This is a genomic window from Blautia sp. JLR.GB0024, assembly GCF_037000545.1.
In the GTDB taxonomy this organism is placed as follows: Bacteria; Bacillota; Clostridia; order Lachnospirales; family Lachnospiraceae; genus Blautia; species Blautia celeris.
This window is the reverse complement of the sequence record NZ_JBANBF010000001.1, coordinates 57,672-115,342: the sequence shown is the minus strand read 5'-3', so window position 1 is coordinate 115,342 and position 57,671 is coordinate 57,672. Positions and strand designations below refer to the sequence as shown.

At 48.3% G+C, this 57,671-nt stretch carries 46 protein-coding genes and 1 riboswitch (1 of these 47 only partly in view); of the genes, 5 read left to right on the top strand and 41 right to left on the bottom strand.

What is annotated here, in order from left to right; genetic code table 11:
• The 5 genes from V8Q34_RS00465 to V8Q34_RS00445 form a co-directional block, all read right to left on the bottom strand.
• On the bottom strand, nt 1-1,325 hold the 5' portion of the coding sequence (locus V8Q34_RS00465) for an aldehyde dehydrogenase (protein WP_335834526.1). The gene continues 43 nt to the left of window position 1, outside the view; only the first 1,325 of its 1,368 coding nucleotides appear in the window; its start codon is at nt 1,323-1,325; its stop codon lies beyond the left edge, outside the window.
• 919 nt (nt 1,326-2,244) lie between these two features.
• Nucleotides 2,245-2,508, bottom strand: coding sequence for a hypothetical protein (locus tag V8Q34_RS00460; RefSeq protein WP_033139746.1), 264 nt, complete (start codon nt 2,506-2,508; stop codon nt 2,245-2,247).
• Complete coding sequence (locus V8Q34_RS00455; protein WP_148393456.1) at nt 2,505-3,293, bottom strand: HAD family hydrolase; 789 nt, start codon at nt 3,291-3,293, stop codon at nt 2,505-2,507. Before V8Q34_RS00455 ends, V8Q34_RS00460 begins: the two co-directional genes overlap by 4 nt.
• Nucleotides 3,271-3,954, bottom strand: a complete 684-nt coding sequence (locus tag V8Q34_RS00450; RefSeq protein WP_033139748.1) for an HAD family hydrolase — start codon at nt 3,952-3,954, stop codon at nt 3,271-3,273. Before V8Q34_RS00450 ends, V8Q34_RS00455 begins: the two co-directional genes overlap by 23 nt.
• Nucleotides 3,951-4,544: a Maf family protein gene (locus V8Q34_RS00445; RefSeq protein ID WP_033139749.1), complete on the bottom strand. Its 594-nt coding sequence runs from the start codon at nt 4,542-4,544 to the stop codon at nt 3,951-3,953. Before V8Q34_RS00445 ends, V8Q34_RS00450 begins: the two co-directional genes overlap by 4 nt.
• A gap of 250 nt (nt 4,545-4,794) precedes the next feature.
• On the opposite strand from V8Q34_RS00445, the gene V8Q34_RS00440 reads away from it, so the two are divergent.
• Both V8Q34_RS00440 and V8Q34_RS00435 read left to right on the top strand, forming a co-directional pair.
• Entirely contained in the window at nt 4,795-5,598 is an 804-nt protein-coding gene (locus tag V8Q34_RS00440) for a Cof-type HAD-IIB family hydrolase (protein WP_033139750.1), read from the top strand.
• A 117-nt stretch (nt 5,599-5,715) separates the two neighbouring features.
• Nucleotides 5,716-6,237 (top strand): hypothetical protein, encoded by a 522-nt coding sequence (locus V8Q34_RS00435; protein ID WP_033139751.1) that lies wholly within the window; start codon nt 5,716-5,718, stop codon nt 6,235-6,237.
• 56 nt (nt 6,238-6,293) lie between these two features.
• On the opposite strand, the gene V8Q34_RS00430 is transcribed toward V8Q34_RS00435, so the two are convergent.
• The 14 genes from V8Q34_RS00430 to truA form a co-directional block, all read right to left on the bottom strand.
• The gene (locus tag V8Q34_RS00430) at nt 6,294-7,046 is read right to left on the bottom strand and encodes an ABC transporter ATP-binding protein (protein WP_244806208.1); all 753 of its coding nucleotides are present in this window, start codon (nt 7,044-7,046) and stop codon (nt 6,294-6,296) included.
• Between the two features lie 23 nt (nt 7,047-7,069).
• Nucleotides 7,070-8,083 (bottom strand): ABC transporter substrate-binding protein, encoded by a 1,014-nt coding sequence (locus V8Q34_RS00425; RefSeq protein ID WP_244806207.1) that lies wholly within the window; start codon nt 8,081-8,083, stop codon nt 7,070-7,072.
• 25 nt (nt 8,084-8,108) lie between these two features.
• Complete coding sequence (locus V8Q34_RS00420; RefSeq protein WP_335834524.1) at nt 8,109-8,873, bottom strand: ABC transporter permease; 765 nt, start codon at nt 8,871-8,873, stop codon at nt 8,109-8,111.
• The gene (locus V8Q34_RS00415) at nt 8,842-9,138 is read right to left on the bottom strand and encodes a thiamine-binding protein (protein ID WP_033139755.1); all 297 of its coding nucleotides are present in this window, start codon (nt 9,136-9,138) and stop codon (nt 8,842-8,844) included. Before V8Q34_RS00415 ends, V8Q34_RS00420 begins: the two co-directional genes overlap by 32 nt.
• A 122-nt stretch (nt 9,139-9,260) precedes the next feature.
• A riboswitch (TPP riboswitch) is annotated at nt 9,261-9,373 on the bottom strand.
• Between the two features lie 38 nt (nt 9,374-9,411).
• The gene (locus V8Q34_RS00410; protein ID WP_225305340.1) at nt 9,412-10,716 is read right to left on the bottom strand and encodes an ABC transporter substrate-binding protein; all 1,305 of its coding nucleotides are present in this window, start codon (nt 10,714-10,716) and stop codon (nt 9,412-9,414) included.
• On the bottom strand, nt 10,700-13,618 hold the full coding sequence (locus V8Q34_RS00405; protein WP_335834523.1) for a response regulator: 2,919 nt from the start codon (nt 13,616-13,618) through the stop codon (nt 10,700-10,702). The genes V8Q34_RS00410 and V8Q34_RS00405 overlap by 17 nt, the downstream gene beginning before the upstream one ends.
• Nucleotides 13,619-13,622: 4 nt before the next feature.
• Nucleotides 13,623-15,020: a GntR family transcriptional regulator gene (locus tag V8Q34_RS00400; protein ID WP_335834522.1), complete on the bottom strand. Its 1,398-nt coding sequence runs from the start codon at nt 15,018-15,020 to the stop codon at nt 13,623-13,625.
• Between the two features lie 218 nt (nt 15,021-15,238).
• Nucleotides 15,239-16,723, bottom strand: a complete 1,485-nt coding sequence (pdxR, locus tag V8Q34_RS00395; RefSeq protein WP_335834521.1) for a MocR-like pyridoxine biosynthesis transcription factor PdxR — start codon at nt 16,721-16,723, stop codon at nt 15,239-15,241.
• Nucleotides 16,724-16,772: 49 nt separating this feature from the next.
• Complete coding sequence (locus V8Q34_RS00390; protein ID WP_033139759.1) at nt 16,773-18,446, bottom strand: glutamine--tRNA ligase/YqeY domain fusion protein; 1,674 nt, start codon at nt 18,444-18,446, stop codon at nt 16,773-16,775.
• A 214-nt stretch (nt 18,447-18,660) separates the two neighbouring features.
• Nucleotides 18,661-21,654, bottom strand: coding sequence for a putative selenate reductase subunit YgfK (gene ygfK, locus V8Q34_RS00385; RefSeq protein ID WP_335834518.1), 2,994 nt, complete (start codon nt 21,652-21,654; stop codon nt 18,661-18,663).
• Nucleotides 21,655-21,677: 23 nt separating this feature from the next.
• A complete protein-coding gene (ssnA, locus tag V8Q34_RS00380; protein ID WP_033139761.1) occupies nt 21,678-23,012 on the bottom strand; it encodes a putative aminohydrolase SsnA in 1,335 nt (444 codons plus the stop codon).
• A gap of 215 nt (nt 23,013-23,227) precedes the next feature.
• Nucleotides 23,228-23,680, bottom strand: a complete 453-nt coding sequence (locus tag V8Q34_RS00375; RefSeq protein WP_033139762.1) for a PaaI family thioesterase — start codon at nt 23,678-23,680, stop codon at nt 23,228-23,230.
• Between the two features lie 8 nt (nt 23,681-23,688).
• Nucleotides 23,689-25,767 (bottom strand): PTS sugar transporter subunit IIC/EAL domain-containing protein, encoded by a 2,079-nt coding sequence (locus V8Q34_RS00370; RefSeq protein WP_033139763.1) that lies wholly within the window; start codon nt 25,765-25,767, stop codon nt 23,689-23,691.
• A 156-nt stretch (nt 25,768-25,923) separates the two neighbouring features.
• The gene (truA, locus tag V8Q34_RS00365; RefSeq protein WP_033139764.1) at nt 25,924-26,658 is read right to left on the bottom strand and encodes a tRNA pseudouridine(38-40) synthase TruA; all 735 of its coding nucleotides are present in this window, start codon (nt 26,656-26,658) and stop codon (nt 25,924-25,926) included.
• A 520-nt stretch (nt 26,659-27,178) separates the two neighbouring features.
• Here truA and V8Q34_RS00360 point away from each other — a divergent pair.
• Nucleotides 27,179-28,558, top strand: coding sequence for a TrpB-like pyridoxal phosphate-dependent enzyme (locus tag V8Q34_RS00360; protein ID WP_033139765.1), 1,380 nt, complete (start codon nt 27,179-27,181; stop codon nt 28,556-28,558).
• Nucleotides 28,559-28,631: 73 nt separating this feature from the next.
• Here the strand turns inward: V8Q34_RS00360 and V8Q34_RS00355 are convergent, their stop codons facing one another.
• The 5 genes from V8Q34_RS00355 to udp form a co-directional block, all read right to left on the bottom strand.
• Nucleotides 28,632-30,044: an MATE family efflux transporter gene (locus tag V8Q34_RS00355; protein ID WP_335834515.1), complete on the bottom strand. Its 1,413-nt coding sequence runs from the start codon at nt 30,042-30,044 to the stop codon at nt 28,632-28,634.
• Nucleotides 30,041-30,622 (bottom strand): TetR/AcrR family transcriptional regulator, encoded by a 582-nt coding sequence (locus V8Q34_RS00350; RefSeq protein ID WP_103731284.1) that lies wholly within the window; start codon nt 30,620-30,622, stop codon nt 30,041-30,043. Before V8Q34_RS00350 ends, V8Q34_RS00355 begins: the two co-directional genes overlap by 4 nt.
• A gap of 124 nt (nt 30,623-30,746) precedes the next feature.
• On the bottom strand, nt 30,747-31,697 hold the full coding sequence (add, locus tag V8Q34_RS00345; RefSeq protein WP_081960133.1) for an adenosine deaminase: 951 nt from the start codon (nt 31,695-31,697) through the stop codon (nt 30,747-30,749).
• The gene (locus V8Q34_RS00340) at nt 31,694-32,902 is read right to left on the bottom strand and encodes a phosphopentomutase (RefSeq protein ID WP_335834511.1); all 1,209 of its coding nucleotides are present in this window, start codon (nt 32,900-32,902) and stop codon (nt 31,694-31,696) included. Before V8Q34_RS00340 ends, add begins: the two co-directional genes overlap by 4 nt.
• 41 nt (nt 32,903-32,943) lie before the next feature.
• Nucleotides 32,944-33,720: a uridine phosphorylase gene (gene udp, locus V8Q34_RS00335; RefSeq protein ID WP_033139771.1), complete on the bottom strand. Its 777-nt coding sequence runs from the start codon at nt 33,718-33,720 to the stop codon at nt 32,944-32,946.
• A gap of 195 nt (nt 33,721-33,915) precedes the next feature.
• Here udp and V8Q34_RS00330 point away from each other — a divergent pair, with 195 nt between their 5' ends.
• A complete protein-coding gene (locus V8Q34_RS00330) occupies nt 33,916-35,556 on the top strand; it encodes a potassium/proton antiporter (protein ID WP_335834510.1) in 1,641 nt (546 codons plus the stop codon).
• A gap of 46 nt (nt 35,557-35,602) precedes the next feature.
• Here V8Q34_RS00330 and V8Q34_RS00325 read toward each other — a convergent pair whose 3' ends face one another.
• The 12 genes from V8Q34_RS00325 to V8Q34_RS00270 form a co-directional block, all read right to left on the bottom strand.
• Nucleotides 35,603-37,402 carry a glycoside hydrolase family 2 protein gene (locus V8Q34_RS00325; protein ID WP_335834509.1) on the bottom strand — a complete coding sequence of 600 codons (1,800 nt, stop codon included), beginning with the start codon at nt 37,400-37,402 and terminating at the stop codon, nt 35,603-35,605.
• A gap of 44 nt (nt 37,403-37,446) precedes the next feature.
• A complete protein-coding gene (locus V8Q34_RS00320; protein WP_335834508.1) occupies nt 37,447-38,280 on the bottom strand; it encodes a carbohydrate ABC transporter permease in 834 nt (277 codons plus the stop codon).
• Nucleotides 38,270-39,169: a carbohydrate ABC transporter permease gene (locus V8Q34_RS00315; protein WP_335834507.1), complete on the bottom strand. Its 900-nt coding sequence runs from the start codon at nt 39,167-39,169 to the stop codon at nt 38,270-38,272. The genes V8Q34_RS00320 and V8Q34_RS00315 overlap by 11 nt, the downstream gene beginning before the upstream one ends.
• A gap of 93 nt (nt 39,170-39,262) precedes the next feature.
• On the bottom strand, nt 39,263-40,648 hold the full coding sequence (locus V8Q34_RS00310) for an ABC transporter substrate-binding protein (protein ID WP_335834506.1): 1,386 nt from the start codon (nt 40,646-40,648) through the stop codon (nt 39,263-39,265).
• Nucleotides 40,649-41,170: 522 nt separating this feature from the next.
• A complete protein-coding gene (locus V8Q34_RS00305; protein WP_335834505.1) occupies nt 41,171-42,025 on the bottom strand; it encodes an Rpn family recombination-promoting nuclease/putative transposase in 855 nt (284 codons plus the stop codon).
• Between the two features lie 251 nt (nt 42,026-42,276).
• Nucleotides 42,277-43,197: an ArsR/SmtB family transcription factor gene (locus tag V8Q34_RS00300; protein ID WP_033142781.1), complete on the bottom strand. Its 921-nt coding sequence runs from the start codon at nt 43,195-43,197 to the stop codon at nt 42,277-42,279.
• Between the two features lie 99 nt (nt 43,198-43,296).
• Nucleotides 43,297-44,685 carry an alanine/glycine:cation symporter family protein gene (locus V8Q34_RS00295; protein ID WP_033142780.1) on the bottom strand — a complete coding sequence of 463 codons (1,389 nt, stop codon included), beginning with the start codon at nt 44,683-44,685 and terminating at the stop codon, nt 43,297-43,299.
• Nucleotides 44,686-44,825: 140 nt separating this feature from the next.
• Nucleotides 44,826-45,695 (bottom strand): class II fructose-1,6-bisphosphate aldolase, encoded by an 870-nt coding sequence (fba, locus tag V8Q34_RS00290; RefSeq protein ID WP_033142779.1) that lies wholly within the window; start codon nt 45,693-45,695, stop codon nt 44,826-44,828.
• A gap of 158 nt (nt 45,696-45,853) precedes the next feature.
• Nucleotides 45,854-46,684, bottom strand: a complete 831-nt coding sequence (locus V8Q34_RS00285) for a carbohydrate ABC transporter permease (protein ID WP_033142778.1) — start codon at nt 46,682-46,684, stop codon at nt 45,854-45,856.
• The gene (locus tag V8Q34_RS00280) at nt 46,685-47,578 is read right to left on the bottom strand and encodes a carbohydrate ABC transporter permease (protein WP_335834504.1); all 894 of its coding nucleotides are present in this window, start codon (nt 47,576-47,578) and stop codon (nt 46,685-46,687) included. It abuts the gene before it with no gap.
• A gap of 81 nt (nt 47,579-47,659) precedes the next feature.
• Entirely contained in the window at nt 47,660-49,000 is a 1,341-nt protein-coding gene (locus tag V8Q34_RS00275) for an ABC transporter substrate-binding protein (protein ID WP_335834503.1), read from the bottom strand.
• 61 nt (nt 49,001-49,061) lie between these two features.
• On the bottom strand, nt 49,062-50,537 hold the full coding sequence (locus tag V8Q34_RS00270) for an alpha-L-arabinofuranosidase C-terminal domain-containing protein (RefSeq protein ID WP_033142775.1): 1,476 nt from the start codon (nt 50,535-50,537) through the stop codon (nt 49,062-49,064).
• A gap of 266 nt (nt 50,538-50,803) precedes the next feature.
• Between V8Q34_RS00270 and V8Q34_RS00265 the strand changes: the two genes are divergently transcribed.
• A complete protein-coding gene (locus V8Q34_RS00265) occupies nt 50,804-51,715 on the top strand; it encodes an ArsR/SmtB family transcription factor (RefSeq protein WP_033142774.1) in 912 nt (303 codons plus the stop codon).
• Nucleotides 51,716-51,798: 83 nt separating this feature from the next.
• Here V8Q34_RS00265 and nspC read toward each other — a convergent pair whose 3' ends face one another.
• The 5 genes from nspC to V8Q34_RS00240 all read right to left on the bottom strand — a co-directional run bounded on the left by nspC (nt 51,799) and on the right by V8Q34_RS00240 (nt 57,349).
• Complete coding sequence (nspC, locus tag V8Q34_RS00260; RefSeq protein WP_335834502.1) at nt 51,799-52,923, bottom strand: carboxynorspermidine decarboxylase; 1,125 nt, start codon at nt 52,921-52,923, stop codon at nt 51,799-51,801.
• Nucleotides 52,924-52,927: 4 nt separating this feature from the next.
• A complete protein-coding gene (locus tag V8Q34_RS00255) occupies nt 52,928-54,130 on the bottom strand; it encodes a saccharopine dehydrogenase family protein (protein WP_033142772.1) in 1,203 nt (400 codons plus the stop codon).
• Between the two features lie 66 nt (nt 54,131-54,196).
• Nucleotides 54,197-55,048, bottom strand: coding sequence for an agmatinase (gene speB / locus V8Q34_RS00250; protein WP_118743530.1), 852 nt, complete (start codon nt 55,046-55,048; stop codon nt 54,197-54,199).
• Nucleotides 55,038-55,889: a polyamine aminopropyltransferase gene (speE, locus tag V8Q34_RS00245; protein ID WP_118743534.1), complete on the bottom strand. Its 852-nt coding sequence runs from the start codon at nt 55,887-55,889 to the stop codon at nt 55,038-55,040. The genes speB and speE overlap by 11 nt, the downstream gene beginning before the upstream one ends.
• Nucleotides 55,889-57,349, bottom strand: a complete 1,461-nt coding sequence (locus V8Q34_RS00240) for an aminotransferase class I/II-fold pyridoxal phosphate-dependent enzyme (RefSeq protein WP_033142770.1) — start codon at nt 57,347-57,349, stop codon at nt 55,889-55,891. Before V8Q34_RS00240 ends, speE begins: the two co-directional genes overlap by 1 nt.
• Nucleotides 57,350-57,671: the final 322 nt, after the last annotated feature.

Below are 57,671 nucleotides of genomic sequence, written 5' to 3'. Positions count from 1 at the left end.
GGCTGATAACGGATGGGCAGATCGATAAGGTCTGACTTCTTCACCACGCTTTTTTTATGGCTGAAAGTATCAAAGCTTTCTCTTCCGTGATAGCTTCCCATACCGCTGCCGCCCACACCGCCGAAGCCCATATGCGGCGTAGCCAGATGAATGATGGTATCATTGATACAGCCTCCGCCAAAGGAGAGATTCACAAGAACCTTCCGTTCGGTCTTCTTATCTCTGGTAAAAAGGTAGAGGGCCAATGGCTTTTCCCTCTCTTTTACAAACTGAAGCGCTTCCTGTATCTCTTTAAACGTCAGCACAGGAAGCACAGGACCGAAGATCTCTTCCTGCATGACCGGCGATTTTTCCGTGATGCCTGTCAGTACCGTAGGCGCAATCTGCAGTCGTTTTTCGTCCCCATAACCGCCGATCTCAACCTTTTCATCTCTCAGAAGCCCCATGACCCTATGGTAATGTTTCTCATTGATCATACGGGGATAATCCGGGTTTTTCAAAGGCGCCTCACCGAACATCTCCCTGATATAATGTCTGACATATACCAGAAATTCTTCTTTGGCCCCTTCCTGCACGAGCAGATAATCCGGTGCCACACAGGTCTGTCCGCTGTTCAAATATTTACCGAAGACCAGTCGTTTCGCCGCCATCTTCAGATTAGCTGTCCTGTCCACAATACAGGGGCTTTTGCCGCCCAGTTCCAAGGTCACCGGTGTCAGATAACGGGCCGCCTTTTCCATCACCAGCCTGCCCACTGTCACGCCTCCGGTGAAAAAAATATAATCAAACCGCTGCTCCAAAAGCTCCTGGTTCTCCGCCCGTCCGCCTTCCACCACACACACAAACTCCGGCGGAAATGCCTGGCGGATCATCTTCGCGATCACAGCCGATACATGCCCCGAGTAAGCAGAAGGTTTCAAAATGCAGCAGTTCCCGGCAGCAATGGCCCCGATCAGAGGATCCAGACAGAGCATAAAAGGATAATTCCACGGTGCCATGACCAGTACCACACCATAAGGCTCATGCGTCACAAAACTCCTTGCCGGAAACTGTGCCAGTGGTGTGTGGACAGTCTTATCCTTCATCCACGATCTCAGGTGTCTCTTCACAAAAGACAGCTCACTTAAAACCATCCCCACCTCTGTCATATAAGACTCAAAAGAAGACTTATGCAAATCCTGATACAGCGCATGCCGGATTTCCCCTTCATGCTTCTTTATACTCTTCTCCAGCCGTTCAAGTGCCCGGAGTCTGAAAGCCAAAGTCAGGGTACATCCCTTATCGAAAAATTTTCTCTGACACTGCACCAGTTTATCTATTTCCATATTCATTCCTCTTTTCTGCACTTTTTCCTTATTGTAATACATTTTTTCGAAAAGAACAAGGTATGCCGGCGTTACAGCCTTTCGGTTTCATAGCAGCAAAAGCAACGGTTCAGCTTGTCTTTACTGTTACGGAACATTAAGGAATGCCTATAATTTTAAGATGTTAAATTGAAATAATAGGTAAAACAGAAAGAAAATTTAGCCAGGAACTTAAGAGATACCTATAATTTTAAAATCTCGGATTGAAATATAGGTAAAGCAGGAAGAAAAATTGGTCAGGAACTTAAGAAATACCTATAATTTTAAAATCTCAGATTGAAATATAGGTAAAGCAGGAAGAAAAATTGGTCAGGAACTTAAGAAATACCTATAATTTTAAAATCTCGGATTGAAATATAGGTAAAGCAGGAAGAAAAATTGGTCAGGAACTTAAGAAATACCTATAATTTTAAAATCTTGGATTGAAATATAGGTAAAGCAGGAAGAAAAATTGGTCAGAAACTTAAGAAATACCTATAATTTTAAAATCCCGGATTGAAATATAGGTAAAGCAGGAAGAGAATCTGATCAGAATCTCCAGAAATACCTATAATTCTAAGATATTGGAACAGAATAGCAGGTAATCTTTCATAGGCCAAGCCAGGCTCACTGGAAATGTCGGGACTTTCTGGATTTTTTGCACTTTCTCAAATGGCACGGAAAAATCGTGTGGGAAAAGAAGGTGGTTTTTCTTATATTTTACCGGCCAGTTGAATAGGATTTTTTCTTTTGCAGCAGAAGAGGCCGAAAAAAGGCACAATATCCCATCATACCTTTTTTCGGCCACACCCATCTGCATTACATTTCTATGCCACTTCAGCCGGCATTCATTTAAACACTTTCGCCGGCACGCAGTCCTCAATTTTCTGCCCCGATTCTATCAGCCTTCCACGATCAAATACTGACCGTTCGGAAGCACAAAAACCTCACTTGCCTCCTCAATCTCGTCCAGTGACATTCCATCCACATCCATCCCGTTTTCCTCAAAATAATCCCGGACTTCCTCAATAGAGTCCACTACAACTGCCATGCAGTCCTCCAGGAAGGCTTCCGCCTCCTCCACAGTCTCCGCCACCGGCTCGGCAAAAAGCTGCCCCTGATTCTGTAAAAATGTGAGTAAGCATTCATCGCTGAATTCGTTCATTCTGCATATCCTCCTTTAATAATTATTTTATTTAAAACGGTTTCCACCCGTTTTGTTTCTGCTCTGCACGCCTTTTTCACTGCATCCTTCGCGTCGCCTGCCGCATAACTGTACTTTACCTTTGACAGCATCTCCAGGTCGTTATAGTTGTCGCCAAAGGCTGCGCACTCCTCCGGCTTTATCTGCAGGCTCTGCTGCAGAATCTGCATGGCGTTTCCTTTATCCGCGCCTTTCGGCATCATATCCAGCCAGGCGAATCCGGAGGTGACAACTGTGGCCCGCTCCCCGAATTTTTCTTTCCAGTAGGGGTAGATATTCTCCACGCCCGCCTCCTCATACACCGATATCTTCAGGTATGGCTCCTCTATACGAAAAATATCATCCATCAGAGTCACATCATTTTTTACAAAATTGGCGATATGGTCATAAAAAGAGGGCTTCTTTGGCTGGATGTAGCATGTACTCTCACCGGAGACCAGTGCCTCCGCGCTTTCCTTCTCCAGTATGCTTTCCAGTATCTCATCTCCTAATGTCCTGTCAAACACATCTTTATGTAGGACTCTGCCCTGATAGACCACAAGTGCGCCATTTTCACAAATATATGCAATATCATCCTTCACAGGTTCAAACAGTCTTCGCAGATTGGGGTACTGCCTGCCGCTGGCTGCCGCAAATAAAATGCCCATTTCGGATAATTTTTTGATCATTGCAACCGCTTCCCGGGAGATTTCCCTTGTTCCCTGCAGAAGCGTCCCGTCCAAATCACTGGCAATGAGTTTCAGCATGGTTTCTCTCCTTTGCAAATGCCAGTACCTCGTCCGGTCTGTCCACTATTTTTTTCGCCTCATGCTCCTCAAGCTCTCTTCTCGGGCGAAATCCCCATGTAACGCCTACGGTAAACATACCCGCTGCCTTTCCGGTATCCATATCCGTGTTGGTATCCCCCAGATACAGACATTCCTCCGGAGTGACGCCAAGCCTGTCTGCAATGGCCAGCGCCCCCACAGGCGAAGGCTTTCTCGGCACTTGGGCGGTCTGGCCCTGCACTTCATCGAACAGGCCCTCTCCGAAAATCTTCTTCACAACATCCACTGCTGCGTGATGAGGCTTATTGGAAAATACAGCGATCCGTATTCCCTCCTCCTTCAGTCCCCGAAGCAGTTCCGGAATACCCTCAAAGGGCTTTACATGGTAAAAGGGGTCCTCCTCGAACCATTTCCTGTAAAGCACTCTCGCCTCCTCATAATCCACCTTGTCAGTGCCTTTGGAGGCTTTTAAGATCCGTTTTACCAGTTCATCGGCTCCGTCCCCTGCATAATAATTATACTCCTGAATCGGCTGTTCGGGAAGCCCATAATGGCGAAGAAGCCTGTTTCCCACAACACCGATGGATTCCACTGTGTCCGCGATCGTTCCGTCCAAATCAAATATACATGCCCGAATCATGAATGCCACTCCTTTATGTCTATTCCCATCTGTTTTAATTCCTGATAGAGCCTTGCCAGGGGAAGTCCGACCACATTGCTGTAATCACCATCTATCTTCTCCACAAAGACTGCGGATTTTCCCTGAATCCCATAGGCGCCCGCCTTGTCCATAGGCTCCCCGGTCCTCACATAGGCGTCAATCTCCTCCCCGGTCATGGGATAAAAGACGACCTCTGTCTTCTCATAAAAGCTCTTCTGCGTTACCGTGCCGCCCTGCCGTAACAGAAGGGTCACGCCTGTGTATACCTGATGGGTATTGCCCTGGAGACGTAAAAGCATATCCCGGGCCATGGCTGCGTCCGCCGGTTTTCCCAGAATGGAATCCTGAAATGCCACCACAGTGTCTGCTCCGATCACCAGCACATCCCCGGATGTCCTCTCAAAAACTTCACTTCCCTTACAGCGGGACAGTTCCTGTACTACTTCCCGGGGAACACTGGACGTCATAATTTCCTCCGCATTGCTCGGGCAGACTTCAAAGACAGCCCCAATCTGCTCCAGCAGTTCCCTGCGTCTGGGAGAAGCACTGGCTAATATTATTTTTCTCATTTATGCTCCCTGCCTCCTATTCATGCTTTTTTAAGTATAGCGTCTCTCACTCTTCCATGCAATATAATTTTTTGCCAAATTTTTCATCTGTGTTTTACAAAATCTGATATTATTTTACCAGAATCCCGTTGGAATATTCAGCCGGATATTTCCCGTCCCGCGCAGGAACTTATGTTCCCTTGGAAAAACAGAAAATATGGGATATAATAAACACCAGGTAACCCCTCAACAAAGAATAAAGGAGTGCTCTATGAAAATACTTTTTACTGATCTGGACGGCACACTGCTCAACGACGAAAAACAGATTCCAGAAGAAAATTCCATTGCTGTAAAGCGTACTCTTCAGAACGGAAATGCTGTGGTGCTCTGCACGGGCCGCTCCTATTTTTCCGCCAAAAAGTTTGTGGACAGACTTGGACTGAACCGGGAAGGATGCTATGCCATTCTCTACAACGGAGGCATGATTTACGACTGCTGCAGCGGGGAGATTCTCTATCAGAACACCATGCCTCTGTCCTACGTAAAATACATTTTTGACCAGGCCGCCCGCTTTGACCTCTACTGCCAGACCTATGAGGGAGATTATGTGGTCACCCCTGAGGACCGGCCGGAAGCGGCTCAGTACCACTGGTCTTCCCAGATGGAGGTACGGGTGGACCCGAACCTTCTGGAGCATCTGAAGGAGGAGCCTGTGAAGGTGCTGACCTCCTGTCTGGACGACAGAAAAAAGCATGAGGCATACCGTGACGCTATGCTTCCGTGGGCCAAAGGAAAGGTTTCCATCTTTTTCTCCAGTGAATATTATCTGGAACATGTGATGGAGGGTGTTTCAAAAGGCGCTGCCATCCGCTGGCTCTGCCGGTATCTGCATGTGCCCATAGAGCAGACCATAGGCGCAGGGGACGCGGAAAACGACCTGTCCATGCTGGATGCCGCAGGCTTTGCCGTGTGCATGAAAAACGGCACCCCGGAGGCAAAAAAACACGCGGATTATATTACCCGGCGTGACAACAACCAGGGCGGTGTGGCGGAAATCATTGAAAAATTCATGTAAAACAACACTTTTTAGCAAATTTCATGTAAAATTTATGAATTAGGTCTTCCAATATTCTGTTAAAAAGTATTATAATGGTAATACTAAAAATAGTCATTTGAAAGGAAAGGGATTAATATGGGTAGCTTTGGAAAAAAATTATTGGGGTTCAGTGTAATCGGTGCGGCTGCCGGTGCAGCTTTTTATTATTTGAAAAAACAAAAAGAAGAAGATCCTGATCTGGAAGAAGATTTCGCCGACTTTCAGGACAATGTAAAAGAAACGGCTGCATCTGCCAAAAATGTGGCAAGCAAGCTCAAAGAAAAAGTGGAAAAAACGGTTGAGGAAACGGTAAATAAAGTAAAAGAACACACAGATGATATTCTGGATGATCTGGATGATGAGGACATCTTCGAGGATGACGACATGGATCTGGATGATATCAAAGAGGATGTCAAAGAGGCGGCCAAGGATGTTAAGGAAGATTTAGAAGACGCTGCCGGAACTGCCAAGGAATGCGCTGCGGAAACAGCCGAAAACGTGAAGGAAGCCGTGGAAAAAAGTGTGGAACAGGTATCTGAGGACCTGAAGGCAAGAATGGAAAACGCAAAAAAAGCCATGGAGAACACCACCGCTGAATCTTCAGACAAAACAGAATAATATACAGAACCCGGGGCGGCTGTACAAGCCGTATCCCGGGTCTTTTTTTATATCCTTTATGACTCCTGGCTGCCATTCAGCTTCTCCAGTATCTGCCTTTTATAACTCAGAAATTCATCTGTCAGATTGAAATCACTGCGCCTTGGGCGCGGTTCCTGTATGCATATCTCCTCTGTGATCCGTCCCGGTTTTCCTGTGAGCAGATAAATCCTGTCCGACAATAAAATAGCCTCATCCATGTCATGAGTGATAAAGATCGTGGACAGATGGATCTGCTCCATCACCTGCAGATACCACCTGTGCATGGCACTCTTGGTCAATGTATCAAGAGCTGAAAAGGGCTCATCCAAAAGGGCCAGTTTCCGTGAAAACAGGTACGTCCTTAAAAGGGCAGCCCTCTGGCGCATCCCCCCTGAGAGCTGGGCCGGATACTTTTTCTGGGTCCCTTCCAGTCCGAATTCCTGAAAATAAGGCTGTACTTTTTCCCTGGCAGCCTTTTTCTTCTCCCCTTTTATGAGAAGGGGAAGAGCCACATTGTCCTCTATGGTGCGGTACGGGAGAAGCATGTCCTTCTGCAGCATATAGCTGACATTTCCGGGACAACCTGTGATCTCCCGGCCATCCAGATATACATGCCCGGTCTCCGGCTTTTCCAGACCGGATATCACATTGAAAAGTGTTGTCTTGCCGCCGCCGCTGACACCTAAAAGGCTGACCAGCTCCTGGTCATGGAGTTCTATGCTGATATCCTCCAGGATCTTCACTCCGTCAAAGGATTTGCTCACATTTGAAACCTTTAATTCCGCCATATCTCCTCCTCCGAAAACTGCCTTTATTCCGGCAGATAGTCATTGGAAAATCCGGCATTTTCCGGAAGCTCTGCCTCTGACAAACCGTTTTCATTCAGCCAGCCGTAAAAGGCATTCCATCTGGCAGGGTCAATATATCCCCACTGCTTTACATCCGCTTTATACTGGTCCTTTAAATACTCCTGACTGGCTTTTACCAGTTCCTCATCCAGCTCCGGGGAAGCTTCCAGAAGAATAGATGCTGCTTCGTCCGGGTCTGCAATGGCATCCTCATAACCCTGCTTCAAAGCCCGGAGAAAAGCCTTTGCCGTATCTGGCTTCTCTTCCAGAAAATCATTGTTTGCTATCACAACCGGTGTATAGTAATCAAATACAGGATTGATATCCTTAAAGGCAAAGTAATCCGTCTCCAGATCTGCTACCTCTGTGGCAACTCCTGCCCACGCATAGAAAATCCAGATGGCATCCACGGATTTTGATTTCAGCGCGGAGACCTCGTCTGTGACCGTACTTGGGATCAGTTCCACTTTAGAGAAATCCCCGCCGTCTTTTTCCACCACATTCTGCATCATGGCTTTCTCAATGGGGGCATCCCAGGTGGCGTATTTCTTTCCTTCCAGACCTTTGGGGCGCTCCATCCCCTCCCCTTTTCTGGAGATAATGCCGGATGTATTGTGCTGGATCAGGGCTGCTACCGCTGTATTTGGCAGTGCGTTGTCACCTGCCACACCCGGTGCCATGCTGTCCTGGAAAGAGACACCAAACTGGGCTTTTCCCGATGCCACAAGAGCGTCCGCGCCGTCCTCCGGTGGCTGTACGATCTCTACATCCAGTCCCTCCTTCTCAAAATATCCCTTCTCTTTCGCCACGTAAAGACCTGTATGGTTTGTATTGGGGGTCCAGTCCAGCACGAAAGTGATCTTCTCCAAATCTTCGGAACCGCTGTCCTTCTTCCCGCTGTCTTCGCTGCTGCCGCACGCCGCCACAGATGTGAGCATACAGGCTGTCAGGACAGCCGCCAGAATCTTCTTTTTCATCCTCCATTGTCCTCTCTGTTCTGTCTTATTTTGCCCGTTCCCAGAGCATGCTTTTTTTCTGCAGAATATCCACCAGCTTCATGAGAAGAAGGCTGATAATGGATATGAGAAAAATAACTGCAAACATTTTGTCAAAGGCAAACGCCTTTTTCACACGTGTCATATACACACCGAGGCCGGAAAAACCGCCCAGCCACTCAGAGATAACCGCTCCCACCACGGAGTAGGAGGCAGATATGCGCAGGCTTGCATAAAACCGGCCCATGGCCCCCGGCATCTTGATATATCGGAAGATCTGAAGCCTGCCGGCCCCCATGCTTCGTAAAAGGTTCATCATATCCTTGTCTGCGGAGCGGAATCCTTCCAAAAGCCCAATGGTGATAGGGAAAAAGGTCACGATCACGATCAGAATGACCTTTGGCAGCATCTCATATCCGAACCACAGCACCAAAAGAGGCGCGATGGCTACGGTAGGCACGGTCTGTGTAATAACGATCAGCGGATAAAACGCCTTGTAAAGCTTGTCAAAGCGGTCCATAAGAACTGCCATGACAAACCCGAAAACCACACCGCAGAAAAGCCCTGCAGCCGCCTCCAAAAGCGTCACCCTGGAATTCTCCATGAGCAGGGGAAATTCACTGATAAACGCCCTCACCACCTGTACCGGCGAGGGCAGCATATACCCCGGGACCAGGCCTGCCATGGAGACAGCCTGCCAGATGACCAGAATGGCGGCCAGGGCTGCAGATGCCCATAGCTTACTGGTGGTGCTTTGTAACTTTTTTCTCAATGGTCAGCACATCTCCTTCTGGCTTATAGGACACTTTAATATAGGCCGCAACAGAAGGCGCGCCTGCACGGACAGCGATGTGCTGGCATTCTTTTACAATATCCATAAGTTCATCATAGTCACCCTCAATGGCTGTCTCAAAAGGCCCTACATAATAGTTCAGCCCCGTACTCTTAATATAGTCAATGACCTCATCGACTATACGGATCAGTTCCTCGTCATTTGCTGCCTCCGGCAGTGTCTGGATTGCTACGCTTGCGTTCATTTTCTTTTCCTCCTTAGAAATTTATCATCGTTTTCTGCCGGGGAATCTGTGCAAAAGAAAAAGCCCCCGACAGGTTTTACCCGATCAGGAGCTGTTTTTCAGAACAAATGCGCACCGGTCTATGGTGCCTCTCTTATGCTCCCTACGCCGGCATTACCCGGATCAGGTTAAGGGTGAAAAACGATTACGGTTTTACTCTCAGCCGGACTTCTCTCCAGCTCCCCTGTTGTCTTCTCAAGTTTACTTCATTGTAAATTGATTGTCAAGTCAATCTCATATATCTTTATCGCCGTACAGCGCAATTTCCTCTTTCTGTCTCTCATCATACTCCCTGCACACGGTCTCTACGTCCGCCCCCTCACAGAGCTCTACGCAGAGTTCCTTGATGGTATTCCAGGTATTAAACGGGAGCGTGAAATCCTGATTGGGAATCTGGCCTCCGGATGCCAGACAGGATACAAACTTCTCAGCCTGGGGCAGCGTGGTGGCCTCATTTCCGCGTGCTGAGGATACCTTCCCCAGCTCCCCTGCAAATGCATTGAGCGTATCTGTGGTACACAGGTTTTCCAGGATTGCAAGCGCCTCGCCAAGATGCTCTGTATTGGGATTGACAGCCAGCCTCTGGTCCGCACCCACAACACAGACGGGGCCTTCCTTCAGCACCGGCAGCGCGGTCATCTCGGCTGCAAACGGGTAGTCCCTGGCAAACGCTGCCGCGCGGCAGAGAGAACTGATAAACGCGCATTTTCCCTCAGCGAAAAAGGCGGCCTCCTCGTCACTGCCCGGCAGGGTCTCCAAGGAGCGTTCCACATCCAGATATTCCCTGTCGATCATGGTCTGCAGAAAAGCAAAGCCGTCCCGCATATAGGTACTGACAGGCGTTTCCCCCTTTGCAAGAGCGGCAGTAAGCGCCTCACTCTCAGGATTCTGATACAGCGGCCCCAGTCCCGCACACATGGCAGGAACACTCAGTCCAAAATCCTTATTGGCCCCGTAGGGAAGGATGCCGTTCTGCTTTAATACATCACAGACGTTCCAGAACTCGTCCAGTGTCTCCGGAATCTCCAGCTGATACTGATGGAGCATATCCACATTCCAGATCAGGCCAAAACCGGTATAGGACAGAGGGACCGAAAACACCTTCCCCTTATATGTACTCTGCCGGAGGGCATCCTCAGAAAGGCTGCTGATACAGTCAAGACCGGATAAATCATAGATAAAACCTTTCTGGTCAAACTCCAGCACATCCTCCGCCGGTATGATATACAGGTCATCTGCCTGTCCGCTTTCCATGCGCTTCAGCAGAAGTTCCCGGTAAGAAAGCCCTTCCTCCGCATAGAAATCCGCGAAATCACTGTACAGGATAATATTGCCCTTTGTTTTTGGATTGATCACATCAGAACAGCACTTATTTATGATCTCTGATATGTTTTCCCCCTGGGTAAAGAGGGTGATCACAACATCCGGCTCATTTTTATCAATGTATACTTCCGGCTCTTCCTTCTCTCCGGAACAGCCGCTGCATAAAAGCATACATGCAAGTGCCGCTGCCGTTAACCTTCTATATCTTCTCTTCATTTTTTCCATCCCCGCTTTCCTTATCCGCATATATCCGGATGACTTCAAAAAGCCTTGCTATATCGATCGGTTTGGATATATGGGCATCCATTCCGGCATTTTTACATTTTAAAACATCCTCCTCAAAGGCATCGGCAGTCATGGCTATAATGGGAATATGTTCCGCACTGTTCTTCTGGAGCGCCCGGATCTCTCCCGTGGCTGTAAAGCCGTCCATCACAGGCATATGGATATCCATAAAGATCATATCATAATATCCCGGCCCGGTCTGCTCCACTTTCCTGACAGCCTGCAGACCGTCCTCCACGCTGTCCACCAAAATACCGCTGTCCCGCAGCAGTTCCTCCACAATTTCCCGGTTCAGTTCATTATCCTCAGCCATCAGAACATGCAGGCCTTCAAACCGTCCGCGGGTTTCACTGTCCATGATTTCCTGTACTTTTGCGGAAGACCCCATGATATAATAACGCAGCTTCTGCACCAGTTCAGAGCGGAAAACAGGCTTTGTCAAAAATCCATTGATTCCCGCTTCCAGAGCTTCCTGCTCCACTTCCTCCCAATTGTAGGCTGACAACAGAATGATCGGGATATCACTGCCGAGATCCGCCCGGATACGGCGGGCAGTCTCCACCCCGTCCATCTCCGGCATCTTCCAGTCCAAAATCACCGCAAAGTAATCCCGGCCCATCCGGCGGGCCCTGTTGGCGGCTTTTACAGCCTCCCCGCCGCTCAGTGCCCAATCCACATGCACCCCGGCTTCCTCAAGCATGAGCTGGATGCCCTCGCAGGTATCCGGGCTGTCATCCACCACAAGCACCGTATGTCCCGCCAGCACGCCGGTCTCCTGTTTGTCAGGTTCCATAAGAACCATGGGCAGAACCACCGTAAACTTTGACCCTGCACCGAGCGTACTTTCCACATGGATCGTACCGCTCATCACATCCACAATGTTTTTTGTGATGGCCATTCCCAGGCCGGTGCCTGTCACCTTGCTCAGACGGTTATCCTCTGCCCGCTCAAAAGGATTGAAGATACGTTTTACAAAGTCAGGTTCCATTCCGATGCCGTTGTCTTCCACCTGGAATACAATATCGATCATCCGGTCATCCCGCTTTTTTTCCTGGAGCCGGATCGTGATCTCTCCGCCCTGCGGCGTGTATTTCACAGCGTTTGATAAGAGGTTCAGAAGGATCTTCTGAATATGCAAAGCATCCCCGATCACGATATCATAATCCAGGACAGACGATTTTACATGCATGGTGTGGCCTTTTTTTGTCATTTCCGGCTTAATGAGGAGCAGAACATTGGAGATCAGCTCCGGCAGGTTCACAGGCTCCTTTTTCAGGCTGAATTTACCGCTCTCGATACGCGACATATCCAGCACCTCATTGATGAGGGCAAGCAGATGATCAGATGCCGTGGATATTTTTTCCAGGCTGTCCTTAACCTTATCCGGGTTATTCAGATTAGCCCGCGCAATGGCTGTCATGCCGATGATGCCGTTCATTGGCGTACGGATATCATGTGACATGGAGGAAAAGAAGGCGTTTCTGGCCCGGTTGTTCTCCTGTGCCTGCCGCAGGGCATCCGCAAGGTCATCCCGCATATGGTGCTCGCCTGTGGTATCATGCAGGACAGCCAGGTACTGCCCGTTATCCGCGGGAAGAAGATGCACCTCTGTCCAGCGCTGCAGCTCATTGTCTGTGCCTGTCTTATACTCCTTTCGCATCTTCTTCACCAGACTGCCGTTAAAGAAGGAAATGCGGTCCCTGTCATCCCCCGGCATCCCACAGTGGTCAAAGAGGATTTCCGGCCTGGACATGACCTGCCCCGGTTCCACATCAAACAGCATCCTGACATTGTCGGAAACCATTTCCACGCTTCTGTCCGCAGGGTTGTAGACAAGAAAAGCAAAATCTATGTTGGAAGAAATGTTCTGGAAAAGCCGTTCCCGGTAAATCCTTCCCTGTTCACGCCCCTTCATGGATTCGCGGCTGAGCAGCAGTCCTGTGATCAGGATCAGCGCCACTGCCAGCTCTGTAAATGTGACGGCCACCATCTTGATGATCTCAGATGACTCCTGCTGCAGAACGCGTTTGGGCAGGATAGAAATGAGATACCAGTTATAAGAATCCCTTATGGGCAAAAAGCATAAAATGCCGCTCTCCCCCTGAAATTCCAGGCTGATGGTTCCCGCCTCTTTCTTCCTCATAAGGTCCTGCAGGGTACTCAGCATCTTTTCCCCGTTGTTGTGCTGCGCCAGAAAACCGTAGATGTCATCTGTCTTTGAACCTGTGCTTTCAATCACCCAGGAACCGCTGTCGCCATCCACTACATAAGCGTACCCGGATCCCCCGCTGAAAGTAAAAAGGGCAGGGTCATTGTATTTGGAAAGTGTCTTGTCAGCGTAAAGAGCTCCCACCTGTCTGCCACCCGCACAGACAGGGGCCTGGAAGGTGATCTGAGGCCGTCCGCTGCTCCCCACGTAGGCATCCGAATACCCGGATTTTCCCCGGGACAGCGCTGTTTCCTCAAAGGGAAAAGACGCAGTATCCACCGGTTCCGCGCTGCTGTCAATACCGGTTCCATCCATCCCCACATAATAAAACCGGTAGAAATCCGAAGACTCCGCGTAGTTGGCAAGTGTCTCAAAAGACGCCGCATCCCCACCGCTTAAAGCAAACAGATTGGCATTGGATATGACCTGCTGCTCATCATTTTCAAATTTACTGTTGATACTGCTTTGGATCATACGTGTGGAATTCATCAGCGTCTCATTGGATCCCTGGTTCATCTTGGCATTGATACGGTCCAGAAAGGAGAGCATAAAGACAACAGTAAACGCAAGCAGAAGGATGACACTGATCAGGATCGCAACAGACCGTTTCTTATATTTCTTCATACCCTCACCTCAAATTATGGCAGGCCGGAATTCCAAAATGTGCGTTGAAAAATTCCATTCTGCTTTCTATAAAAATCTGCCACGCATCTGCAAAGTCATACAGACGGCCGGCGCGCAGATATTTTTCCGACAGTTCCAGCACTGCCTCAGGACTTGGGGGAAGCTGACCTGATTTCATCATCACTGCAGACAGAATATATCCCCATGTGATCAGTTCCCTTAATTTTCTGCAGCATTCCCGGATCATGGGTGACGGGCACTCCCGGATGATAAAGCTCAGTAACACATCCATACAGAGAATACTGCTCTTTGTCCCCCTGACCTTACCCAGTTCCCGCAGAAATTCTTCACCTCTTTGCTGCGGCGATGACTCCAGGGTAAACAGCAAGATACCCCTGACCGTCAGGGCCAGGATCTGAAGGCTCTCGCCATGCAGACGCAGACTTTCCCTGATCTCCGCTGCATTCCAGTTAAAATCCGTATTTCCAAGGCATACCTCTGTGCCGATCCCCATATGTGACTTTGTCACTCCCAGGGATTCCAGCAAAGCCAATGTGCGGCGCACTGTGCTCAGTGACACATGATACAGTTCTGCCATCTTAGGCTGTGAAGGCAGATAACTGCCCATGGAATAACGCCCGGAAAAAATCTCACGGATAATAACAGAAGCCAGCGTATACCTCACCTGAGGGCGCTGGCGGTAGATATCCCAATGAAACGGAATCTGACCGATATTTTCCAGATGATACTTTTCACGCGCACGTTCAATAAAATCCAGTACTTCTTCTTCAGCATTGACATACCGGTACCCGGATTGGGAATCCGGACTGCCTGCTGTTTGTTCCGCTAATATTTCCTCCGCACAGTTTCTGGGATTTGACCGGTTCTGCGGGTAAAGAAAATTCACATAGCGCAGACACTGCCAGTAAAGATTCAGCATGAGGGCATTGTCAAAGACACGAAAGGTATCAATACAGAGCTTTACCGGTATGGGTATGGCGCCGGACACGACAGCGTTATGTCTGCTGTTTTCCTCCTCTGCCGCTTTCCTGTCCAGTCTGCGCAGACCGGCCTCCCAAAGAGGCAGAAATAAAATCTTTCCCGCCCGGGCAATATCCCGGATTCCATCCCTGCGGGGCACAAAATAATCCGCGGCATTTTTTTCAAACTCCTCACTCGTTCCTCTGTATACCACCTCTGCGGCCCTGCGCTCCTCGGTTACGATATACCCTTCTTCCTCCAGCTTGGCAAGCGCCGCCCGGACTGTATTCCGCCCCACCTGAAATGTAGAACAAATCACGGAAACCGATGATAGGGAATCTCCGTATTTATAATATCCGAACAGAATACGGGATTCATAATACTCATAAATCAACTCGTAAAGCCCTTTGTCTTTTTTCATATTTTTCTCCTAAAAGAAATCATCTCAGATTCGGCGAAAACAACCCTGTTCATGTTGGTCAATATTATAATCTTACCATAACTGACATTATTATGCAATGTCAGACAAGAAGCTTTATGTATCTGCATGGACACAGATATACGAATAATTTATCTGTTAAGTCCACCGGCAAAAATAGGGCAGCCATCCGGCTGCTGCCCGCCGAATGACTGCCCTATTCAAATTTCCGTGCCGCTCCAGGCGGCTGTAAGCCTTTTTATCCCCTCCTCCAGGTCTTCCTCCGGCATGGTGGCATACCCCAGAAGGACAGTGGACTGCATGGGCGGCGTCTGCCCGCTGACCAGAAATTCAGACAGGCCGTAGACCCTGACACCAAAACGGGCTGCTTTTTCCACGGCTTCCTGTTCAGACAAGCCATTTTTTAACTGTACCAGAAGATGTACGCCTGCGTGTTCGCCGAAATACGTGCACACATTTCCCATGCTGTCCTTCAGCCAGCGCAGAAGCAGGTCATGTTTTCCTTTGTAAAGGCTGCGCATTCTGTTCAAATGCCGCTCATAATGGCCTTCTCTGAGAAAACGCTCCAGTATTTTCTGGTCCGCCCTGGATACGGTGACAGAGAAAGGATTTTCTCCGCTCAGATACCGCCTCATAAGCTTTTTTGGAAGTACCATATAACTGATTCGGATGGAGGGAGCTATGGATTTTGAGAAGGTTCCAAGATAAATGACACGCTCCTCCTTGTCAAATCCCTGTAAAGCAGGTATGGGTTTTCCCTTATAACGGAACTCACTGTCATAGTCATCCTCTATGATATAGCGCTCCCCCCTCCCTGCCCATTTGAGCAGAGAGAGGCGGCGTTTCAGGGGCATGACCGTGCCCATGGGGAACTGATGGGAGGGCATGACATATACCATGTCCGCCCCGGTTTGCTCCAGATCTTTCACATCAATTCCCTGTTCATCCTGATTTACGACACACCGTTCAAATCCCATATGTCCAAAATCATGCCAGGCACTTCTGTATGTAGGATTCTCCATGGCGATCCTTCTGTCACGTCCAAGGATCGTGCACAGAAGCATCAGCAGATAATCGTTCCCCGCCCCCACAAGGATCTGCTCCGGTTCGCAGTGCACACCTCTCGCCCGGTAAAGATACTCTGCGATGGCTTCCCGAAGGGACAGTTCCCCGCAGGGATCGCCCAGCGCAAAGAGTGAATCCTGCGCATCTGTCAGTACCTGCCGTGACAATCTGCGCCAGGCATTGTGAGGAAAGCTGCCGGGGGCGATTCCGTTCAGAGCAAAATCATATACAAACCCATCCCTGTCTTTGAAAGATTCCCGGTCCGCCTGCCTTTTCGTTTCGTGCGGTCTGCCTTTTAACGCACCTTCCTGTGATGCACCGCTTCCCGCGTCCGTCTGCTCCTGTCTTCTGCCAGTGCCGTAATAAAGCCCTTCAATGTCGCATACATAGTACCCCTTGCACGGAACCGCTTCAATATATCCTTCCGACACAAGCTGGTCATAGGCCAGATCCACTGTACTCCTGCTCACTGCCAAATTTCCCGCAAGTGCACGGGAGGACGGCAGCCGCACACCTGCGGCCAGCCGTCCTTCCTGGATTTCCTGTTTAAAATATTCACATATCTGTTCGTACAAAGGCGCATCAGCCTTTGTATCCAGTGAAATGATCAAATCGTTCATTCTTTTCTCTCACACTCATGGCCCATAGAAAATATGACGGACATAATTTCTATAATTTAAAGGAGCTCTTCAAAGACACGATCCTGTTAAATACCGGTTCTCCCGGTTTGGAATCGTGGCAGTCTGCGCAGAAGAAACCGTTTCTCACAAACTGGAAGCTGTCATATGCCTCCGCCTGGGCAAGTGCCGGTTCCACATAGCAGTCTTTCAGCACGACCAGGGAATTGGGGTTCAGATTCAGGCTTCCGTCCTCTTTGTTGTACACACCTTTCTCCTCATCCACAATGTTCTCATAGAGACGGCACTCCACATTCACTGCAGTTTTCTGCGCTACCCAGTGAATGGTTCCCTTAACTTTTCTTCCGTCCGGGGAATTTCCGCCCTTAGACTCAGGGTCATAGGTACAGTGTACCACTGTGATATTGCCGTTCTCGTCTTTTTCAAAACCGGTGCATTTTACAAAATAAGCGTTCATCAGGCGCACTTCATTGTCCGGATAGAGACGTTTGTATTTCTTCGGCGGCACTTCCATGAAGTCCTCACGCTCAATATACAGTTCTCTTCCGAAAGGCACTTTTCTGCTGCCAAGCTCAGGATTTTCCATGTTGTTGGCAACGTCCAGATACTCAATCTGGTCTTCCGGATAATTGTCAATGACCAGCTTCAGCGGGTCCAACACTGCCATCATACGGGGCTTTTTCATTTTCAAATCCTCGCGGATGCAGTACTCCAGCATCGCGTAATCCACAGAGCTGTTTGCCTTTGACACTCCGCAGAGATCCACAAACATTTTGATGGATTCCGGGGTAAATCCGCGTCTTCTCAACGCCGCAATGGACACCAGACGGGGATCATCCCATCCGTCCACAATGCCGTCCTCAACCAGTTTTTTAATATAACGCTTGCCTGTCACCACATTGGTCAGGTACAGCTTTGCAAATTCAATCTGTTTCGGCGGATGGGGATATTCAAGCTCCCTTACCACCCAGTCATACAGGGGGCGGTGGTCCTCAAATTCCAGGGTACAGATGGAATGTGTCACGCCCTCAATGGCATCCTCAATGGGATGAGCAAAGTCATACATGGGATAAATGCACCATTTGTCGCCTGTATTGTGATGTGTCATGTGGGCCACACGGTAGATGACCGGGTCTCTCATATTGATATTCGGGGAAGCCATATCAATCTTAGCCCGGAGCACTTTGCTTCCGTCCTCAAACTCCCCGTTTTTCATGCGCTCAAACAGGTCCAGGTTCTCCTCCACACTTCTGTCTCTGTATGGGCTTTCCTTTCCCGGCTCTGTGAGGGTTCCGCGGTATTCACGGATCTGCTCTGCAGTCAGATCACAGACAAACGCTTTTCCTTTTTTGATCAGCTTTACCGCTGCCTCATACATCTGTTCAAAATAATCGGAGGCAAAATACAGACGGTCCTCCCAGTCTGCGCCCAGCCATTTGATATCCGCCTTGATGGATTCCACAAACTCCACCTTTTCTTTTGTGGGGTTGGTATCGTCAAAACGCATGTTGAACTTTCCATGGTATTTCTGTGCCAGGCCGTAGTTGAGCAGGATTGATTTTGCATGGCCGATATGCAGATAACCGTTGGGTTCCGGCGGGAAACGGGTACAGATCTCCTCGTATTTTCCTTCCTCCAGATCCTTGTCAATAATCTGTTCAATAAAGTTTTTAGAAACGGTTTCTTTTGCTGTTTCCTTTTCCACTTACAGTTCCTCCATCATCTATCATTTATGGTAATTTTTTGTCTAAGAAATATACTACCATAAAAATGGCATTTTTCAAAGGCTTTCTATTAAAAAATTTAGAAAGGCAAGTGTTGGGATACTGTTCACACGTCACTGTCCCGCGAGGTGTTTTCAGGCCGGTGCCCGGCCTAAACCGCAGCACCGGCCTGAAACCGGACCTTTATTTTCCGTATTACGGAATCATGTACCCGTAATCGGTTATGACTGCATCCATGATTTTTCTAAGCCCAGCCGGAACCGCGGGATTCTCATCATCCAGAAGGATTTCCACCGGTCCGCCGAAGAGGCGTACTTTTACACGTTTCTCTTCCCTGTCCAGAACTGTAAAACCATTATTCTCACTGTCTTCCATATCCGCTTCATTGGCAAACAGGGTAAATTTATCCTTATACGGAGCGCTTGCGTACGGACAGAATGTCTTACAGTTGCCGCACTCGTTACACATGTAATCCACATGGACGATCTGGCGCATAGCCATTCCCGGCACTTTCACCGCCACATTGGCCCTGTTTGGACATACATCTGTACAGTTTTCGCAGACTGCCGCGCAGTTCAGGCATCTGCCGCTTTCTTCTGCCGGTTCCCTCTCACTGTCCAGTATACCCTTTTTGCTGTAACAGGATTCCTCACAGCCGTCCTTTTTAAGCTCAGAGACAACTGCTTTTTGAAGGAATGCCGCTGCTGCCTTCTGGGCATCCCGGATTCCCTCCACTACGGTTGCAGGACCGCCAAGTCCGTCGCCGATCACGTAGACACCGCTTGAGGCTTCCAGTGTCCTGCTGTCAGCCACAACCTTTCCCCTGTTGTCAAGAGGAAGTCCGTTTGCCTGATAGAGCTCAGTGTCCACACGCTCTCCTACGGCTGCTATGACGGTATCCGCAGGTACTGTTTCCGTCTCACCGGTCTCCTCCACAGAGGCCCTTCCGGAAGCGTCCATAGCGCCAAGCTTCATCTTCCTGCACAGCAGTTTTCCATCCTCCACGGATACAGGGGACAGCAGTTCACGAAATTCAATGCCTTCCTCCTGCACAAGTGTCAGTTCCTCCGCGTCTGCAGGCATATAGCGTCTTGTTCTTCTGTATACCAGATATACATGCTCCACGCCTTTGGTGCGCTTTGCGGCTCTGGCTGTGTCCATGGCTGTGTTGCCTCCGCCGATGACCACCACATGCTTTCCAAGGTCCACATTGCCGTCTTTTGCCTTGAATTCTTTCAGGAATTCAGCGGCATCCAACGGTGTTTTGTTCTCCAGTTTTAATACTCCGGGTTTTCCTGCTCCTGCTGCGAAAAATACAGCGTCAAAGCCCTGGTCTTTCAGCTCTTTGACAGAAGTTATCTCTTTTCCAAGCTCCACCTTCACACCCATTTTGCGGATGATGGCAGCGTCTTTTTCTATGGCCTCTTTTGTGATCCTGAAATCAGGAATCACGTGTGCAACCACGCCGCCCAGAGCCTTTTCTTTTTCAAATATGGTCACATCCGCGCCGCCTCTTGCCAGGAAATACGCTGCCGCCATACCGGAGGGGCCGCCGCCGATGACTGCCGCTTTTCTGCCGTCTGTCTTCTCGGGCACAGCCAGCTTCTCCATCACTGCATCGTATGCTTTTTCGGCTGCCTCCAGCTTCACATTTCTGATATGAACCGGCTCCTCATAGAAGTTCCTGGTACATTTGCTCATGCAGTTGTGGGCACAGATAGTTCCTGTGATGAAAGGAAGCGGATTCTTGTCGAGGATCACCTCCAGAGCCTCCTCATACTTACCTGCAGAAGCCAGTTCCATATAATTGCTCACATCCTGATGGATGGGACATCCCGCCTCGCAGGGTGCCATAAAGCAGTCCATAAGGGGAACACTGTCTTTTACCTTGCGGTTTGGAAGGGGCTTAATGGGTTTTACATGGTGCACATCACGTTTTGCATCCTCGGCAAGCTTTGTGACTGCCTCCACATCAATTCCCGCAAACGGCTTCAGGCCTTCTTCTGCCAGCAGTTTTGCCATCTGCGCACTGCGGTTGTATCCGCCCGGTTTTAAGAGGGTAGTAGCCACTGTCACAGGCCAGATGCCGGCTCCTACGATCCTGGATATATTGTAGTAATCCGCGCCGCCGGAATAAGCGATCCGCAGACGTCCGTCAAATTCCTTCGCAAGCTTTGCAGCCAGGGAAATAGACAGGGGGAACAGTGCCTTGCCGGACATATACATCTCCTCGCTTGGCAGCTCCTCTCTTGTCACATCCACCGGGAAGGTGTTGGTTATCTTCACGCCAAAGGACAGTCCCAGATCTTCGGACAGCTTCATAAGCCTTGTGAACATGGGCACAGCATCCGCGTACTGCAGGTCATCCTTAAAGTGGAAGTCCCCGAACATCATATAGTCATATCCCATCTCATCCATAGTCTTTCTGGCAAATTCGTATCCCAGAAGGGTTGGATTACATTTTACAAAGGTATTGATATGTTTTTCCGTGAGCAGATAGTTGGCTATGCTCTCGATCTCATGAGGCGGACATCCGTGAAGGGTGGAAATGGTGGCGGAATTGCAGATATCCTCCGGTATGGACTCCACGTCCTCTTTCGTGTAATGTTCAAATTTTTCTATGTTTTCCAGCAGCCAGTTCCTGCACTCGGCAAATGTGGCATCCTGTCCTGCATGCATCATGGTATCAATGAAATGGTTGATCTTTTCGGATTTGATGCCTGCCAGGTCATAGCCCACACTGATGTTGAACTGGAACCCGTCCTGGGCACCCAGGCCGAACTCTTTTGCCATTACATGCAGGGCAAACCAGGCCTTAATATACTCGCTCATGGCATCCGGTACGGTGAGCTCTGTGGACCATTCGCAGTTATAGCCTTCGTCCTCAGCCAGAATACAGGGTTTGTTCACACAGGCGGAAAGCTCTGCCCCGTCCATGATCTGCACAGTCTTCAGCTCAAAGAAACGGCTTCCCGTATAATACGCTGCAATGATATTCTGCGCAAGCTGCGTGTGGGGGCCGGCTGCCGGACCGATGGGAGTCTCCAGATTCCTGCCGAAGATCTCCGCTTTTTCCTCTCCTGCCACGTACTTTTTATGTGTTCCGAATACTGTTTTACCCGCCTTTTTCTCTTCCAGAACCCAGTTCATGATCTGGGAAAACGGCATACATGTCATCTTATCGCCCATAATAAAAACCTCCCATAAATCCCTTATCTTCCATTAATAGAATCTGCTAATTTCTTCGCTTCTTCCCTGCATTTTGCCATTACTTCCGCTTCATCCGCCACTAAGACTTCCCTGTCTTTCATAAGGATCTTTCCGTTGCAGACTGTGGTATTTACCTGTCTTCCGCTCATGCCGAACAGTACATGGCTGTTGATATTTCCTGCGTGCATAGGGGTGAGCGGATCGTAATCCATAACGATCACATCTGCTGCTGCGCCCTCTTTCAGCACGCCCAGGTCTTTCTTAAAATAGCGTCCCGCGATTTGCGCATTGCCTTCAAAGAGCATTTTGGGAACCTCTCCCCATGCTGCGTTGGGGTCGCAGAGGTGATGTTTGTGAAGGACATTTGCCACCTTGTAGGACTCCAGCATATCATGGGTATAGCCGTCTGTGCCAAGGCCGGTCAGGATTCCCTTCTCCACGATCTTCATGGTTGGCGGGCATCCGCAGGCATTTCCCATGTTGGATTCCGGGTTATGTACGACCATGGTGTCCGTCTCTTTTAAGAGATCCATCTCATGCTCATTGATATAAATGCAGTGCCCGAGAAGTGTCTTCTCTCCCAGAATGCCGCAGTCCATCAGACGGTCCACGATTCTCTTTCCGTAGTGTTTCAGGCAGTGATGCAGGTCCTCGATTCCCTCTGCCACATGGATGTGATAACCGACCCCGTCCGGCTTATGAGCTGCTGCCATCTCCATGGTCTCATTGGAGATGGTGAAGGATGCGTGCATACCCATCATGCCTGCGATCATATCGCTGTCATCTGCCAGAGCATAGCGTGCAAACCTCTCATTTTCCAGTACGGATTCACGGGCCTTTTCCATCCCGTCCCTGTCTGAGATCTCATAACAGAGGCAGGTGCGGATTCCCAGGTCTTTTGCCGCCTCACTGATGGTAAACAGACTGTCAGGTATCCGACAGAAACTGGCATGATGGTCAAATACGGTGGTCACACCATTTTTAATACTGTCCAGATATGTGGCATAAGCACTGTATTTTGTCCCCTCCAAGGTCAGATGGCGGTCAATGGTCCACCACATGCCGTCCAGGATATCCAGAAAACCGTGGGGATCATAACCGTCAATGGACAGGCCCCTGGCAAACGCGCTGTAAATATGCTCATGAGCATTGATAAATGCCGGCATGATCACACCGCCCTTTGCATCCACATATTCAGCATCGGGAAATTCCTTTTTAAGCTCAGCTTCTTCCCCTGCCTTTTTAACCACATTGCCGTCCAGAACTACTGCCCCGTGTTCAAAAAAAGGCGCCTGGTCATCTCTTGTCACAAGTCTTCCGTTCCCAATCATTAACATAGTTTTACCTCCTTGCGCATTCCATACTTGATAAGTATTCTGCATTTCCCATATTCATTAACTCTAGTTTATCATCACCGTGAAGTAATAGCAAGTGTTTTTCTAAAAATTTTTGAGGTATCACAAATTTTTTTGTATTTCTTTGTAAATCCTTATTTTTTCCGCAGAAAAGCCACCCCGGATCTCCTCTTACGGATATCCGTGATGGCTTTTTATCAGTCTCTCTGGAGCATAAAATTTACCATGGCTGATGCCAGAAGTTTTCCTGTCTTCTCAGAGCGGCATTCTGTATGTATATTGGCCAGATGTTTTCCGATCCTGTCTGCTTTTGCCGTCACCAGAAGTGCGTCTTCCCTGGTTCCGGGAAGCAGATAATTGATATTCAGATTGATGGTGGGTGTCACTGCACATCCGGTCAAATTACGTGTAAGCGCACCGCTGGTGGTATCCACAGCCGCAGCTATGAGCCCTCCGTGCATGGTGGACATGTGGTTCAGCTCCCATTCCTGCACCGGATAGCGCAGAGTCAGGGAACGCTCGGCCGCACTGCAGGAATGAAACTCCAGACCCATCCGGCAGTATAGATGTTCCGGATTCTTTGGGTACATTTTTTCTATATCGTGCTGAATTTCTGTCTCCATTTTCTTCTGCTTTTCTTCTGTTGTCATATTACTGTTTATCCTTTCTTTTCCAGCAGCAGTTCTTCCAGCCTGACAAGAGGAACTGCCGGGCTGTACAGATATCCCTGGTACAGACAGCACCCCATGCTTTCCAAAAGGCTGCGGATCTCCTCTGTCTCCACATATTCGGCCATCACCACAAAATCCAGGTTCCTGCCGAGAGAGATGATGGAAGATACGATTTCCTGATTTCTTTTGTTCTCCACTATGCCTCTGACCAGACCGCCGTCCAGCTTGATGGCATAAAAACTGTTGTGCTGCAGGTATTTCAGGCTGGTCCGGCCCATGCTGAAGTCATCCACAGCAGCCAGGATACCTGCTGCCTTCAGCCTGCTGATGTGATAGGGAATCTCCTCCATTTTGTCCACAGCAGATTCCTCTGTGATCTCCAGACAGTAATGTCCCGCCACGCCGTATGTCTCTGCCATTCGTATGACCTTCTCCACAAACCGCGGTGAGTTAAGCTGTTCTGCCGTTATATTGGCTGAAATGGTGACAGGTTCGCCAAGATTCAGAAGTCTGCTGCACGCCTTCATGGAAGTCTCTATGACACACTCCGTCAGCCGGTCAAAAAAACCGTCCTCCTGTGCAAGCGCCACAGCCAGAGGAGGGTAAACCGCCTCATCCATATAGCGCCAGCGCAGAAGCGCTTCTGCCCCTGCCATCCTGTTTCGGCAGTCATACTGGGGCTGGTATCCCATGGTCAGATTCTTCTCCTCCACATCAATGCGGAGCTGGGATGCCATATTTCTTGCCAGGATTCCCATACTGTCCCGGCGTTCCAGAAGGCTTACAGCCGCACCGGCTTCCTGATGCTCCTTCAGATACTCCGTTAACTCTTGCTGCAGCATTTCTGCCTGAAGCTTCCGCACCTGTTCGGAGACTTTTACAAAAGGCGTATAGATGGCTGTTCCGACAAACACGATCACCGCCTGCACCGCCGCACCCCGCCAGGAACCGGAGGACAGATATCCGCTGAAGAATACCGGTGTGGTCCAGGTCACAGTCTCTCCCAAAAGAGGCAGGAAACCGCTCACTGCAGCCCCGTAAGCGATCAGCAGGGAACACAGGGGTGTCAATATAAACGGAATGACCATGATCGGATTCAATACGATCGGGAGTCCGTACACGAGAATTTCATTGATGTTAAAAAAGACTGCCGGGGCTGCGGAACGGGCAAGCTGCCGGTTATCCCTGCTTCCGGCAAACAACAGCAGCGCTATCACAAGGCAGATGGAAGTACCACATCCGCCCATCAGCGCGAAATTGTCCAAAAAAGATTTTGATATGACAGCTCCTGAGACCGTATCATTTGGCACCAGATATGTCTGGGATACCTGTTCCAGGGCATTGCCACCGTGAATCCCAAAGGCCCACAGCAGGTCCAGCACCAGCACATAAAGTACACCCGCCCCCAGACCGTCATTTACATTGTGAAACAGATTTACAATAAAATTTGTGATCAGGTCATTCAGATTATCCGCCTTAAACACTGTTTTGATCAGCAGGTTCAGCGCCACAAAAAGGAGTGTGCAGAACAAAAGCGGATAAATAGCGGAAAGGGAATTGCGGTAATCCACATCTGACCCGGCAGAACGAAACCGGAATGCCGGGGACAGCTTTTCACAGAAAAAATAAAAGATCCTGGTCGCCGCAATGGCGGCAAACATGGCCGTAAAAACTCCAACCGGCCCCAGATCGCTTAATTCCATGGAGCCGCTGGCAGCGCCAAAGGACACGGCAAAGCAGATGGCAGAGACCACCATTGCCATGACCTGAAGGAACTGGTCCCTGTCTTTCATGGTCGCTGCATAATAATAACTGATACTCATCACAAGGTAAATGGACATAAAACCAACGGTGGCATCAAAGAGAAAACTCAGTATCTGATGCAGGACACCCCCTGCCCATTTCTCAATAAACGTCTGAAACGCAGGCACCGGAAAACTTCTGAAAAGCAGGGCAAAAGCCCCCACCAGCAGGGCGGGAATCAGAAGCGTAAACCCCTTCCGGACGGAGGAGATGATGCTGTTATTCTCTATTCTGTAGATTATCCTCAATACTTTTCCATACATAACCGGCCCCCTCTGTTACCCCGTATAAAACCGGGGACGAAACAATATTGCCATACATTTTATTTTACATGCCTTACTCGTCTTTTGCAATCTAAAATCTCTTTGTTTTCCTTACTTTCCCTTTTCCAAAATATACCAGAAGCCGCCTTGTGACCATCAATACTCTACCTCAAGAAGCGTCAGCCCCTGGGCGGGCGCTGTAAATCCGGCCGCACCTCTGTCACAGGCTGACAAAATCCCTTTCATTTCCTCCGGCTTTCTGGTTCCTCTTCCTGCCTCGATCAGGGTACCTGTAAGAATCCGCACCATGTTGTAGAGAAATCCGTCTCCGGTGTATGTGATCCTCAGTTCATTCGGCAAAGATTCCACTCGTATACTGTATATAGTCCGTACTGTGGACTTTTTCATTTTCTTATTGGAGCAGAAGCTTTTAAAGTCATGGGTGCCTGTCAGCAGCTCTGCCGCTGCTTTTATGGCATCCACATCAAATTCCTCATGCAGGGGGCACTGGTATTTTCTCTCAAATACATTTTTGTGATGGCCTGTTGCTATTCTGTACTGATAGACTTTTTTCTTTGCCAGAAGGCGGCTGTGGAAGCGCTCCTGCACCTGGGTGACTTTATAAATTTCAATATCCTCCGGAAGATAGCGGTTCAGGTATGCGCAGATCTCCTCACAGTTTTTCTCTGTATCCATGTGCACATTAGCCACCTGGCCTTTTGCGTGTACGCCTGCATCTGTTCTTCCCGCGCCGTCGATCTGAACAGGTGCATCCAGCATCCTGGACAAGACTTCTTCGATTTTCCCCTGAATGGTATTGCCCGTTGTCTTCTGCCTCTGCCAGCCCTCATAGCGCGTTCCGTCATACTGTATATCCAGTCTGTAATTCATTTTCCATCCCTCTTTCCGAATAAAGTTTCCTTTCGTATCTGTCTATTCTATCAGACATCCCATCCGGCGAAAAGAGATATTTTTCGATTTTGCCTATTGACAAATCCGCTTTCACCAACTATAGTGATAAACATAAAATAAATCATGTAACAGCGAAACCGTAGAATAAGAGTAGTAGATATCCAGGTTTTATTGATAACGGCAGGTCATGCTGCCGGCAGAGAGTCTTAAAGTGGTGGGATTAAGATAATAAAACGGATGTTGAATGGACTTATGAGGTCGGGAAGAAAGGAATTTTCTGAGTAATGCCCGACGGGATGTTCACCCGTTATCAAGGAACCGTGTATGAAAGTACATGAACAGAGTGGATGATTGATTCATCAAGCCGGGTGGTACCGCAGAAGACTGTATAACAAGCTTCTGTCCCTGCAGAAATTGCAGAGACAGGGGCTTTTTTTATTGCCGCTGTACCCCAAACTTCATCTCCGGGATTCGCGCCATAAGAAAGGAGAACACAATTATGAAAAAAATTCCGCACAGAGTATATTTAACCGAGGAGCAGATGCCTAAGCAGTGGTATAACCTGAGGGCAGACATGAAGGACCTTCCCGACCCTCTTTTAAACCCGGGCACAGGCAGACCGATCACCGAGGAGGAACTCTATCCCGTATTCTGTGAAAAACTGGCACATCAGGAACTGGACAATACGACACGTTACATTGACATCCCGGAAGAGGTCCAGGACTTTTATAAAATGTACCGCCCCTCCCCTCTCATCCGCGCCTACAATCTGGAGAAATATCTGGACACACCAGCTAAGATTTATTATAAATTCGAGGGCAATAACACCTCCGGAAGCCACAAGTTAAACTCCGCTGTAGCTCAGGCATATTACGCAAAAGAACAGGGATTAAAGGGCCTGACAACAGAGACAGGCGCCGGTCAGTGGGGAACCGCCCTGGCAGAAGCGTGCTCCTTCTACCATCTGCCTCTGATCGTCTATATGGTAAAATGCTCCTACGAGCAGAAACCATTCCGCAAGTCCGTGATCCACACCTTTGATGCGGAGATCGTTCCAAGCCCCAGCGAGACCACAGAGATCGGCCGTAAAATCCTGGCTGAAAATCCCGGCACTTCAGGCAGCCTGGGCTGTGCCATCTCCGAAGCTGTGGAAAAAGCGGTTTCCACGGACGGCTATAAATACGTGCTGGGTTCTGTGCTGAACCAAGTGCTGCTCCATCAGTCCATCATCGGCCTGGAGTCCAAGACAGCCATGGAACTGCTGGATGAGTACCCGGACGTTGTGGTGGGATGCGCAGGCGGCGGCTCCAATCTGGGCGGCCTGATCTCACCATTTATGCAGGATAAACTCACAGGAAAGGCTGACCCGCGCATCGTGGCAGTGGAACCGGCTTCCTGTCCGTCCCTTACCCGCGGAAAATACGCCTACGATTTCTGTGATACCGGAAAGGTGACGCCGCTTGCCAGAATGTACACTCTGGGCTGTGACTTCATCCCATCCGCAAACCATGCAGGCGGTCTGCGTTACCACGGCATGTCCCCTATCCTCTCCAAGCTGTATCATGACGGCTATATGGAGGCCATTTCCGTAGAACAGACAAAAGTATTTGAGGCAGCCACCATGTTTGCGAAACAGGAGACCATCCTGCCTGCACCTGAGTCCGCACATGCCATCTATGGTGCCGTACAGGAGGCTCTGAAATGCAAAGAATCCGGGGAAGCCAAAACGATTCTCTTCGGCCTGACAGGAACCGGATATTTCGATATGTATGCGTATCAGTCCTATATGGACGGAACAATGAAAGATTATATTCCTACGGATGCGGAGCTGGAAAAGAGTTTTGCAAGACTGCCTAAAATACCTGGAATCCAGGAATAAGAGCAAATACAAAAGCCCGTTTTTCAGATTTTCAGTCTGAAAAAGCGGGCTTTTACTATGGATTGTATTCCTGTCAGGCACTCACATCTGACTCTTCCAACCGCACAGCAGGCATACCTTCATCCACAGGCAGTTTTTTCAGAAATGACGCTACCAGAGGAAGAGAGATAGCAAAGGTCAGGACATCCGCCACTGCCTGCGCGATCTGGACTCCTCTCAGCCCCATCACTGCCGGTAGTATGAGAATGAGGGGAATAAAGCAGATTCCGCTCCTGAGCGCAGAGAGAAGGGATGCTTTTTTGCTCTCGCCCACACTCTGCAGCATCATGTTGGTACAGACAGAAAGAGGCTGGAAGAAGAAAGCAATGCACTGACATCGAAGGGCAAAGACACCGATGGCGATTACCTGCGGGTCATCCCGGAACACCCCGATGATGCCTGAGGATACGAAAAGGCAGATAATCGCAAAGCTTCCAAGCATGATCTCCCCTGAGCCTGCCGTAAACCAGAACCCCTTCTTTACACGGGAATATTTCCCGGCGCCGTAATTAAATGCCGCCACCGGCTGAAATCCCTGACCCAGACCCAGCCCTACTGAGAATACCAGCATGCAGATCCTGTTCACAATACTCATAGCCGCCACTGCCGCGTCTCCATACACTGCTGCCTGATGATTGAGGAGCATGGTGGACACACTGCCCAGCCCCTGCCGGATCAGACTTGGAAATCCTGTCGCAACGATCAGTCCCACCTCGCGGATATCTCTTGTCACAAGCCGTATGGACAATCTGCTCTGGGTCTTCTTCGCCACAAACATATAGAGAAGGATAAAAAAGCTGATCATCTGGGATAGGGCTGTGGCAAGCCCGGCGCCCAATACCCCCATATTCAGGCCGAACATAAGGATCGGGTCACCTATCATATTCAGAATGCCGCCTGTTGTCAGTCCTATCATGGCATAAGCAGCCATGCCCTCGTATCGCAGAATATTGTTCAGCACACAGCTCCCCGTCATAAAAGGACCTGCCAGCAGAATAAAAAGTCCATACTGTTTGGCAAACGGCAGGATTGTCGGGGTACTTCCCAGTGCCCGCATAAACGGAGTTAAAAACGTAATCCCCACCGCGCCGATCAGTGTTCCCGTCAGAATAGACAGAAAAAAACTGGTGGATGCAAATCTGCTTGCACTCTCCCGGTCTCTTTTTCCAAGCTTTCTGGATATGATACTGCCTGCCCCGTGTCCGAACATAAACCCAAAAGCCTGCAGAATGGCCATCAGGCTGAACACCACTCCCACCGCCCCGCTGGCGCTGGTTCCTAAACGGCTGACAAAATATGTATCTGCAGTGTTATAGATATTGGTGATCAGCATACTTATAATAGTAGGAATGCCCAGACGCACGATCAGGTTGGATACCGGCGTCTGCGTCATCTTCTCATATTGTTTTCGTTCCCGCTCCTCCGCTGTGATTTCCGATGCTGTCATAATCTTTCTTTCTCCCCCTCTCTCATTACAAGTACCGCCAGACTTTCCACCATATACCGAAAACTGGTACTGCTGTCCGGATTTTCATAGGTAAGATACCCTTCCTGTTCCAAAGAGACAAAGCCGTGAAGGGCACTCCGTATGGTTCGCTGAAGGTTCACTGTCTTTTCGTGGTCTTTTACCTCCCTGCCGATGAGCACCAGGAAAGGATGGATGATCCGCTGGATGGCATGTTTCAGCTCCTCATTTTCGGAGGTGCGCATCTCTATGATGGCCTGGTAGAGTTCCGGGCTTTCCATGGCGAATTTACGGTAAGCATCCGCCATGATACCCAGCGCCTCTGTAAAATCAGAATATGTATATGCCTGTTTCAGGGCTTTTTCCAATTCTGTTATACCGTGCATGCCAACTGCCGTGTTGACCTCCTCAATGCCATTTACATGATTATAGAGAGAGGCCGGCTGCACGCCCAGACGAGCTGCCAGCTCACGCATGGAAAAATTCCGGTATCCCTTCTCTTCCACCAGTTCTATGGCTGCCTCCATGATCACTTCCGCATTCAATCCTCTTCTTCCCATGACGGTCTCCTTTTTCCGGACAAAATTGATATGCCGCGTGCGGTATTTTCCATTGCGGCAAAAAACTAACACCGTTCGTATAATCTATATTATATACGAACGGTGTTAGTTTTGTCAAATATACTTAGTCAAAGGCTGCCTCTGCCGCATTTTTCATCAATTGTTCCATATCGCTGTAGGTAATATGAAAATACTCTTTTAAAAGTTCCAGCTCCTTCGTTATCGTCGTGCCGCTCACGGTCCTGTTATCCGTGTTCACCGTAACGGGAATCCCGGCTTCCATAAACTCCAGGATCGGGTAATCCTTCAGGCTGTCCACAGCTTTTGTCTGCAGATTGCTGGTGGGACACATTTCAAGAGGAATCCTCCGCTGTGCACACAGTGCCTTCAGATTCTTATCCTTCCTGACCGCGATTCCATGGCCTATCCTGTCAGCTCCCAGTTCAATGGCGTCCCACACGCTCTGCGCGCTGCCGCACTCGCCTGCATGGATCGTAAAGGGCATACCCAGTCTCTTTGCTTTCCGGAACATTTCCGCCTGGGTCTTTACCGGAAATGCAGCTTCATCCCCGGCCAGATCAACGGCAGCCACGCCCCGGCCCAGATACTCTCTGGCTGTTTCTACCAGCTCCACGTTTTTTTCCGCCGGCATATGACGCATACCGCAGAGGATCAGATTTCCGCCTACACCATACTTTTCCCGGCCTTCCCGCAGACCATCCAGAGCTCCTTCAATGATCTCCCTGCATGTAAGTCCCTCCCGCACGGACAGAAGCGGCGCAAAACGAATCTCCATGTATACCACATTCTCCTTTGCCCCATCTCCTAAAAGCTGGGACACAGCCATGCGGAAACTATCCCGGTCCGCCAGACAGGACAGGGGCAGGTCGAACTTTTCCAGATATTCTTTCAGGCTTTTGCAGTCCGGCTGTACCTGAAGAAGATCCATAAGCTTTTCCCCTGCAGGAATGTCCACCCCGGCACCGGATGCCAGTTTTCTTATGACTGCCTCCGATAGGGAGCCGTCCAGGTGGCAGTGCAGGTCATATTTTTTCAGTTCCTCAATGGCATTCATCTGCATTCCTCCATATAATTCCGGGATATCCGAATCGTTCCTTCTGGCATGGGTATACCGAAATTCTCCGCCACACAGGCGCCGACTGCCGCAAAGGAATCCGCCTGGGGCAGCGCTTTTCCTTCCTGTATGGACGGCGAATACAACAAAAACGGCACCTGCTCTCTTGTGTGGTCTGTCCCCTGGTAAGTAGGGTCATTTCCATGGTCCGCCGTGATGATGAGCATATCGTCTTCCCTCATGGCGTCCAGAAAAACTCCCAGCTTTTCATCAAAACGTTCCAGCTCCCCGGCATATCCTTCCGGATCCCTTCTGTGCCCCCAAAGGGCATCAAAATCTACCAGATTCACAAAACACAGCCCGTGAAAATCATCCTCCTCTGCTTCCCGGATGGTCTGTTCCATGCCGTGGACAGAGCTCTTTGATTTCAGAGCTTTTGTGATTCCTTCTCCGGCGAAGATATCATTGATCTTGCCAATGGAGATCACATCCAGCCCCGCATCCTTCAGGGCATTCAGCACGGTTTTCCCAAAGGGTTTGACCGCGTAGTCATGGCGGTTGCTGGTCCGTCTGAACTCTCCCTTCTTTCTGCCCACATAAGGCCTCGCAATGACTCTTCCCACCTTCCACTCATCTTTCATGGTAAGCTCCCTTGCGATCTCACAGCACCGGTACAGCTCCTCCAGGCCGAAAGTCTCCTCATTGCCGCAGATCTGCAGTACAGAATCCGCGGAGGTGTAGACGATCATATGTCCGGTGGCAATTTCCTCCTCACCAAGTTCATCCAGAATCTCTGTGCCGCTGGCGCTCTTATTGCCGATCACCTTATGCCCGGTTCGTCTTTCCAGCTCCGCGATCAGTTCAGGTGGAAATCCTGTCTCAGTGAACGTGATAAAAGGCTTTTCTGTCTTCAGGCCCATCATCTCCCAGTGGCCTGTCATGGTGTCCTTTCCCCTGCTGGTCTCATTGAGTTTTGTGTAATATGCCAGAGGATGTTTTACAGGTTCTATTCCCTCCAGCGGGTGAAGATTGGCAATTCCCAGCTTCTGCATATTGGGAACAGAAAATCCCTTCACATGCGAGGCAATGTGCCCAAGAGTATCTGCCCCTGCATCACCAAACTGCTCCGCATCCACGGCACCGCCCACCCCCAGGGAATCTATAACGATCACAAACACTCTTCTGAATCTTTCTTTACATTCCATCTGCTACCTCTTTTCTGTTATGCCATATTTTCCGCTCCGGATCACTTTTTTTCCTTTCGGATCAGTTCCCGGACTGCTTCCACTGCCACCTGTATGGCGCCCTCCGTATCGTGTACGACAGGATTCGGCAGATCCTTTTTCGCCCGCTCCTGGTTAGCCACCACCAGAAAAACGCTGCCTGCCCGGACTTTCAGATAACTGGCTACAATGAAAATAGCTGCGGATTCCATCTCCGATGCTTTACAGCCCAGTTTCAGCCATGCATCCCATTTGTTCAGCAGTTCATAGCCCACCGGTTTCGTCTCCGGGGAATGCTGTCCGAAAAAGGAATCCTTACACTGCACCACTCCCACATGGTAAGGCTTCTTCAGCGTTTCTGCTGCATTTACAAGGGCATTGGTCACACCAAAATCCGGTACTGCCGGGAACTCAATGGGCGCGTATTCCTTGCTGGTCCCCTCCATGCGGATGGCTCCGTTGGCAATGACGATATCGCCGCTTTTTACATCCAGATCCATGCCTCCGCAGGTTCCTATCCGGATAAATGTATCAGCGCCTGACATGACCAGTTCCTCCATGGCGATGGACGCAGAAGGGCCGCCGATGCCGGTGGATGTCACACTGACCATTTCCCCCTCCAGGGTACCCGTGTAGGTCACATACTCCCTGCTGTCCGCGATCAGCCTGGGATGGTCAAAATATTTGGCGATCTTTTCACAGCGCTTTGGGTCACCCGGCATGATAACATAACGCCCCACATCCCCTCTGCCAACCTGTGTGTGATATTGCTTTCCCTCTACCTCTGAATAATTTATCATATATTCATCCCTTTCCTGTAATTTACGTGGTTCATAGATTTATTATAACAAATCACAGGAAATAAAAAAGGTCATGTGTCTCTTTTTTACAAAAACCTGTTTTCATGTTACAATAACCTCAGGTTTCACTTCCCTGACGCCTGCCCACTCTGAAAACTCTGCTTCCACTGCGGACACTCACCAGGAGGTAAAAAAATGACATGGAACTTATTATTAATTTCATCTGTAATTCTGCTCTGTATTGTACTGCATCGGATTTCCGATAAGATCGGTGTACCCATGCTGCTGGCCTTTATCCTTCTCGGTATGGCTTTCGGAACAGACGGTATCGTAAAAATCTCTTTCGACAATTATCCGCTGGCGGAAAATATCTGCTCCACAGCACTGATCTTCATTATGTTCTACGGCGGTTTCGGCACCAACTGGAATGAGGCCAGACCTGTTGCCGTCAAATCTGTGTTCCTCTCCACTCTGGGAGTTGTGATCACCGCCGCCCTCACAGGTTTCTTCTGTTATTTTGTCCTGAAATTCAGCTTTCTGGACAGCATGCTCATAGGCTCTGTCATCAGCTCCACGGACGCGGCCTCTGTCTTCTCCATACTCCGTTCTAAAAATATGGGCCTCAAATACGGCACAGCCTCCATGCTGGAACTGGAAAGCGGCAGCAATGACCCCTGTTCCTATATGCTGACAGCAGTGGTTCTCTCTGCCATGAGCGGTACGGCAAGCGCAGGCTCTGTCTTTTATATGATTTTTGCGCAGCTCTTTTTCGGTATTCTCTTTGGATGCCTCATTGCTTTTGCAGCCCGTTTTATCCTGCAGCATATCCGTTTTGATATTGCGGGATTTGATATGGCTTTTGTCATCGCGGCAGCGCTGCTCTCCTATGCACTGCCTTCCATGGCGGGCGGCAACGGATACTTAAGTGCCTATATGGTAGGAATCATTCTCGGCAATACCAAGATCAGGAACAAAAAATCACTGGTAAACTTCTTCGACGGTATCACAGGACTTATGCAGATGCTCATCTTCTTTCTCCTTGGTCTGCTGGCAACGCCCTCAAAGCTTCCCCATATTTTCCTTCCGGCACTGGCAATCGCCCTGTTTTTGACCCTGGCGGCACGGCCTCTGGCGGTCCTGGCCATACTGACGCCATTCAAATGCCGTCTCAATCAGCAGGCCCTTGTCTCCTTTGCAGGGCTCAGAGGTGCAGCGTCCATTGTTTTTGCCATTATGGCCACTGTGGATGAGGCTTATACCGGCTTTGATGTCTATCATATTGTATTTTGTATTGTACTGCTCTCCATCTTATTCCAGGGAAGTTTTCTCTCCCAGGCAGCGAAGAAACTGAATATGAGTGACACAGAGGCGGATGTCATGAAGACCTTCAGTGATTACTCTGAGGAAGTTGACCTGCAGTTTATCCGCATCCGCATAACAGAGACACACTCCTGGAGCCATACGGCTGTGAAGGACATTCCCCTTCCCCCGGACACTCTTTTTCTCATGCTTCTGCGGGGGGACAAGACCGTGATTCCAAGCGGAGAAACCATTTTTCTCCCCGGGGATACGGCTGTATTAAGCGCCCGCGGATATCAGGAACAGGAAAATCTGGAGCTGACGGAAATGCGGATAACCGCAAAAAGTCCCTGGATCGGTATTAAGATTTCCGACTTCTCTCCCTATCCCGGCGAACTGGTCATTATGATTCTGCGCGGGGAGGAAACGGTTGTTCCGAACGGGGACACAGTCATTATGGAAAATGACCTGCTTGTGATCTATTCCGTACCGGAATACCGGAAAAATCTGCCCGTAAAAGAATTACCTGCCGGATAAGTCAAAAGCAGCTCCGCGGTTTTATTTTCCGCAGAGCTGCTCTTTTTTACATATAAGATCTCCAGTATCCTACATGTCTTTCATTGATTTCCCTGATAATTTCCGGTTCTATCTTAAAGTTTCTTTCCATATCCATAAGACCGTTGATCTCCTGCTGTACATCTGTCACCTGTGTGTAGCAGAAGCCGCAGATATAAGGTACCTTCTTCACAGCAGTCGTGATCTCATCAAAACGCCGGATGAACTCCTCCCTGCTGTTCACTTTATTGCCGTATCCCCAGCCGCTGTCGTCATTGTTGAAGGCAATTCCGCCGTATTCACTGATCAGGACCGGCTGGCCTTTGTATTCGTATCCGTTTGCCATTGCGGATTTGCTGCTGCTGTGATACATCTCTGTACTCAGAATCTCTTCTTTATGTCCTGCATACCGGTCATAGAAAATATCGCCGCATTCTTCATAATCATGAAGCGTAATGATATCGGAAACTGTATGCTCCCAACCGTCATTGACTACCACCGGGCGGTATCCGTCCATGCTCTTTGTGAGATGGTAAACTGCCTCTGTAAAATGCTGTTGTTTTCTATCCACTTCCACCCTCTGGATTCCCCAGGATTCGTTAAACGGAGTCCAGGTGATGATGGACGGATGGTTGTAATTCTGACGCACAATGTCGATCCATTCCTTTGTGAACAGCTCCACGGCATAATCTGAAAATCCATAGGCAGCGGCAGCCTCACTCCACACCAACATGCCTTTAACATCACACCAGTACAGGAAACGCTCATCCTCGATCTTCTGATGTTTGCGCAGGCCGTTGTAACCAAGCGCATGGATCTTGTCGATATCTTCGATCAGCGCCTCCTCACTTGGCGGGGTCAGATGGGAATCCTTCCAGTATCCCTGGTCAAGAATGAGTCTCTGATACAGTGGTTTGCCGTTCAGCAGAATGTTTGGTCCATCAATGCGGATTTCCCGCATGCCGAAATAAGAACCCACCTCATCACATATCTCTCCTTTGTACCGAACGCGGAAAGTAATGTCATACAGATCAGGCTCCTCCGGTGACCAGGTTCTTACGCCCCAGACAAAGGCATTCTCCCCTGAACCGGAGACTTCCAGCACGGTTTTTGCGTGGGAAGCAGCCATGAAAACCGTTCCTTTTGCCACAAACATTCCGTCAAAACTGACTACCGCTTCCACCGAAAGCTCATCGCCGAAGCATTCCGCGGCGGCGGCTATTTCATACTCCAGCTCCACCGCATTGTCTGTGAGTACAGGTGTTATCTTTACGTGGTCCAGTCTGATCTCCGGCACGTATTCCATCCATACGGTTTTCCAGATGCCTGTTGTCTGCACATACCAGCAGGCAAAATTTTCTTTAATCCAGCGCTGTTTTCCTCTTGGCTGGCGGATGTCAGTGGAATCCTCCACCTTCACTACAAGCTCATTTTCCCCGTCACGCACAAGGTCTGTCACGTCAAAGGAAAAGCGGGAATATCCGCCTCTGTGACTGCCCGCAAAACTGCCGTTTACCCACACTTTTGTCAGGAAATCACTGCCTTCAAAATGCAGGAGAAGCCTTTTGCCGCAAAGCATTTCGCCATTTACCGCAAAGCTGCGTCTGTACCAGACATTTTCATGGATCTCCTCCTCGCCGATACCGCTCAAGTTGGTCTCGTAGGTAAAGGGAACCTGAATCTGTCTCTCTCCTTTAAACTTCTCATACCATGCCTCTTTTTCTCCGCGGTTTTCGTCATCGAATCCAAAATCCCATGTCCCGTTTAAATTCATCCAGTTGTCACGCACAAACTGGGGTCTCGGATAGTCTTTTTTGTAGCATTTCATTTCTGTTTGTCCTCCTTATAGGTAAATGTCAATTACTTTTCCTGTCATCCCTTGACGCCGGACATGGTGATGCCTTCCACGATCTGACGCTCAAACAGGATATAAATAAGAATAACAGGCACCGCTGCTATCATATTTGCTGTCATTGGTTTTACATAGTCCACCGTATAAGTTCCCGCAAAGGTCGGAATACCTATGGGAAGGGTGAACTTGCTGCTGCTCATGGAACAGAGCAGGGGCCAGAGATAATTGTTCCAGCTTCCGATAAAGGCGAAAATACAGACAGTTGAGATAACCGCCTTTGACAAGGGCAGCACCACTTTGAAGAATGCGGTCAGCTCTCCTCCCCCGTCAATCTGCACTGCCTCCAGAAGCTCGTTTGGCAGTCCTTTAAAAAAGGTCACCATTATGATCAGATTCATGGAACCCGCAATTGTGGGCAATACAAGGCCTGCGTAGGAATCAATGAGATTCAGGCCGTTTGCCGTGATAAAAAGAGGTACAATGGTTGCTTCCCCCGGCACCATCAATCCCAGAAGAAAATAGAAATATAGCGCATTGTTCCCCTTAAATTTGATCTTTGCCAGAGCATACGCAGCCATGGCAGAAAGGATCACGGTCAGAACTGTAGTCAACACAGCGATAAATACACTGTTGAACAGCCATTTTGTAACATCCGAACCCAGAATAAGATCCGGGTAATTCTGGAATGTATACGGTGGTGTGAACCAGTCCAGTATACTATTGATCTGCTTTCCCTCTTTCTGGAAGGAAACTGCCAGAGACCACAGAATCGGCGTCATAAAGATCGCCGCCAGGATCACGGATATGATGGATAATACAATACTGCCCGGTTTTTTCTTTGCCTTAGAATTCATCAGCCTCTGCCCCCTTTCTCTCAATCGTCTTCTGCACAATAGTCAATACTACAAGTATCAGAAACAGTACATAGGACATGGCTGCCGCATACCCCATGTTGTTTTTCTTGAAGGCTGTCTCATATACGTACTGGATCAGCGGCCTTGTAGATCCTGCCGGCCCGCCTACTGTGATCATATAAATCTGTCCAAATACTTTGAAACAAGCAATGACCTGCAGAAGTACCACCAGATAAGTAGTCGGCTTCAAAAGCGGCAGTACGATGGAGAAAAGCTGCTGTCTCTTGGTTGCGCCGTCTATGGATGCGGCCTCATATATCTGGGGCGATATATCCTGAAGCGCAGACAGATACAGAAGCATGGAAAATCCAACCGTCCACCAGATCGTCATGGCTGTGATGGCTGACCAGGCAAGACCGCTCTCGTTGAGCCACTGCAGCTCCCTGTCCGGGGGAAGGACCTTAATAAAATGCAGAAATCCGTTGATAAATCCCCGGTACGGCGTGAACATATATTTTGCTATAAATGCCGCAACAGACACAGACAGTACACTGGGAAGATAATAACAGATACGCAGGCCCTTCTTTAATTTGTTCGGCCGGTTGGCAAACAGGGCTAGAATCAGTGCCATGATCACCAGAAGGGGTGTGGTGATCAGTACGAAATACGTAGTGTGCCATAGGGCGTCCAGAAACTTTTTATCCCCCAGGAATTTTATGTAGTTGTCAAGTCCCACGAACTTTACTTTTCCCATCAGAGACCATTTATGAAGGCTGACATAGACACCCTGGATCACCGGCCAAATGGTAAATACTGTATACAGGATAAAAAAGGGAAGTATGAATCCCAGTCCTGCCATCAGGTTTTTGAGCTTTCTTTTTTTACTCACTTGATTTCCTCCTTACAGCTTCCCGCTCACGATAGTTTTGCTGTCTGCAAGGGAAAGGAGAGCCTTATGCTCCCCCTTCTCTGCCCTGCTTATTTACGGAAGATTCGTATCAAGTTCGTCGTAAAGCATACCGACTGCCTCTTCTGCGTCAGTATCACCTGACCACAGAGTATTCAGACTGTCAATCATACCTGACTTCATAGCATTAAATGTAGAAACCTTTGAGGGAAGAACTGCTGTCTCCAAAGCTTCCATATAGCTGCTTCTGTAGGGCATATCCAGATATTCCTGGCTTTCCCTGACTGCATTGCTGGCAGGTATCTGACCTGAGCCTGCCCATGTAAGGCCGCCTTTTTCGGAAGCACTTACCATAAATTCCACTGCTGCTTTGCTGTCCTCCTCGCTTCTGTCTTTCTTAGTCGGAAGAATCAGTGTATGGGAGTCTGCCCAGCATGCATTCTTGTCAAACATCTGCGGATAAGGCATGGCACCGAAATTCAGGTTTTCTGTTTTCTCCAGGGCTCCGGTTCCCCATGTACCACCAATATAGATGCCGGCTTTTCCGCTCTGGAAAAACTGCTGGTGGTCATCAATTCCTTCTGCCACATAGCCCTTGTCATAGAGGCTCTTTACAAATTCCGCCGCCTTTACCGCAATGTCTTTATCCATGGTGACTTCACTGCCGTCTTCATTCACAAGAGGGGTTCCTCCCATCTGGAAGTAAGTCGCCCACCATACACGATATGGGTCATCACCATTATTTGTCAGAGAGATAACTGAGCCTCCCTCCGGGATAACCGCTTTGATCTTATCACAAACTGCGTAGAAATCGTCTTCACTGGCAATAGCAAGCTGGCCCTTGTCATTCAGCGCGACGCCTGCCTGGTCCAGGATATCTTTGTTGAAATACATGATCTCTGCATGGGTATCCAGCGGAACCGCGTAAATAGAGCCGTCAAAGGTTACAGATTCCAGGGATGTCTCGGAATACATGGTGCTCAGGTCCACGCCCAGTTCATCCAGATAATCGTCCAGAGGGGCAACCACACCCTGTTCTACCAGTTCCGGAAGGGATGATGCATGGGAAACACCAATATCAGGGCCTTTGCCTGCCGCCACTGCTGTCTGCAGCTTTGTATAGTAATCTGCCCATACCAGCATAATGGACTGTACCTGCTTTTCCGGGCCACCCTCATTGTATTCGCTTATCATCTTATCCATGAATTCCCCGTCGCCGCCGCTGAACAGAGACCAGAATACCAATTTATTTTTGTCTACAGCTACTGCTTCCGGATTGTTGACTGTTCCATCGTCGTTAACATCCGCTGAGGCCTCTTCACCCTGCTCTTCGGTTCCTTCTTCCTGAGAGGATTTTACCCCCCCCTCGCTTTTTTCTGAATTTTCGCTTCCACAGCCGGAAAGGACTGCTGCTGCAGTTAATGTAAGTGCCAGGATCGATGCGATTGCTTTACGTTTCATACTTTCTCTTCCTCCTTGAAATTTGGTTTCTTATCCTTTTGTGACCGGTCATAAAAACAATATTACTGTTGGTTATTTCTTTGTAAGAGCCTCATTTAAAACAGTTTTATTGTTCTTTATGTATCTATAATACCGTCATTTCGTCAGTATGTCAAGTTTTATTTTGCTAATTTTTGTGTTTTTGACCATTTATAACAGTATTTCTATTTATATACAACAGTATTACTGTTTTATTAAGTATCTTTTTACTGTTTGTTTTCAGTATTTCTGTCATAACTGAGTGGGTGTGCTTCTTGTTCTCATAATTATTTGGCATGTGATGTCAAAACTGCAGGCTCCCGCAGTAAGCCAAAAAGTCCAAAGACAGAATTCCTCTGCTTATAATTTAAAAATATAATTTACAATAGGATTTTTCATATACCAGATCTGGTATAGATTTGTAAGACAGGGATGCCGCTGTCAGATTAAGCAGCATCCGCTCTCAGAATTTCGGTTATGTTATCAGGTCTCAGAAGCAGCGGATCAAATTTTATCCATTTTATCCATAAATTCGGCAACGGAGCCGACATGTGCCGCCAGCTTCAAATACTTTAAAAGGACGTCCCGATTCCTCTCCCCCAGGATTTTATCTCTGAGTTCATCGGAAACAGGCCCCAGATCCTGCAGTAAGAACAGGACTGACTCAGACTTGCCTTCCGTTTTGCCTTCCGCGCGCTCATCTCTCAATAACTCTTCCAGCAGCATGAATTTCTCCTCCATTTCCCGGCTGCTCTTGATTTTTATCATAGACTCCTGGATTTTTTTTATAAAATCATCCCGGTAATCCTGAGTGCTCTCAGGCAGATCAGCCTTAACAAATTTCAGAAACTTAACTAGATTTTCAGGTACTTCTTTCTCATTTTCCCCACAGGCGCTTAAAAATATGGTAACTCTCCCGTCCGAAACGGTTCTCTTTGTCTCTGCACAGATATTCTGAAGCGTATAGCGGTATTTCTTCAGGCCAAAGGGGTCAAAATCACAGATAAAGATCACATAAGCTGCGGGAAGCCGTTCATAATCCTCCCCTGTAAGCAGCAGCTCCATGTCCATCTGGCTGTGATAGTATCTGGCCCTTTTCTCCAAAAAAGACTTTTTTGCCACCTGCATTTCTACATTGTAATGTGTTCGGTTCTCATCTTTGGCTATGATGTCAAGTCGTATCCCCCGGTATTCCGGATGATAAATCATGCTTTTCTCTCTGCTGATTTCTACCTTTTCAATAGGAAAACCCACAGCCATCTCCAGAAAATCACGGCAGATTTCTTCATTTACCATAACTGCACCAAACATAAAATTGTCTTTGAACATCAGTTGTGCCAGTTTTCTGTTTTGATTCATAAACAACCTCCGCATAAGCAGAGGAATTCTGTTCTGATTATATCACATCAGATTTGCAATTGCCATATTTAATTTTATATATTCGAATTTTCCTTTTGAGTCACTGCTCTTCCCAAACAGTAAGCAGGCAAGCCTGACGCCCATAAGGCAGGAGGTACTGTTTCCTCCGTGCCGGCCAATACGCTTGGCGCTGCACAGATCGGGAAGATTCTGCTCCATATGGCACCGACAGCCTGTACAACAGATTTGATTTAATACTCCACACTCATTACAATATCCTGCTCATAGTTTCCAAAAGACTTTCCAAACAGATTAAATCCGCCTATATACCTGGCGTCCTCCTTATTTCCTATCCGTACATCAATGTATGGCTTCTCCATGAGGAAGAGGTCCTCCAGTGTGGCTTCCGCTGCCTTGTTTCCATTGATAAAACAGCCGTCTCCAAGTATCTCCCAGGTCATGAGCATTCCGTACTGGGTAGAGCCGTCCGGCCATACGGCGGGATTCAGTCTGCCTCTTCTGCTTCCGAAATCGCCTGGGCATGTCCAGGTTCCGCAGTCCACACCGTTTATCCATACCGTGATATCTGATTTCCAGTCCTCCCTGTATCCCGGAGCCTCGGAACAGATTTCCATGGACAGGCTCAGGCTCTTGGCATGACGGTTCTTTGGCACTGCGTTTGCGAATTTGTATTCCACATAGCCGGCAGATGTCCAGAAAAGTCCGGCTCTTATTTTCTCCGGATCATAAAAGCTGTACTCGGTATCCTCCATACCGATGACGCCTTCCGGGGAGTACAGGCCGCAGGTGGGATGGACCTTGCAGCCCGTATAACTGCCGATGGGCATTTCCACACTGACGATCTCATTGACGTCCAGGTTCCGCCTGAGCAGACACATATTTACAAAATCAAATTTTCTGCTGCACACCTTCATGGTTCCCCTGCTGCCCGGCTGTTCCTCCATACGGATCAAATCCGCCTTCTCTAAAAGCTTCAGATGAAAGGCAGCACTGGACTGGGGAATGTCCAGCGCCTTTGCGATCTCTCCTATGATCATATTGTCAGAATAGAGAAGCTTCAGGATTTCCACACGCACAGGGGAAGATAAAGCCTTTCCCACGTCACAGAGCGTCTCCACATTCTCCATATCCAGCTCTCTTATTTTTGCCATAATTCACCAACCCGTTTCTTTTTCTGATACAGCCATATGCGGTATCTCCATAGATTTTGTTTTTAGTATATCATCTTCTCCTGGCAGCAGCAAGAAAGTTTATGGCTGTATTCTCTTACCTTTTTTCTTTTTATCGGCTATGTATTTCACTTCCCGTCCCAAAAAGAACAGCGCCAGCAGATTCGGAATTGCCATCATACCGTTCAATGTATCGGACAGTTCCCATATAACACCCGGGGAAAGCATGCAGCCCGGCAGGGTCAGCAGAATATAACAGAACCGGTACGCTGCGGCGCCCTTTTCCTTACAGAGATAAGCAGCGGTCCGTTCTCCGAAGCAGGACCATCCCACAATGGTGGCAAAGGCAAACAGTACGGTGGCAGCAGCCAGAAACTGTTTTCCGAAAGGTATGGCCGTGGAAAATGCCATTCCCGTAAGTGTGGTGCCGTCAATATTCTCAATGCCTGCGGCCAGGTTCTGCAGACAGATTTCCGGCTGATAGACGCCGCTGACCAAAATAACAAGAGCTGTGACCGTGCAGACTAAAATCGTGTCTATGAAAATTTCTGCGATTCCCCACATTCCCTGGGTTTCCGGGTCTTTGACATCGGACTGCGCATGGGCGATCACCGAGGAACCAAGACCTGCCTCATTGGAAAAGATACCGCGGGCAACGCCCATCTGCAGCGCCCTGCTGATTCCGTATCCCGCTGCACCGCCCACTGCTGCCTTCACACGGAACGCCTCCCGGAATATGATACCGAATGCATCCGGTATCATCTCCTTATGGGCCCACAAAACCACCAGCGCCCCCAAAAGGTAAGCAGCCGCCATAACCGGGACCAGTTTCTCTGTGAGTGCTGCCACGCGCTTCAATCCTCCGTTCAGCACATAAGCGGTTGCCAGCATAGTCACAACACCTGTGAAAAAGGCCGGTATATGAAAGGCCTCCTCCAGGCCTTTTGCCATGGAATTCCCCTGTACCATGTTTCCCATGCCAAAAGAAGCGCCCAGGCAGCAGAGTGAAAAAATAACGGCCATCCATCTGCAGTGAAGCCCTTTGTCCATATAAACCATGGCTCCCCCCACCCAGCCGCCGTTTTCATCCCTGTAGCGGTAACGGATTCCCAGATAGTTCTCCGCGTAATTGGTCATCATTCCAAAGAATGCGGAAACCCACATCCAAAATATAGCGCCGGGTCCGCCGGCCATGAGCGCAGTTGCCACCCCCGTGATATTTCCGGTTCCCAAAGTTGCCGCCAGCGCAGTGCAGAAAGACTGGAACTGGGAGATGGAATGCTCCTCTTTTGTTTTTCTCACCTCTTCTTTTTTCAGCAGGGAACCCAGTGTGGTGCTAAACCATTCCTTTGCATGGGTGATCTGGAAAAATCTTGATTTTATGGTAAATCGTATGCCTGTTGCCAGAAAGAAAAACAGCATCCCCGGACTCCAGACAAATTCGTGAAGCGTGTGCAGAAAGTTTGACATGCAGGACCTGCCCAAAAAGATATTCATAGCAGTATATGAGAGTGCTGTCCGAACTATGAACAGCCGGAAAGAGCGGGAAGAGAAAAAGGCTGCTCCGGTCATCCCGAAACAGCCTTAAATACATATGTTTTACAGCGGAATTACTCGAAAGCTTTTCCTACAGAACCAAACAGTTCCATTTTCTCTTTGATAGTAGCACAGATAGCGTCAAAGCCCGGTTTTAATAATTTACGCGGGTCATAGCCTTTGCCCTGGTTATCTTTTCCTGCTTCGATGTACTCACGTGTAGCAGCAGCGAAAGTAAGCTGGCACTCTGTGTTTACGTTGATCTTGGATACGCCAAGGTCGATGGCTTTTTTGATCATATCAGCCGGGATACCTGTACCGCCGTGCAGAACTAACGGCATCTCGCCTGTCAGTTTCTGGATGTCATCCAGAACGTCAAAACGAAGGCCAGCCCAGTTTTCCGGGTATTTTCCATGAATATTTCCAATACCTGCTGCCAGCATGTCCACACCCAGATCAGCGATCATCTTGCATTCCTTCGGGTCTGCGCACTCGCCCATTCCCACAACGCCGTCTTCCTCGCCGCCGATGGAACCAACTTCAGCTTCCAGAGATAAGCCGAGGCCTTTGCAGACACCTGCTAACTCTTTTGTCTTCTCAACGTTCTCTTCGATGGGGTAATGAGAACCATCAAACATGATGGATGAGAATCCGGCTTTGATACATTTGTAGCATCCTTCATAAGTACCGTGATCCAAATGCAGAGCCACCGGAACAGTGATGTTCAGCTCTTCAATCATAGCCTTTGTCATTTCCGCAACGGTCTTGAAACCGGTCATGTATTTTCCGGCTCCTTCGGATACACCCAGGATGATCGGGGATTTGCACTCTTCTGCTGTTAACAGAGCTGCTTTTGTCCACTCCAGGTTATTGATATTGAACTGTCCTACTGCATAGTGTCCTGCTTTTGCTTTTTTAAGCATTTCAGCTGCTGATACTAACATAAATATAACCTCCACTAATTGAAAATTCTCGCTTTTCCCATCCCTGCTCAGACGAATGGCCTGTTCATAAGGAAAGAACGATTTGTTATTATTATAACACATTTCCCCCTTCTGGCAAGCTTTTCTTACGCAAATTTACCAATACTGAGCACCTGCTGTTATCCCTTAACGCCTCCGGCAGTCATACCCGCTATAAAATATTTCTGAAAAGCCAGGAAAAGTATCAACACGGGAATGATTGCCATAACTGACCCTGCAAGCAGAATATCATAATTATTTCCATAAGGAGTCATCAATGTTGAAAGTCCGATAGGCAGAGTCATTTTGCTGTTACTCTTCAATACGATCAAAGGCCACAGAAAATTATTCCAGCTGATCATACCCTGGTATATTCCCATGGAAGCAAATGCCGGAGCCATCAGCGGAAGAATGATCTTCACAAAAATACCAATCTCTGTACAGCCATCTACCCGAGCCGCATCCAAAAAGGCTGTTGATATACCTTTTAAGAACTGGTAAAAAAAGAAAATGGGGATAGGTGCTGCAATAAAAGGAAGAAGAACACCGGTAAATCTATCAATGAGCTGAAAAGTAATCATCTCTTTATAAAGAGGCAGCATAATAATCTCCATTGGTATCATCATTATCAAAAGCATACAGGAAAACCACAATTTTTTCATTTTAAATTCATACATAGCAAATCCATAGGCCACAGATGCACTTACAAATAAGGACAACAGTGTCTGCACAATTGTCAGCAGAAAACTATTTTTAAACCAGATAAAGTACTCTGTTCCGGATGTAAACAGGCTCTTAAAATTAAAAAAGCCCATAATATCCAAATCTATCCTGGCATTCAACCCGGAACGTATAATCTCTGATGAAGGCTTTAGTGCTCCAATTACCAGGCAAAGTATGGGAAATAACACAATCACGGAAAGAATCAAAAAAATCAGCATAATACCTGCGTTTATCTTCTTTTTAGTCATTTATGCCCTCTCCTTTTTATTTGAAATATACATCTGCACTGCATTAAATGCCAAAGTCACGATCAGCAGAAATACACCAATGGAAGATCCGAATCCCATATTATTCTGTTCCCATCCTGCTCTGTACAGATATCCCACAATTGTAAGTCCCATATCATTCGGTGAACTGTTCCCTGCCCACAGCATATAACTCTCTGTGAACATAGCAAGACCGCCGTAGATAGAAATGGTCAGGACATACGTTGTTATTGGCCTCAACATAGGCACCGTGATATATCTAAACTTCTGCCATGTATTTACACCATCCAGATCTGCAGACTCATAAATTTCTTCCGGAATGCTCTGAAGACCGGAAAGAAAATACAGCAGATTTATCCCTACCCATCTCCAGAATGCCAGAAAGATCAGAACCATAAAACCAGTGGTACCATTTCTTAACCATTTTACCGGACTTTTCCCGAAGACACCAATAATCTGATTCATCAGCGCGCCGTCAGATTCGGCAAACAGAAGCCGAAAAATAATGCCCGCCACTACAACAGATGTCAATGTGGGCACAAATAATGCAGACTTAAAAAATGTCTTTCCCACCATTTTTTTGCTGTTGATCATACAAGCCAAAATCATTGGCACAGGTATTAAAATTGCAAGTGTAATCAGTGTATACGCCAGACTGTTTTTTACTGCCTTAAAAAATGTTGGGTTTAACAGATTTCTATAATTCTCCATACCGATATATTCCACCATTCCAGGCAGTACCGACTGGAAACTCATCTGTACAATGGAAATAACAGGGTACAGAAAAAATATCAGAAAAGACAACATAAAAGGCAGAATAAACAAGTATGGCGCTGCTTTTTTTGAATAACCAAACTGTTTGATTCTTTTCACCATATTAACCCCTTTTCCTTTATCAGAAATCCGGCACGGAATATACCCTTGACAGAATATATTCCGTTTATTCCGGTTAACCTTTTACTTTAATGAAGCAGCCTCTTCACTGCAGACAACTGCCGGATTCTCTTTCTCTTCAAATGCCCTGTACATCACTTTTGTATTCATGGCACTCACTACATCAGGGAAGTTCTCCCCTACTGTTATGGCCGGAATTTCGTCTTTTACTTCCAGTAATGCTTCAAAAGGATTATTCTTAAAATACTTTGTGTATTTTGTATCAGCTTTTTTCACTTCATCCATATCCCAGACATCACTGCGCATGGGATCAAATCCTAAAATTGTATATTCTCTTACAGCTCCTTCCTCAGAAAGTTTTGCAAAGGCAAGAAATTCTGCTGCGAGCTCCTGATTTTCACATTGTACAGTGACTGCTGTTCCGGTACCGCCAAGGCCAACCGACCGGTCCTGTCCCTCTTCCCATACTGGATTAGGCGCGATTATAATTTTCCCGCTCAAATCAGGCATATAATCTGTAAAACGCCCCATATACCACATAGGCATCATAGCCGAAGCTGCGCCCCCCTCATTCATAAAGCCCCAATACTCCTCACATTGATGGCTGCCGCCCGGAGAGACAACAGCAGTTCCGTCATCCAGCATTTCCTGAAGGAACGTAAGTGTCTTTATCATCTCAGGAGAATTTACATTATTGGTACCGTCTTCTTTTAAAAGCCCGCCGCCCTGCTGAGCAAGAAAAGGCATGAGAAAAAACGGATCATTTCCGGTATCTACTGTGCACATAGGTTTCCCTGTTTTTTCAAGCACTGTCCTGCCGGCTTCATGGAAATCATCCCATGTCTTAATCTGTGTATAATCCACACCGGCTTCCTCAAGAATTTCCGCATTGTAGTATGTCATAGATGCACCTACATGAAAATCCAAACCGTAACAGTTGTCATCTTTGGTATAAATATCAAGCCTGGACTGCACCACATTATCTTTATACTGTGCAATGGCATCATTTAAAGATACCAGCTGCGGTTCACCCTTTAGAAAATTGGCAAATTTTCCGAGTTCGATATCAGCCATATCAGGAGCGCCTGTCCCTGCCTGCAGGGCAATGAGAAGTTTATTGTGCATATCCTCATACGGCAGTACAGAATATGTCAGTTTTATCTGTTTATCCGGATTTTCTTCATTCCAGAGTGCCTGCATTTCATCGTAAAAATCACAGTGAAGTTCCGTGGTCAGCCATATTTCAAAATCTGTTGCGGCTTTATTTCCTGCGGTCTCCTCCTCTGTATTTGTGTCACTCTTTTTTTCATTTTCTGTACTCTGGCTGCTGTTATTCCCACATCCTGCAAGCAGACCAAACGCCAAAACTACCCCAATGGCATAAGCAATTGTTTTTCTCTTCATAAATAAATACCTCCTTTAGCGTATACTTAGAATTTACTGTTTTCTTCCCGCTGCCCTCCTTCTACAGCCTTATCAATAAAACACTTCTCGGTGGAATTTCGAAATCTATTCCCCGTTCCGTCATTTTATAGTCATAAAATTGTACTTTTTTCACACAGTCAGACGCCTGCACAGTATTGTGCGCATTCATCGCCCCGTGAAGAATAAACGCTTCTGCCTCGTCTGCCTTACCACCTAAAATTTCACATTCTATATCATAAGAAGTATCTGCAGAAAAATTCACAATTGTAATATTTAACTTCCCATCATCCCCGATAGATACGGAATGATTCATATTCACTATTCTGTCAGCTTCCGGACCAATCTCCTCTGTTTCCAGATAGCTATCCAAAAGTATAGCGTTTTGATGATATTTGAACATATCATATACATAATAAGTAGGTGTTTTAACAACTTTATCTTTCTCCGTGATAAGAACAGACTGCAGAACATTAACAGCTTGTGCTATATTAGCCATGGAGATTCTGTCACTGTACTGATTAAAAATATTAAGGTTCGCAGCTGCAGTCACCGCATCACGGACTGTATTCTGCTGAAACAGATGTCCCGGATTCGTGCCGGGTTCCGGATTATACCAGTTTCCCCACTCGTCTATGATGAAATCGACTCTTCCCTTCGGGTCATACCTGCGCATAATTCCTGTATGTATACGAATCAGATTTTCCATTTTCAAAGACTGTGAGATTGTGTGATACCATTCACTCTCTCCGAATTTTATGGACTCTCCCTTCTGTCCTTCTATGTTTACACCCGGATATGTATAGTAATGCAGAGAAATCGCATCCAGATTATTCGCTGCCTTTTTCATCAGAACATCTGTCCATTCGTAATCATCATCCAGCGGTCCGCAGGCAATTTTGTAAACAGATTCCTCACCATAGCTTCTGACGTAAGTTTGAAACTGATTATAAACATCCGCATAATAACCTGCAGTCATGTTTCCTCCGCAAAGCCAGTTTTCATTTCCTATTCCCAGGTATTTCAGTTTCCAGGGCTTCTCCTGCCCATTTTTTTTTCTGAGATGAGTAAGGGAAGAATCTCCTGCAAATGTCATATATTCAATCCATTTCTGCATCTCTTCCACTCTTCCGCTTCCCAAATTCACGTTTATATAGGGTTCACAGCCAATCTGTCTGCAGAGCTCAAAAAACTCGTGTGTTCCAAAACTATTATCTTCCACATCACCTCCCCAATGTGTATTTATGGTTCTACGCCTTTCACTGCGTGTGCCAATTCCGTCCATCCAGTGATATTCGTCTGCAAAATTCCCTCCCGGCCAGCGCAAAACAGGAACGCGTATTTCTCTGAGAGCTGACACTACGTCTTTTCTCATTCCTTTTTCATTTGGTATACCGGAGTTCTCACCGACATAAATCCCTTCGTAAATGCAGCGCCCCAGATGTTCTGTAAAATGCCCGTATATATTTTTATTAATGCGGTTTTTCCGATGATAACCATTGATGACCAGTCTGCTCATGGACTTTCCTCCCTTAATTTAACTTTTTAATTTAATATTTAATGTTTTGATTGATTAATTGTATAGTATCACTATTTTATTGACATGTCAACGCTTTTATTAGTCATTATTCAACATTTTTTAATGTATTTAACATTTATATTAAATATATTTCTTATTATTAAATATATTTTCAAACAAATATTTAGTCTTTTTGTACGTTGCCATGTTTTTTTTTAAATGTTATAATCTGGTAATAGAAAGCGTATCTATGAAAGGAAATCCTTATGCTGTATTTTAAAAACCCAGAACAGGCTCTGCCTGTCTTTAAAGCATTGTCATCAGAAGTCAGGCTGAAAATCCTGAATATCATTTCAGAAAACGAAGGAAAAAATCTGAATGAAATTGCTCAGATGCTTAGTCTTACCAACAGTGCAATCTCAACCCATATCAACAAATTGCTGGAAGCGGATTTAATTGAAATCCATTCTGTATCCGGTACAAGAGGTTCCATGAAAATCTGTAAACCCAAACATAATAATCTGATCGTTGAATTGCAGCCATCCATCACCCAGGAGAACTGTTATCATCAGGACATCCGTATTGGTCATTATACTGCCTGTCAGGTAAAGCCAACTTGCGGTCTGGCCACTGTAAACGGCCTGATTGGTGAATTTGATGATCCCAGATATTTTTATTTTGCTCAGAGATTTGAGGCTTCTGTTTTATGGTTCTCCTCAGGATATATCGAATACAATATTCCCAATGATTTAAAAGCGGGGGAACGTCTGGTTGAACTGCAGCTGTCTTTTGAAATTTCGTCTGAGGCACCGGGCTTTCAGGATGTCTATCCCTCAGATATTTATTTTTCAGTCAATGATGTCCCACTTGGTTACTGGGTAAGTCCTGGAGATTATGGCTCAAAACGCGGCCGTTTTAATCCCTCCTGGTATCCGGACGGCAACAATCAATACGGGCTGCTCAAAATGCTCATTGTCAATAAAAACGGAACCTTCATCGATGGAAGCACTAAAATCTCAGATACCACCATTGATGACCTGCATATTGATTACAGCCATCCCATCACCCTGCGTTTTTCTAATCCGGAGGACACCCGAAATCCCGGAGGATTTACTATTTTCGGTGCAGGTTTTGGAAATCACAATCAATCCATCAAAGCAAAGCTTTTATATGAATGACAACCTGACAACAAAAAAGCCCTTTGCCATATGCATTCTCAGCACACAGCAAAGGGCTTTTATATCATAATTTACTCTATTATTTACAACCGCATCTTAAAATCCTCATACCCAAACGCCTTCACCACCTCGCACTCCCCATGTTCCCGCTCCACAGCAATTGCGGGCAGACACATACCGTTAAAGGTATTATTCTTCACCATGGTATAGATGGCCATATCGCCGAATTCCAGGCGTTCCCCCACTGACAGGGGATGGTCAAAGGAATAGGTTCCTATCACATCGCCGGCCAGACACGTCGGCCCGGCCAGACGATACGTGTATGGGTATTCCCCAGCCTCCCTGCTTCCGGCCAGAGGCGGTCTGTAGGGCATCTCCAGTACATCGGGCATATGGCAGGCAGCAGAGGCATCTAAAATGGCGATGCCGCCGTCCTGGTAAAAGGTATCCAGCACCTTTGTAAGAAGCACCCCCGCGTTTAATGCCACCGCCTCACCGGGTTCCAGATAGACGGTGACCCGGTATTTTTCCCGAATGCGCCGGATACATTCCTCCAAAAGCCCGATGTTGTAACCCGGTCTGGTAATATGGTGTCCGCCGCCGAAATTTACCCATTTCATCCGGTACAGATACTCACCGAACTTCTCCTCCACAGCATCCAGTGTTGTTTTCAAATCATCTGCGTCCTGCTCGCAGAGTGTGTGGAAATGTATTCCCTCCACACCTTCCAGAAGCTCCGGCCGAAACCGTTCCCTCGTCACACCCAGTCGGGAACCGGGTGCACAGGGGTCATAGACGGCATGTCCTTCCTGCGTGGAACACTGGGGATTGATCCGTATCCCCATACTTTTTCCCGCGTCCAGCACCCGTTTCCCGTATTTTTCTATCTGCGCAAAAGAATTGAATACAATATGCCCGCAGTAAGAAAGGATCTCCTCAAACTCCTCCTCCTTATAGGCTGGGGAATAGATGTGGTTTTCCTTTCCCATCTCCTTCGCCCCCAGTCTTGCCTCGAAAAGTCCGCTGGCAGCCGTACCGCTCAAATAACTGCCGATCAGCGGATAGAGGCTGTACATGGAAAACGCCTTCTGTGCCAGCAGTATCCTGCACCCGGTCCGGTCCATGATTCCTTTTAAAAGGCGCAGGTTTTTCTCCAGATCCGGTAAGGAGACCAAATAGCACGGCGTGGGCAGTTCCTCCCGTCTCATAGGCCTACTCCACCAGGCAGGGGGTCTCATTTATCTGATACGGCAGCCCCCACTCCTTCAGTGCCTCCATAAACGGGTCCGGATCAAACTCCTCGATATTGTGCACACCTGGCTTGTTCCAGGTACCGGTCATAAGCATCATGGCACCGATCATGGCCGGCACTCCGGTGGTGTAGGACACTGCCTGGGAACCGGTCTCCTTATAACACTCCTGATGGTCACACACATTATAAATATACAGATGCTGTTCCTTCCCATTCTTTTTGCCTGTAAATATACAGCCGATATTAGTCTTGCCCTTTGTCCTGGGCCCCAGGGCAGCCGGGTCAGGAAGCACAGCTTTTAAAAACTGCAGCGGCACGATCTCCTTTCCCTCATACAGTATGGGTTCAATGGATGTCATTCCCACATTTTCCAGACATTTCAGATGTGTAAGATAACTCTCCCCGAAAGTCATGAAGAAACGTATCCTTTTGATCCCCGGAATATTCAGCGCAAGAGATTCCAGTTCCTCATGGTGGAGCAGATACATATCCTTTTCCCCCACTTCCGCGAAATTATATACCCGCTTGATCTCCATGGGTTCTGTCTCCACCCAGTGCCCGTCCTCCCAATAGGAGCCTTTGGCGGAAACCTCGCGGATGTTGATCTCCGGATTGAAATTGGTGGCAAAAGGATACCCATGGTCCCCGCCGTTACAGTCCAGAATATCAATATAGTTGATCTCATCAAAATAATGTTTCAGCGCATAAGCGGAGAATACTCCCGTGACACCCGGGTCAAATCCGCTCCCCAGCAGTGCGGTGATGCCGGCCTTCTCAAACTTTTCCCGGTAGGCCCACTGCCATTTGTATTCAAATTTCGCCGTATCTTCCGGTTCATAATTGGCAGTATCCACATAGTGAGTCCCGGTGGCCAGACAGGCCTCCATGATCGTCAGGTCCTGATAGGGAAGCGCCAGATTCAAAACCACCTGCGGTTTTTCCCTCTCGATCAGAGCTGTCAGCTCCGCCACATTGCCTGCATCCACCTGCGCGGTTGTGATCCTAGTCTTTGTCTTTCCCTCCAGTTCCGCCTTCAGGGCATCGCATTTTGACAGCGTCCTGCTTGCAATACAGACCTCGTCGAATACCCGGCTGTTTGCACAGCATTTGCGGATCGCAACGCCTGCCACACCGCCGCAGCCGATCACCATTACTTTTCCCATATTCTTTTCCTCCTGTCATTTATTTTTTTGTAAACGTGAGATAGCTGTTCAATCATGTCTGCGCATTTACAGAGCAAGCAGCATCTCTCTCACGATTTTTCCTGCCGTAGCTGTGGATACACCGCTCTGGTCAAAAGGCGGACACAGCTCATTCACGTCACATGCTATAACCCGGCATTTTCCGCACACCAAAAGCACTGCCTGCAGAAGTTCCAAAAAGGTTACGCCTCCTGCCTCCGGAGTACCCGTTCCCGGAAATACGGAGGGGTCCAGCACATCCAGGTCCAGCGTAAAATACACCGGCTTTCCCGAAATTCTGTCAACTGCCTGGGAGATTCCCTTCAGATCAAAGGGATGCATGTTTACATGCCCTTTTTCTGCCCACAGAAATTCTTCCCGGTCACCGGAACGAATGCCGAACTGAAAAATGCGGTCATCCCCCACCAATTCCCAGCAGCGCCTCAGCACACAGGCATGGGAGAGCTCTACCCCCAAATAATCCTGCCGCAGATCCGCATGAGCGTCAAAATGCACGATACAGAGGTCAGGATACTTCTTTGCTGCTGCCCGCACACTTCCCAGGGTCACCAAATGTTCCCCGCCGATCATAAAGGGCAGCTTGCCGTCTCTCAAAATCTCCCCTGCCCGGTCCTCAATCTGGTAAAGCACCCGGGCGGTATCCCCGATGGGAAGCTCCAGATCCCCGCTGTCAAATATTTTGAAATCTGTCAGGTCTTTTTTCTGATAAGGACTGTATGTCTCAAGGCCATAGGATTCATTCCGGATGGCCTGGCTTCCAAACCGGGTTCCCGGCCTGAAGGATGTGGTGGAGTCAAAAGGCGCTCCGAATATGACAATACGCGACTCCTCATATTCCCCGCCGCATCCGATAAAATTCACAATATTTTTACTCAACATCTTTCAGCATCTCCTCCACATAAGCCGGCAGGGCAAAGACTCCCGCATGAAGCCTGGGCAGATAATATCTGGTGTGTATCCCCAGAAGCTTCCATCTGACCCCATCCAGGTCGTCCACCGGATGATATTTCTTTGAAGCAAAACCAAACAGCCAGTGTCCCGATGGGTAGGAGGGAATATGGGCCTGGTAAACCCTGCTCACCGGAAAGGACTCCACGATCCGCTTGTGCATTCTGAGACACCAGAAAGCCTCCTCATCGTAAAAGGGGCTCTCATGCTGGTTGATCATGATCCCATCCTCATGAAGCGCGTTAAAACAGTTCCCGTAAAACTCTTTTGTGAACAGCCCCTCTGCCGCCCCGAAAGGATTGGGGGAGTCAATAATGATCAGATCATAGGCATCTGAACGGCTGCGGATGAATTTCAGTCCGTCCTCATGATAGATATTCACTCTCCTGTCATTTAAGCTGCAGGCCATCTGCGGAAAATACCTTCTGCAGACTTCCACCAGAAGCGGGTCTGCCTCCACCACGTCAATCTGCTCTACATCCTCATATTTGACCAGCTCCCGGACAACGCCGCCGTCACCGCCGCCGATGACAAGGATCTGCTTCACATCGGGATGGACCGCCATGGGTACATGGCTTATCATTTCATGGTATATGAATTCATCCTTTTCCGTCAGAGCCAGATCCCCATCCACTACCAGTATCTTCCCGAATTCCCTGGAGCTTAACACGTCCAGACGCTGAAGCTCACTGTTGGCGGAAAAGAGCTGTTCATCCACCCGGATGGATAATTTTACATTGGGTGTATGTACATCCGAAAACCACATTTCCATCATACAGCCCCTCCTTTTAGCACATTGAGACGCCGGATGCCCGCATCCTCAGGCCCTGTCATGGAACAACCTTTTTCCTTTGCATAGACGATATAGTCTAAAATATCCTCTGTGATCTCTTCCCCGGGGGCCAGGATCGGGATTCCCGGCGGGTAACACATGACAAACTCACTGCATATCCTTCCGGCCGTCTCTTCCAAAGGCAGGGATTCTTTCGGCGCATAGAAGGCCTCCTGGGGTGTTGCCACTACTTTGGGGTCTATATACTCCTGGGTCAGCATGCCTGCGCGGTCCTTTTTATACCGCCGCTTTACCTCTGCAAGAGCGCTCACCAAACGTTCCACCTCCTGTCTGCGGTCCCCGATAGACAGGTAAGCCAGAATATTGCCGATGTCGCCAAACTCGATCTGGATGTCATATTCATCCCGCAGAATGTCATAGACCTCAATCCCGGCCAGCCCAATCTCCAGCGTATGCACAGAGAGCTTGGTGCGGTCAAAGGCAAAGATACTGTTTCCGTTTACCAGTTCCTCGGAAAAAGCATAATAGCCGCCGATATTGTTGATCTCCTCCCGGGCGTATTCCGCCAGACCAATAACCTTTTCAAACTCCCGGCGCCCGCGAAGAGCCAGATTTCTCCTGGAAATGTCCAGGCTTGAGAGCAGCAGGTAGGAGCCGCTTGTGGTCTGGGTCAGATTGATGATCTGCCGTACATGCCCCACACTGACTCCCGGCCCTGTCAAAAGAAAAGAGCTCTGCGTCAGGCTCCCCCCTGACTTGTGCATACTCACTGCTGCAATATCAGCCCCGGCAGCCATGGCGGACACGGGAAGCCCCTCCCCGAAGTAAAAGTGTGTCCCGTGGGCTTCATCTGCCAGCACAAGCATACCGTGCTCATGTGCCAGCTTTACGATGGAACGCAGGTCGGAACAGACACCGTAATACGTGGGGTTATTTACAAACACTGCCACTGCATCCGGATTGTTCCGAATCGCCGCCTCCACCTGCTCCAGGCGCATCCCCAGAGAGATTCCCAGCCTGCAGTCCACATCGGGATTCACGTATATCGGCTGCGCGCCGCAGAGGACCAGGGCATTGATGGCGCTTCTGTGTACATTTCTGGGCATGATGATCTTATCTCCCCGCTTGCAGCAGGACAGAACCATGCTCTGCACAGAGGATGTGGTACCTCCCACCATGAGAAACGCGTGGGCCGCGCCGAAAGCCTCCGCCGCCAGCTCCTCCGCCTCACGGATCACAGAGACAGGATGGCAGAGATTATCAAGAGGCTTCATGGAATTAACATCGATCCCCACACATTTTTCTCCCAGAAGCTCCACAAGTTCCGGGTTTCCTTTTCCGTGCTTATGTCCCGGAACATCAAAGGGCACGACCCGCATTTTTCTGAAACGTTCCAGCGCCTCATAGATAGGCGCCCGTTCCTGCTTTAATTCTGACATGTTCGACCTCCTTTTCCGATTCCTGCCTGCACACGGGTGTGCTGTATGTATATACACAAAAAAAGCAAGCAGGACCGTATACATTGTCCTTTGCTTGCTTCTGTTCATCATTATTATAGAACTCCACCGTCCCCCCGTCTGCACCGGGTCTCAAATAAGCCCCTACCCGGGTGAACATGGCTGTTATTCTTTTTCACAAAAACAGATATGGTTTAGAGTCTATATAGCAAATATTTATACTTTTAATACTCTTATTGACCGTTTCACAAGTTTGACGTTTTGTATACGCACTAGTTATAAAGTAACCAACTTATAAAATTTG

Coding starts and splice junctions, on each gene's coding strand:
- V8Q34_RS00460 (WP_033139746.1), bottom strand. CDS start 2,508: ATGAACGAATTCAGCGATGAATGCTTACTCACATTTTTACAGAATCAG.
- V8Q34_RS00455 (WP_148393456.1), bottom strand. CDS start 3,293: ATGCTGAAACTCATTGCCAGTGATTTGGACGGGACGCTTCTGCAGGGA.
- V8Q34_RS00450 (WP_033139748.1), bottom strand. CDS start 3,954: ATGATTCGGGCATGTATATTTGATTTGGACGGAACGATCGCGGACACA.
- V8Q34_RS00445 (WP_033139749.1), bottom strand. CDS start 4,544: ATGAGAAAAATAATATTAGCCAGTGCTTCTCCCAGACGCAGGGAACTG.
- V8Q34_RS00440 (WP_033139750.1), top strand. CDS start 4,795: ATGAAAATACTTTTTACTGATCTGGACGGCACACTGCTCAACGACGAA.
- V8Q34_RS00435 (WP_033139751.1), top strand. CDS start 5,716: ATGGGTAGCTTTGGAAAAAAATTATTGGGGTTCAGTGTAATCGGTGCG.
- V8Q34_RS00430 (WP_244806208.1), bottom strand. CDS start 7,046: ATGGCGGAATTAAAGGTTTCAAATGTGAGCAAATCCTTTGACGGAGTG.
- V8Q34_RS00425 (WP_244806207.1), bottom strand. CDS start 8,083: ATGAAAAAGAAGATTCTGGCGGCTGTCCTGACAGCCTGTATGCTCACA.
- V8Q34_RS00415 (WP_033139755.1), bottom strand. CDS start 9,138: ATGAACGCAAGCGTAGCAATCCAGACACTGCCGGAGGCAGCAAATGAC.
- V8Q34_RS00410 (WP_225305340.1), bottom strand. CDS start 10,716: ATGAAGAGAAGATATAGAAGGTTAACGGCAGCGGCACTTGCATGTATG.
- V8Q34_RS00405 (WP_335834523.1), bottom strand. CDS start 13,618: ATGAAGAAATATAAGAAACGGTCTGTTGCGATCCTGATCAGTGTCATC.
- V8Q34_RS00400 (WP_335834522.1), bottom strand. CDS start 15,020: ATGAAAAAAGACAAAGGGCTTTACGAGTTGATTTATGAGTATTATGAA.
- pdxR (WP_335834521.1), bottom strand. CDS start 16,723: ATGAACGATTTGATCATTTCACTGGATACAAAGGCTGATGCGCCTTTG.
- ygfK (WP_335834518.1), bottom strand. CDS start 21,654: ATGGGCGATAAGATGACATGTATGCCGTTTTCCCAGATCATGAACTGG.
- ssnA (WP_033139761.1), bottom strand. CDS start 23,012: ATGTTAATGATTGGGAACGGAAGACTTGTGACAAGAGATGACCAGGCG.
- V8Q34_RS00375 (WP_033139762.1), bottom strand. CDS start 23,680: ATGACAACAGAAGAAAAGCAGAAGAAAATGGAGACAGAAATTCAGCAC.
- V8Q34_RS00370 (WP_033139763.1), bottom strand. CDS start 25,767: ATGTATGGAAAAGTATTGAGGATAATCTACAGAATAGAGAATAACAGC.
- truA (WP_033139764.1), bottom strand. CDS start 26,658: ATGAATTACAGACTGGATATACAGTATGACGGAACGCGCTATGAGGGC.
- V8Q34_RS00360 (WP_033139765.1), top strand. CDS start 27,179: ATGAAAAAAATTCCGCACAGAGTATATTTAACCGAGGAGCAGATGCCT.
- V8Q34_RS00355 (WP_335834515.1), bottom strand. CDS start 30,044: ATGACAGCATCGGAAATCACAGCGGAGGAGCGGGAACGAAAACAATAT.
- V8Q34_RS00350 (WP_103731284.1), bottom strand. CDS start 30,622: ATGGGAAGAAGAGGATTGAATGCGGAAGTGATCATGGAGGCAGCCATA.
- add (WP_081960133.1), bottom strand. CDS start 31,697: ATGAATGCCATTGAGGAACTGAAAAAATATGACCTGCACTGCCACCTG.
- V8Q34_RS00340 (WP_335834511.1), bottom strand. CDS start 32,902: ATGGAATGTAAAGAAAGATTCAGAAGAGTGTTTGTGATCGTTATAGAT.
- udp (WP_033139771.1), bottom strand. CDS start 33,720: ATGATAAATTATTCAGAGGTAGAGGGAAAGCAATATCACACACAGGTT.
- V8Q34_RS00330 (WP_335834510.1), top strand. CDS start 33,916: ATGACATGGAACTTATTATTAATTTCATCTGTAATTCTGCTCTGTATT.
- V8Q34_RS00325 (WP_335834509.1), bottom strand. CDS start 37,402: ATGAAATGCTACAAAAAAGACTATCCGAGACCCCAGTTTGTGCGTGAC.
- V8Q34_RS00320 (WP_335834508.1), bottom strand. CDS start 38,280: ATGAATTCTAAGGCAAAGAAAAAACCGGGCAGTATTGTATTATCCATC.
- V8Q34_RS00310 (WP_335834506.1), bottom strand. CDS start 40,648: ATGAAACGTAAAGCAATCGCATCGATCCTGGCACTTACATTAACTGCA.
- V8Q34_RS00305 (WP_335834505.1), bottom strand. CDS start 42,025: ATGAATCAAAACAGAAAACTGGCACAACTGATGTTCAAAGACAATTTT.
- V8Q34_RS00300 (WP_033142781.1), bottom strand. CDS start 43,197: ATGGCAAAAATAAGAGAGCTGGATATGGAGAATGTGGAGACGCTCTGT.
- V8Q34_RS00295 (WP_033142780.1), bottom strand. CDS start 44,685: ATGTCAAACTTTCTGCACACGCTTCACGAATTTGTCTGGAGTCCGGGG.
- fba (WP_033142779.1), bottom strand. CDS start 45,695: ATGTTAGTATCAGCAGCTGAAATGCTTAAAAAAGCAAAAGCAGGACAC.
- V8Q34_RS00285 (WP_033142778.1), bottom strand. CDS start 46,684: ATGACTAAAAAGAAGATAAACGCAGGTATTATGCTGATTTTTTTGATT.
- V8Q34_RS00280 (WP_335834504.1), bottom strand. CDS start 47,578: ATGGTGAAAAGAATCAAACAGTTTGGTTATTCAAAAAAAGCAGCGCCA.
- V8Q34_RS00275 (WP_335834503.1), bottom strand. CDS start 49,000: ATGAAGAGAAAAACAATTGCTTATGCCATTGGGGTAGTTTTGGCGTTT.
- V8Q34_RS00270 (WP_033142775.1), bottom strand. CDS start 50,537: ATGAGCAGACTGGTCATCAATGGTTATCATCGGAAAAACCGCATTAAT.
- V8Q34_RS00265 (WP_033142774.1), top strand. CDS start 50,804: ATGCTGTATTTTAAAAACCCAGAACAGGCTCTGCCTGTCTTTAAAGCA.
- nspC (WP_335834502.1), bottom strand. CDS start 52,923: ATGAGACGGGAGGAACTGCCCACGCCGTGCTATTTGGTCTCCTTACCG.
- V8Q34_RS00255 (WP_033142772.1), bottom strand. CDS start 54,130: ATGGGAAAAGTAATGGTGATCGGCTGCGGCGGTGTGGCAGGCGTTGCG.
- speB (WP_118743530.1), bottom strand. CDS start 55,048: ATGTTGAGTAAAAATATTGTGAATTTTATCGGATGCGGCGGGGAATAT.
- speE (WP_118743534.1), bottom strand. CDS start 55,889: ATGGAAATGTGGTTTTCGGATGTACATACACCCAATGTAAAATTATCC.
- V8Q34_RS00240 (WP_033142770.1), bottom strand. CDS start 57,349: ATGTCAGAATTAAAGCAGGAACGGGCGCCTATCTATGAGGCGCTGGAA.